Origin of the sequence: Streptomyces sp. NPDC088733, from assembly GCF_044751185.1 — a bacterium.
In the GTDB taxonomy this organism is placed as follows: Bacteria; Actinomycetota; Actinomycetes; order Streptomycetales; family Streptomycetaceae; genus Actinacidiphila.
Genome location: NZ_JBIVLH010000008.1, coordinates 1 through 57410, shown reverse-complemented (window position 1 = coordinate 57410; position 57410 = coordinate 1). Strand labels below are relative to the sequence as shown.

Genomic DNA, 57410 nt, shown 5'->3' with positions numbered 1-57410 from the left:
GACGGCCCGGCGCTGGCCGCACTGGGCCCGGACCCCGCCTGGGTCGCGGCCAGTTGGGGCGGGCCCGCCGCGCTCGCCGGCTCCGGTCACTGCTGGGGCGCCTTCCGCGGCGGCCGTCCGGTCTCGCTCGCCTGCACGTACTTCCTCGGCGCCGCGTACGAGGACATCGCCGTGCTGACACTGCCGGGCCACCGCCGCGAGGGTCTGGCGCTCGCCTGTCTCGCGGGCCTGAGCGCGGACGTGGCCGCCCGCGGGCGCGTTCCCAGCTGGACCTGCTCGCGCGACAACCGGCCGAGCCGGCTGCTGGCCTGGGCGGCGGGCTTCCGGCTGTTCGGGGAGTACGTCCACTTCGCGGTGGGCCGCCCCGCCCGGCACGTCGGCCGGGCGGGGTGACGCCGCCGGCGCGGGCTCAGGGCTCGAAGCGGTAGCCCAGGCCGGGCACGGTGATCAGGTGGCGGGGGCGGGAGGGGTCCGGCTCCAGCTTGTGCCGGAGGGTGGCGAGGTAGACGCGCAGGTAGTTGGTGCGCTTCTCGTTGCCCGGTCCCCAGACCTCGCGCAGCAGCTGACGTCCCGTCACCAGCCGTCCCGGGTTGCGCAGCAGCGGCATGAGCAGCCGCCACTCGGTGGGGGTCAGATGCGGTGCCTCGCCCCGGCCCCGGCGGGGGCCGACGGTGAAGGCCGCGAGGTCCAGGCGGTATCCGCCGACCTCGACCGTCTGCGGCTCCTCCACGGCCGCGGGGCGGCGGAACACCGCCCGCAGCCGGGCGGCGAGTTCGTCCATGGAGAACGGCTTCGTCAGGTAGTCGTCGGCGCCGGCGTCCAGCGCCGGGACCTTGTCGGCGGGGTCGGACCGCCCGGACACCACGATGATCGGCAGCGGGCTCCACGCCCGGACGCCGAGGATGACGTCGATGCCCGCCATGTCCGGCAGTCCGAGGTCGAGGACGATCGCGTCGGGCGGGTTGATCGACACCAGGGTCAGCGCGGTCGCCCCGTCCGGTGCCGTGGTCACGGTGTAGTGGCGGGCGGTGAGGTCGATGTCGAGGGCCTTGCGGAAGCCCGACTCGTCGTCGACGACCAGAACGCGCCTCATGTCAGGGCCTCCTCGTCCCCGAGGGCGGGTTCGGCGGACGCGGCGGCCTCTGCCGCGTCCGCCACCGGCAGGGACAGCACCATGGTCAGTCCACCGCCGGGCGTGTCCTCGGGGGTGAGGGTGCCGCCCATGGCCTCGGTCAGTCCGCGCGAGAGCGCGAGCCCCAGGCCGAGCCCGGTGGTGTTGTCGGTGTCGCCGAGCCGCTGGAAGGGCGCGAAGACCCGTTCCCGGTCGGCAGGCGTGAGCCCGGGCCCGCGGTCGGCGACGCGCAGTTCGACGCGCCCGCCGAGCGCGCTCGCACCGATCAGGATCCTGGTGCCCGCCGGGGCGTGCCGCTGTGCGTTGGTCATCAGATTGGCCACGACGCGCTCCACCAGCGGCGGGTCGGCCAGCGCGAGCGGCGCCTCGTCCAGCCCCTGGGTCACCACCTGCGCGGTGGCGTCGGTGAGGCTGTCCAGGGCCAGCGGCACCACCTCGGCGAACGCGGTCGGCCGCAGCGTCAGCCGGAGCGCACCCGCCTGGAGCCGGCTCATGTCCAGCAGGTTGTCCACGAGGCGGCTGAGCCGGGCCAGCGACTCCTCGGCCGTCGTCAGCAGTTCCTCGCGGTCCTCGGCCGAGAACTCCACCTCGCGGCTGCGCAGCGAGCTGATCGCGGCCCAGGCGCCGGCCAGCGGCGTGCGCAGGTCGTGGCCGACCGCGGCCAGCAGCGCGGTCCGCATGCGGTCCGCCGCCTTGACGGGTTCGACCTCGGCGGCGGCCTCGGCGAGCCGGGCGCGTTCCAGCGCGGAGGCCACGTGGCCCGCGAAGGCGACGAGGACCCGCCGCTCGGAGGCGGCCAGGCGGCGGCCGCGCAGGACGAGGGTGTCCTGCGGGCCGACGGCGACCGCGACGGTGTCGCCCGCCTCGCCGTCCCGTTCCGCGACGACCGCACCGCGGTGGTCGGAGGGCCCGTGGACGAGTTCCGCGGACTCCAGCCCGAAGGCCTCGCGTGTCCGTTGCAGCAGCACCTCCACGGCCTGGTCGCCGCGGAGGATGTTGCCGGCCAGCGAGGAGAGCGTCTCGGCCTCCGCCGTCGCCCCGGCGGCGCGCCGGGACAGCCGCAGGGAGCGGTCCACGATCGCGGCGACGGTGACGGCGACGACCGCGAAGACGGCCAGGGCGAGCACGTTGTTGGTCTCGCCGATGGTGAACCGGCCGATGGGCGGGATGAAGAAGTAGTTGAGCAGCAGCGACGCGGTGACCGACGCCAGCAGCGCGGAGGCCACCCCGCCGATGCACGCGACGCCGACGACGGTGAGCAGGAAGAGCAGGGCCTCGCTGGTGAGGTTGAGGTGCCCGCGGGTGTTCGCGAGCAGGGCGGTCAGCAGCGCCGGCAGCACGAAACCCGCCACCGGCCCTGCGACCTTGCGCACGAAGGGCAGGTCGCTGCTGGGGACGGGCAGCAGGCGGCCGCGGCCCGCGCGTTCGTGGCTGACCATGTGGACGTCGATGTCACCGGAGCGTTCCACGATGGTCTCGCCGACCCCGCGCCCGGTGGCGAAGCGCGCCAGGCGGCCGCGCCGGCTCACCCCGACGACCAGCTGGGTGGCGTTCTCGGCCCGGGCGAACTCCAGCAGGGCGGTGGGGACATGGTCGCCGACGACGGAGTGGAAGCTGCCGCCCAGGCTCTCCACGAGGGCGCGCTGCCGGGTCAGGGCGGCCGGCGAGGCGTCGGCCAAGCCGTCGCTGCGGGCGATGTGGACGGCCAGCAGGTCGCGGGTGCCGCCCGCGCCGGAGGCGCCGCCGCCGTGGGAGCGCTCGGCGATGCGCGCCGCCCGGCGGATCAGCGTCTCGCCCTCGGGGCCGCCGGTGAGCGCCACCACGACGCGTTCGCGGGTCTCCCAGACCCGTCCGATGCCGTGCTCGGTGCGGTACTTCTGGAGGGTCTCGTCGACCCGTCCCGCGACCCACAGCAGGGCCAGTTCGCGCAGCGCGGTGAGGTTGCCGACCCGGAAGTAGTTCGACAGGGCGGCGTCGACCTTCTCCGGGGCGTAGACGTTGCCGTGGGCCATCCGCCGGCGCAGCGCCTCGGCGGGCATGTCCACGAGCTCGATCTCGTCGGCGCGGCGGACGACCTCGTCGGGCAGGGTCTCGCGCTGGGGGACGCCGGTGATCTTCTCGACGACGTCGTTGAGCGATTCCAGGTGCTGGATGTTGACGGCGGTGAGGACGTCGATCCCCGCGTCGAGCAGCACCTCGATGTCCTGCCACCGCTTGGTGTGCGCGCCGCCGGGGATGTTGGTGTGGGCCATCTCGTCGACCAGGGCGACCTGGGGGGCGCGCGCGAGGACGGCGTCGAGGTCCATCTCGGTGAACTCGGCCCCGCGGTAGTGCCGTTCGGCGCGCGGAACGATCTCGAGACCGTCGAGCTTCGCCTCGGTGTGCGGCCGTTTGTGGCACTCGACGTAGCCCACGACGACGTCCGTCCCGCGGGCGGCCCGCCGGCGGCCCTCGTCCAGCATCCGGTAGGTCTTGCCCACTCCGGGTGCGGCTCCGAGGAAGACCTTCAGTTTGCCGGGCCGCCCTTGGCGGGCGCCGGCCGCGGCTGTGACGACTGGCTGCGTCACCGGGAGTCCTTCCTTGCGGGGATGTCACGCCGCCCGGCGCCGCAGGATGCCTGCGACGCCGGGCGGCGTGGTCCGTGCGATACGGCCGGAACGCGACGTCACCCGAGCTGGGCGAGCGCGAGGTTGAGCTCGACCACGTTGACGCGCTCGGCGCCGAGGAAGCCGATGACGCGGCCCTGCACGTGGTCCGCGACCAGCTTGCGCACCTCGGACGCGTCCAGGCCGCGGGCCGTGGCGACACGGTCGGCCTGCTCGTAGGCGTAGGCCGGCGAGATGTGCGGGTCGACACCGGAGCCGGAGGCCGTGATGGCGTCGACCGGGACGTCGCTGGGGGCCACGTCGTCGAACTCGGCCACGGCGGCGCGGCGTTCCTTGATCGTCTTGATCAGGCCCTCGTCATTGGGACCGAGGTTGGACGCGCCGGTGGCGAGCGGGTCGTACCCGCCGGGCCGCGGCTGGAACCACTTCGGGTCCGGCAGGGCGGCCTCGTCGGCGTCGTCCGGGTTCTTCTTCGGGAGGTTGAAGCTCTGGCCGATGAGGCTGGAGCCGACGGTCTTTCCGTCCTGCGTGATCTTGGAGCCGTTGGCCTGGCCGGGGAAGACCGCCTGGGCGACCCCGGTGACGGCCAGCGGGTACACGATGCCCGCGACGACCGTGAACACCAGCAGCATGCGCAGGGCGGCCAGATGGTTCCGGACCACGGCGGGAAGGGAGCTGGACATGTCGATTGCCTTCTTCGGTCAGCTGAGTCCGGGGATGAACTGGATGATCAGGTCGATCACCTTGATGCCGGCGAACGGCAGCACCAGGCCACCCAGACCGTAGATCCAGATGTTGCGGGTCAGCAGTGCGGACGCCGAGGACGGCCGGTAGCGGACTCCGCGCAGCGCGAGCGGGATCAGCACCACGATGATGAGGGCGTTGAAGATGATCGCCGAGACGATCGCCGACTGCGGGCTGTGCAGCTGCATGATGTTGAGCTTGTCCAGGCCCGGGTAGGCGATAGCGAACATCGCGGGGATGATCGCGAAGTACTTCGCCACGTCGTTGGCGATGGAGAACGTCGTCAGCGCGCCGCGGGTGATCAGCAGCTGCTTGCCGATCTCCACGATCTCGATGAGCTTGGTGGGGTTGGAGTCCAGGTCCACCATGTTCCCGGCCTCCTTGGCGGCCGAGGTACCGGTGTTCATGGCCACGCCGACATCGGCCTGGGCCAGCGCCGGGGCGTCGTTGGTGCCGTCACCGGTCATCGCGACGAGCTTGCCGCCCGCCTGCTCCCGCTTGATCAGCGCCATCTTGTCCTCGGGCGTCGCCTCCGCGAGGAAGTCGTCGACACCCGCCTCCTCGGCGATCGCCTTCGCGGTGAGCGGGTTGTCACCCGTGATCATCACCGTGCGGATGCCCATGCGGCGCAGCTCGTCGAACCGCTCCCGCATGCCCTCCTTGACGACGTCCTTCAGGTGGATGACACCCAGGACCCGGGCCGCGCCGCTGTCCTTGACCGCGACGACGAGCGGCGTGCCGCCCGACTGCGAGATGCGGTCGACCTGCGACTGCACCTCCTCGCCGGCCTGGCCGCCGTTGGCGGCGACCCACGCGGTGACCGCGGACGCGGCGCCCTTGCGGATCTGGCGGCCGTCGATGTCGACGCCGGACATGCGGGTCTGGGCGGTGAAGGGCACGAACTCGGCGTGGCCGAGCTCGCCCTCGTGCCGGGCCCGCAGGCCGTACCGCTCCTTCGCCAGGACGACCACGGAGCGGCCCTCGGGCGTCTCGTCGGCCAGCGACGACAGCTGCGCGGCGTCCGCCAGCTCCTCGGCGGTGACAGCGCCGACCGGCAGGAACTCCGCCGCCTGGCGGTTGCCGAGGGTGATGGTGCCGGTCTTGTCCAGCAGCAGGGTGTTGACGTCACCGGCGGCCTCGACGGCACGGCCGGACATGGCCAGCACATTGCGCTGCACCAGTCGGTCCATGCCGGCGATGCCGATCGCCGACAGCAGACCGCCGATGGTCGTCGGGATGAGCGCGACGACGAGGGCCACGAGGATGACGATGCTCTGCTCGGCGCCCGCGTAGATCGCGAACGGCTGCAGGGTGACGACCGCCAGCAGGAAGACGATGGTCAGCGAGGCCAGCAGGATGTTGAGCGCGATCTCGTTGGGCGTCTTCTGCCGGGAGGCGCCCTCGACCAGGGCGATCATCCGGTCGATGAAGGTCTCGCCCGGCTTGGACGTGATGCGGACGACGATGCGGTCGGACAGCACCTTGGTGCCACCGGTGACCGCCGAGCGGTCGCCGCCGGACTCCCGGATGACCGGGGCCGACTCACCGGTGATGGCCGACTCGTCCACCGAGGCGACACCCTCGACGACGTCGCCGTCGCCGGGGATGATCTGCCCGGCCTCGACGACCACGTGGTCGCCGAGCCGCAGCCCCGAAGCGGGCACCTGCTCCTCACGGAGCCCGGTGGCGCCCGGCCGCCAGTCCGCCACACGGCGGGCGACGGTGTCGGTCTTGGTGCGCCGCAGGGTCTCGGCCTGCGCCTTGCCGCGGCCCTCGGCGACGGCCTCGGACAGGTTGGCGAAGACGACGGTCAGCCACAGCCAGACGGTGATGACCCAGGCGAAGATGCTCGGGTCCTTGATCGCCGACAGGGTGGTGAGGACGGCGCCGACCTCGACCACGAACATGACCGGGTTCTTGAACATCACCCGGGGGTCGAGCTTCCGCAGCGCGCCGGGAAGCGAGGTGATCATCTGCTTCGGGTCCAGCATGCCGCCGGAGACGCGGTGCGGATGCTGCGGCCCGGGCGATGCGGCCCCCGGCGCGGCCGGGGGTTCGAGGGTGGTCAGGGACATCAGGACAGACCTTCCGCGAGCGGACCCAGCGCGAGGGCGGGGAAGTAGGTGAGACCGACGACGATGAGGATCACGGCCGTCAGCAGGCCGACGAACTGCGGCCGGTGGGTCGGCAGCGTGCCCGCCGTCGCGGGGACCGGCTGCTGCTGCGCCAGCGATCCCGCCAGTGCCAGGACGAACACGATCGGCAGGAGGCGGCCGAAGAGCATCGCCAGGCCGAGGGCCGTGTTGTACCAGTCGGTGTTGACGGTGATGCCGGCGAACGCCGAGCCGTTGTTGTTGGCGGCGGAGGTGAAGGCGTACAGCACCTCGGAGAAGCCGTGCGCGCCCGAGTTGAGCATGCCCGCCCGCTCACCCGGCAGGGCCATGGCCAGGCCCGCGCCGACCAGCACGATGGCCGGGGTGGTGAGGATGTAGAGGGAGGCGAACTTCATCTCGCGGCCGCCGAGCTTCTTGCCCAGGTACTCCGGCGTGCGGCCGACCATCAGACCGGCGACGAAGACCGCGATGATCGCGAGGATCAGGATGCCGTAGAGGCCGGACCCGGTACCACCGGGCGCGATCTCGCCGAGCATCATGTTGAAGATCGTCATGCCGCCGCCGATGGGCGAGTACGAGTCGTGGAACGAGTTGACGGCGCCGGTGGAGGTGAGCGTGGTCGACACGGCGAACAGGGCCGAGCCCCACACGCCGAAGCGCTGCTCCTTGCCCTCCATCATGCCGCCGGCCAGATGACCGGCCTGGCTGCTGACGCTGTGCAGTTCGTTCACGGTCACGATGGCGACCGACGCGGCCCAGATCGTGGCCATCACGGCGAGGATCGCGTAGCCCTGGCGGTTGTCGCCGACCATGCGGCCGAAGGTGCGCGGCAGCGAGGTGGCGATCACCAGCAGGAGGTAGATCTCCAGCCAGTTGGTGAAGGCGTTCGGGCTCTCGAAGGGGTGGGCGGAGTTGGCGTTGTAGAAACCGCCGCCGTTCGTGCCCAGCTCCTTGATGACCTCCTGCGAGGCGACCGGTCCGCCGGTCAGGCTCTGGTGGTCGCCGGCGATGGTCGCGATCGACTCCACGCCGTGGAAGTTCTGCACCACGCCCGCGGCGACCAGCACGATCGCGAAGACGAACGCGATCGGCACCAGCACGCGGACGGTGATGCGGGTGAGGTCCACCCAGAAGTTGCCGACGCGGTCGGTCTTCTTGCGCGTGAAGCCCCGGATCAGGGCGGCGACGACGGCGATGCCGACGGCCGCGGACACGAAGTTCTGCACCGCGAGGCCGGACATCTGCACCAGGTGGCCCATGGTGGACTCACCCGAGTACGCCTGCCAGTTGGTGTTCGTCACGAAGGAGACGGCCGTGTTGAAGGCGACGCCCGGCGTGACGGCCGGCATGCCGATGTCCAGCAGCAGGTGGTTCTGCAGCCGCATCAGCCCGTAGAGGAAGAAGACGGAGACGGCGGAGAAGGCGAGCACGCTCCGCAGGTACACGGACCACTTCTGGTCGGCGTCCCCGTCCACCCCGCCCAGCCGGTACACGAGACGCTCGACGCGCAGGTGCTTGACCGAGGTCAGGGTGTGGGCGATGTAGTCGCCCAGCGGTCGGTAGGAGAGGGCCAGCGCGCCGACCAGCGCGAGAATCTGGAGCCAGCCCGCGAGGGTGTCGTTCACTAGAACTTCTCCGGGTGGATCAGCGCCAGCACCAGGTACCCGACCAGGGCGACGGCGACGACAAGACCGACGATGTTGTCAACGCTCACAGCCGCTCGACCCCCTTGGCGACGAGGCCGATGACGGCGAAGGCGACGACGGCGATGACGAGGAACGCTAGGTCTGGCATGCGAGAGCACCCCGGGAGACGTGTGGCACAGTGACCGCCCGCCCTCGGGGGCAAGCGGTGCCGGTGAGAACCGGCCTCCCGTAGAGAAGCGCCCCGCGATGCCCCCGACCAGGTTTGTTGGCGCCTTCCATACGGGTGCTCGCGGCGCCTTAACGGTGTTTTTACGCCTCGCCGCCCCGGGGCGGGCGCGTGCGGCGGATGCGTGGCAGGCTCGGGATCCCGGTCGCGGACCGGGCGGGGCGCGGGCTTGAGTCTCCCCCGGCGGGAGACCCCACGATGGCGGACATGGACGACGACACCACCCTCCACACCATCGGCGACCTGGCCCGGCTGACCGGTCTGACGGTCAAGACCATCCGGTACTGGTCGGACGCCGGAGTCGTGCCGCCGACCGACCGCACACCCGCCGGATACCGGCTCTACGACCGTGCCGCGCTGGACCGTCTCGGCCTCGTCCGCACGCTGCGCGACCTCGGCATCGACCTCGCCGCGATCCATCGCATCCTGCGCCGCGAGATCACCGTCGCCGAGGTCGCCGCGGCCCACGCCGAGGCCCTGGAGGTGCAGATCCGCACCCTGCGGATGCGCCAGGCGGTGCTGCGGACGGTCGCGGGGCGCGGGTCCTCACCACAGGAGACCGCACTCATGCATCAGCTCGCCACGCTCTCGGACCGCGAACGCCGCCGCCTCGTCGAGGAGTTCATCGACCACACCGTCGAGGGCATCGACGCCGACCCCGCCTTCGTCGCCATGATGCGCGACGCCGTGCCCGTACTGCCCGAGGACGCCACCGCCGCGCAGGTGGACGCCTGGGTGGAGCTGGCCGGACTGGTGCAGGACCCCGGCTTCCGGGCCGCGATGCGCCGGGCCGTCGCCGACCAGAGCCGCACCGCCGGCGCCGCGGCGGCCCCGCCGGCCGCGGAGGACCTGGCGTCCCTGGCCGCGCTCCTGCGGGAACGCGCGGGGGGCGCCGCGGAGGCCGGGACCGACCCAGCATCCGCCGAGGCCCGTCCGGTCGTCGACGAGCTGGTGGCCGCCTACGCGCGGCTGACCGGCCGCCGGGACGACGCGGAGTTCCGCGCCTGGCTGCTGGAGCGGCTGGAGGCCGGCCACGACGCGCGCTACGAGCAGTACTGGCAGCTCGTCGCGGCGGTCGGCGGGCAGCCGGCGCCGCCCGCCCTGACCCCGGCCGTCCTGTGGTTCAGCTCCGCTCTGCGGGCCGGCTGAGCACCTCGCGGCAGAAGGCGAGGGTGGCGTCCAGGGCCTCGCCCAGCGGCGCGGGGCGGACGCCGAAGGTGTTCTCGAAGGCCGAGGAGTCCATGATCTGCGGCTCGGTGTGCTGGTAGAACATCTCGGCGTACTCGCCCACGAACACCTCGTCGAAGGGCCCCACGGGCCGCAGCTCGTCCACCACGAGGACCTTCAGCGGCCGCCCGAGCCCCGCGCGTCGTCACGGCGGGCGCGGTCGGCAGGTGCCGGACCCGCGCGTCGTCCTCGGGCCGCCCGCCCAGGTGGCGAGGCCCACCGCGACGTCGCCCGTGAGGGTGCAGCTGTGCGGCAGGTCGATGTCGCCGAGGCCGAACGCCTCGCCGCCGGTCAGGGCGGCGGGGCCCGCGGACACACGACGGCCCGGGGCCGCGCCGCCGAGCGGTGGCGCGGCCCCGGGCCGTGAACCGGCTCAGCCCGGGCGCGTGCCCGGCGAGCGGCGGCGGCGCAGGGCGAGGGCGAGCAGCCCGGTGACGGCGAGACCGGCGGCGCAGCCGATCGCAAGGGCGGTGGGGCCGGAACCGGAACCACCGCCCTGCGCTGCGACGGGCTGCGCGTCCGGGGACTCGGCCGCCGGGACGGCGCCGGGCGGCGAGGCGGAGGACGGGGTGGCGGGCACCTCCGCCGGCGAGGCGGAGGCACTCGCCCGGCTGGGCGACGGCGCCGGCTTCACGGACGCGGCGGGCCGCGGAGGCTTGGCGGTCTTCGTGGGCGCCCCGCCGGCGGCCGGCTTCGCCGCGGCCGGGAACACCACGTCCGAGCAGGAGTAGTACGTGTCCGGCGTCGAGGAGTTCTGCCAGATCGTGAAGAGCACGTGGCGGCCCGTGCGGTCCGCGGGCAGCCGCCCGCTGATCCGGTACGCACCCCCCTGGATCGCCGGGTCCGTCGCGGTCAGGAAGGGGCGGGACGCGACCTCGGACCAGGTCAGCGGACGGGTCGGGTCGTAGCCCTGCTTCGTCAAGTAGAGCCGGAACGTGCCCTGGTGAGGAATGGTCGTGGCGTAGCGCATCGTGAAGGCGGCGCCGGGCACGAGCCGCGTCGCCGGCCAGTCGGCGCGCGCGAGGTCCAGGCCCCGGTACGCGGGCAGGCCGCCGCTGCACAACTTGCCGTCCGGGACGACCTGCCGGTCGCGGCCCGCGACACCGGCGACGCGCAGGTTGTCCCACTCGGCGAAGGCGGCGCCGCCCCCGTTGGCCGCCGCGGCGGCGCGGCAGGCCGCCGTACCGGTGAAACGCCCGCTGCCGGCCGCGCACGCCGCGGCCCGGCTGACGGGGTCGACGGGCGCCCCGTGCGCGGCGGCAGGCCCCGCCGACGCCAGCAGGGGCAGCAGCGCGGCGGTCCCCGCGACGACGGTTCTGAGCACGTGGCGCGATGGGGCCATGCCGGGCGCCTCCCCTTTTGCTGGTTTGCCGGTCGCTGCCGGTCGTTGACGGTCATTGAGTCGGTTCGCAAGTCGCCCCGTACTACGGGCCGTCCGCGTCCGGCGTTCAGCCGCCGGCCCCCGGGAACCGGCGGTGGGGGAAATGTGTCTGTGAGGGGGACAGCGGGTGCGGGCGGGGGTACCGTGCGACGCTGTAAGGGGGGCGAGGGGATGAGCGGCTGGAGCGCTCCGGGCTACACGGAGTCGGCGGAGCTGGGTTCGGGCGGCAGCGGCCGGGTCGTCCTGGCCCGGCATGACGCCACGTCAACTCCCGTGGCGATCAAGTACCTCAGCGACGAACTGCGCACCGACGCCGGTTTCCTGCGGGAGTTCCGCGCCGAGGCGCAGCTCTTGGGCGGCCTGGACACGCCGTACGTGGTGAGCCTGTACGAGTACGTCGAGGGCCCGCACGGCGCGGCCATCGTCATGGAACTCGTCGACGGCATCGCGCTGCGCGCCCTGCTGCGGCAGGAGGGCGCGACCGGCCCCGAGGCGGCCCTGGTGGTCCTGAAGGGCTCGCTGCTGGGCCTGGCCGCCGCGCACCGCACCGGCGTCGTGCACCGCGACTACAAGCCGGAGAACGTGCTTGTCGCGGCGGACGGTTCGTCCAAGCTGGTCGACTTCGGGATCGCGGCGCGCAGCGGCGAGACCCCGGACGTGGCCGGCACGCCCGCCTACATGGCACCGGAGCAGTGGACCGGGCTCTCCGCCTCCCCCGCGACCGACGTCTACGCGGCGACGGCGACCTTCTACGAGTGCCTGACCGGCCGCAAGCCGTTCCACGGGGAGAACTTCGCCGAGCTGGCGGTGCGGCACATCGAGGGCCCGGTGCCCGTGGACGGTACGCCGGAGGAGCTGCACCCCCTGCTGCGGCGCGGGATGGCCAAGGAACCCGCGGACCGGCCCGCCGACGCGGCGGCCTTCGTCGCCGAGCTGGAGGGGATCGCGGGAGCCGCCTACGGCCCGGAGTGGGAGGAACGCGGTCAGCGCAGGCTGGCCGCCCTCGCGGCGCTGCTGCCGCTGCTGTTCCCCTCGGCGCGGGCGCAGGGTGCGCAGACCGCGCTGGCCACCACCGTGATCGGGCAGGGCGGCCGCCGGCTCGGCCGGCAGGGGCTCCTGGCGGCCGTGGGCGGCCTCGCCCTGGCGGGCCTGCTGACCTTCGCCGCGGTGGCCTCGGGCGAGGGCCCCCGGCAGACCACCGCCAACTGGTCCGGAACGACCACCACAGCCACCCCGGACGACGGCTCGGGCGCCCCCGGCGGCACGGTCGCGCCACCGTCCGTCAGCCCGTCCAGCAGCCCCACGGCGTCGGCCTCCCCATCGGCCCCGTCGTCCGTCGCGCCGTCCGCGAGCGCGTCCGCCACGGTCGGCGCCACCGCCTCCGCCGGTTCCGCACCGCCGGCGACCAGCCCCACGACCTCCGCACCCACCGGCGGGACGGCCACCACGACGTCGCCTCCGCCGACGACCGGCCCGCCGACCACCTCGGCGTCGCCCACACCGCCCGTGACGGTCGAATCGGTGTCCGTGACCACGCTGTCCCAGACGGGGACGTTCGACGTGTCGGCGAGCGTCCGGGTGACGACGAGCGACGCCCGCCCCGTGACCCTGACCGTCTCCTGGTTCCAAGGCACCGGCAAGGGTGAACCCGGCACGCCGGACGGCACATCGGTGTTCCCGCTGAGCGGGCAGACCGCGTACACGATCACGGCCCCGCACTCCTTCCCGCGCACGTCGGGCTGCTGGTTCGGGGCCGTCGCGTCGACCTCGCCGGACGCGGGCAACGGCCAGTCGACGCAGCAGATCCTCTCCGACTCCCGTCAGTGCGTGCAGATCTCATGAGCGAGCCGCGCGACCTCACGCCGGAGGACACGAAGCGCACCTGGCGGCTCGGCAAGGAGCCCCAGGACGCCGTCCCGCCCGTCCAGGACGCCGCCGTCCCGCCCGCCGACGAACGGCCGGAGCCGGCGCCGGACTACAGCGCGACCGTCCTCGCGGAGCACTGGGCACCCGCCGCCACGACGCCGGCCACGACGCCCGCGCCGCCGGCGACACGTACGGAACCGTCCGTCACCCTCCCGGACCGGGTGGACGGAGAGGTCATGCGCTTCGGCCCCGGCGTGACCCCGGCGGCCGCCGCCCGCGCGAACGTCGCGGCGCAGGTGTGGCACGGCACCCTGAGCCCGCCCGCCGTGCCGGATCCCGCCGCCGCGCGCCGCCGCCGCGGGCCGCGCCGCTACCTCCTGGCCGGTGCCGTGCTGCTCGCCGTGCTGGCCTACCTGGCGTGGCAGCGCTTCGGGCCGGGGCTCGCGGTGCGGGAGGTGACGGTGGCCGCGGTGCCGTCGGCCCCGTCGTGCGACACCCGGGTGGACGTGGTCGCCACGGTCCGCACCAACGGCCGCGCCGGAACGATCACTTACCGTTGGCTGCGCAATGACGGAACGTCGTCGGACACGCTGTACGAGAAGGTGCCGCGCGGCCGCGGGACGACCCGGCTGCACCTGCTGTGGACGTTCCAGGGCCACGGCAGCTACGACGCGCGGGCCGAACTGCGGGTGAGCGCACCCGGCAGCCGCTCGGCGACGGCGGCGTTCACGTACACCTGCACCTGACACAAAGGGTGACGACGCATCAGCACCGGGTGTCCGCCGACTCACAACCGGACCCGGCAAGTACACGCTGAGTGACGGAATTCCGCGCGCCCGCCCATCCGCTCACAGATCGTGAATCCGTGGCCTTTGGCGCCTCCGGCAACGGTATCGGTGGCCGCCCCCGGTTTCGCTGCGCATCTGCTCGGCGGAACCGGGCCCGCACCGCGGCGGTCCGGTTCGAGTGGCAACCCGGCGAAGATCAGCGGAGACTACGAGGAGCGACATATGGTTGTATGGCTTGAGAAGAGCTCATTAACCGATGTATTTAGGATTTTTTGCCTCGGGCTTTACCGGGGCGCGAGGACACCGGCGGTCGGCGGCGCCGACGGCCGGCGGGGCGACATCTCCTCAAGGAGCTCAGATCGTGGACGAATCCGTCGAACTCCTGGCGCACGATACGGGTGAATCTTCAACCACCCAGCGCGAAAGTCCCGGCCCTGCGGCCGCGACCGAGGCGGTGCTCGCCGACATGCTGGCCGGCCTGCTGGGGGTCGAGCAGGTCCCGGCCGACAGCCATTTCTTCGAGGAACTGGGCGCCGACTCCCTGGTGATGGCGCACTTCTGCGCACGGGTCAGGAAGCATGCCGACCTGCCGTCGGTGTCCATGCGGGAGATCTACCGGCACCCCACGGTGCGCGGCCTCGCGGCGGCCCTCACCGAGACCGCCGAACCGTCTTCCGAAGCCGCCCCGAAGGCTCCGGCTCCCGTGGCGCTCCCGGCCCTCCCCGAGCCCGTGGGCACCCCGAGGCACCTGCTCTGCGGCACCCTCCAAGTGCTGTTCTTCCTCGGCTACGCCTATGTGGTGGCGCTCATCGCGACCACCGGCGCGGAGTGGACGGCCGCCGGCCACGGCCTGGCCGACACCTACATACGGTCCGTGGTCTTCGGCGGCGGCGGCTTCCTGGCCCTGTGCGTGCTGCCCGTGCTCGGCAAGTGGCTGATCGTGGGGCGCTGGAAGCCGCAGCAGATCCGCATCTGGAGCCTGGCGTACTTCCGCTTCTGGTGCGTCAAGACGCTCATCCGCATGAATCCGCTGATCCTGTTCGTCGGCTCGCCGCTCTACTCCCTCTACCTGCGGGCCCTGGGGGCCCGGATCGGCCGCGGTGTCACCGTCCTGTCGCGGCATCTGCCCGTCTGCACGGACCTGCTGGCCATCGGCGACGGCTCGGTGATCCGCAAGGACTCGTACCTGAGCTGCTACCGGGCGCACGCCGGGGTCATCCAGACCGGCCCGGTCACCCTCGGGAAGGGCGTGTTCGTCGGAGAGGTCACGGTGCTCGACATCGGCGTCTCCATGGGCGACGGCGCCCAGCTCGCCCACGCCTCCTCCCTGCACCGCGGCCAGTCCGTGCCGGACGGGGAGCGCTGGCACGGCTCACCGGCACAGCCCGGGGCCGGTGCGGACTTCATGGCGGTCCCCGCCGCCGACTGCGGCGGGGCGCGCAAGGCCGCGTACAGCCTGTCCCAGCTGCTGATGGCCATCACGCTGTACGTGCCGGGCTTCGTCGGCGGCGTGGCCCTGCTCGTGGACGTGGTGCCGCAGTTCGGCGCCCTGCTCGACCCGGGGCCCGTGGCCCTGAGTTCGTGGACGTTCTACGCCGACGCGCTGGCGGCCTCCCTCGTCTTCTTCTTCGGCGCCGCGCTGCTCGGGCTGCTCCTGGTGGTCACCCTGCCGCGGCTGCTCAACCTGCTCGTCGAGCCGGACACCGTGTACCCCCTCTACGGCTTCCGCTACGGGGTCCACCGGACGATCGGCCTGATGACCAACCGGCGGTTCTACCGGACGCTGTTCGGCGACAGCTCGGCCATCGTCCACTACCTGCGCCGGCTCGGGTACGACCTGTCGGAGGTCGAGCAGACCGGCTCCAACTTCGGCACCGAGGTCAAGCACGAGAACCCGTACCTGAGTTCCGTCGGCAGCGGCACGATGGTCGCCGACGGTCTGTCGATCATGAACGCCGAGTACTCCGCCACGTCCTTCCGCGTGACCCGGGTGTCCATCGGCGCCCACAACTTCCTCGGCAACCACATCGCCTACCCCGCGCAGGGCAGGACGGGCGAGAACTGCCTGCTCGCCACGAAGGTCATGGTCCCGCTCGACGGCGAGGTCCGGGAGAACGTCGGGCTGCTGGGCTCGCCGAGCTTCGAGATCCCGCGCACGGTCCTGCGCGACAGCCGCTTCGACGACCTCAAGAGCGGCGAGGAGTTCCGTGCCCGGCTGACGGCGAAGAACCGGCACAACGCCGTCACCATGGGGCTGCACCTGCTCATGCGGTGGCTGTTCTTCTTCGGCGTGGCCCTGATCGCGTCGATCGCCGCCGACCTGTACGACCTGCACCCCGCCTACGGCGTCGCGGTGGTCGCCCTGGCCAACGTGGTGACGCTGGCGTTCACCGCCGGCTACCTCGTGCTCGCCGAACGCGCGGCCACCGGCTTCCGGGGGCTGCGGCCGCTCTACTGCTCCATCTACGACGAGGCCTTCTGGCGGCACGAGCGCTACTGGAAGGTGACCGCGGCCTCGCTGTTCGTCATGTTCTTCAACGGCACACCGCTCAAGAGCGTGATGTGGCGGCTGATGGGCGTGCGCATCGGCAAGCGGGTCTACGACGACGGCTGCTTCCTGCCCGAGCGCTCCCTCACCACCATCGGCGACGACTGCACCCTCAACGAGGGCACCGTCGTCCAGTGCCACTCCCAGGAGGACGGCACCTTCAAGTCCGACCGCATCACCCTGGGGGCCCGCTGCACGCTCGGCGTCGGCGCCCTCGTCCACTACGGCGTGACGATGCACGACGGTGCCGAACTCGCCCCCGACTCCTTCCTCATGAAGGGCGAGGAAATGCCCCCGCAAGCCCGCTGGGGCGGGAACCCCGCGCGGGAGATGGCGGAGGCCGTCCCCGTCCCGCAGACCGCCGCCCGGGAGGACGTCCGAGGCGGCGTCCCCGCCTGCGGCAGCACCCTGATCGGCCGAGAGTAGCGCCGCGTCAGCGGTGAGTGGAGGAACGCCCCGATGAACACAGCAGCGGACACCGGCCGGGAGTTCTGGCGCGGTGTGCTCACAGCAGGCGGCTTCACCGCGGTCCCCCGCTGGACCGCGGATCCGTCGCCGGGCCTCGCCACGTACGAGGCCGGCTTCCCCGCCGACCTGGTCACGGCGCTGGGCCGGCTCACCGGCGAACTGGGCGTTCCCCTGGGCTCGATCCTCCTGGCCGCGCACGCCAAGGTGCTGGCCGCACTCTCGGGCGAGCAGGACGTGACCACCGGCTGGGTCGCCGGCGAGGGGACGCCGCCGCTGCCCTGCCGACTGACCGCCCGGCACGCGACGTGGCGGGCCCTGGCGCAGGACGCGCACCGCGCCGCGTCGGAGGTGGCGGCGCACCAGGACGTCGACCTCGACGCCCTGCGCCGCGAACTCGGGCTCGCGGGGCCCGCGTACGAGACCGTCCTCGACCCCACCGGTGACGAGGCCGGGGCCGTCCTGCCCGGGACCACCGTGCTGTGGACCGGTGTCACCGGGCAGGGCACGCCCCGCGGGCTGCGGCTGCGCTACCGCACCGATGTGCTGGACGCGGACAGCGCGGCCCGGATCGCGGGCTACCACCTGGCCGCGCTGCGGCTGATGGCCGACGGGCCCGACGCCGGGCACGGCCGGCAGAGCCTGCTGTCCCCTGCCGAACTCCACCTGCAACTGGAGGAGATGGCGGGACCGCGCCGGGAGCTGCCCCGCCGGCCCTTCCACGAGCTGTTCGAGGAGCGGGTCCGCGCGCACCCGGACGCCGTCGCCGCCGTCCACGGCGACCGGCAGTGGACGTACCGGGAGCTCAACGCGCGCGCCAACCGGCTGGGCCGGGCCCTGCTCGCGCGCGGCCTGCGCCGCGAGGGCGTGGTCGCGGTGGTGACGGAACGGAACCTGGACTGGATGGCCACCGTGCTGGCGATCCTCAAGGCCGGCGGTGTCTACCTGCCCGTCGAGCCGCACTTCCCCGCCGAGCGCATCGCCGCCGTGCTCTCCCGCGCCGGCAGCACGCTCGTGGTGACCGAGCCCGGCAGCACGGCCACGCTCGACGCGGCCCTGCCCGCGCTGCCCGGGGTCCGCAAGATGCTCGTCGGCACGGCGTACGAGGAGGACCACGCCGGCGGCGACCTCGGTGTCCCGGTCACGCCGGACCAGCTCGCGTACATCTACTTCACCTCCGGCTCCACCGGTGAGCCCAAGGGCGCGATGTGCGAGCACGCCGGCTTCCTGAACCACCTGCTGGCCAAGATCGAGGACCTGGGGATCGCCGAGGGGCGGACGGTCGCCCAGACCGCGCCGCAGTGCTTCGACATCTCGCTGTGGCAGCTGGTCGCCGCTCTGCTGACCGGCGGCCGCACCCTCATCGTCGAGCAGGACGTGATCCTGGACGCGGACCGGTTCCTCGACCGGATCGCCGAGGGCCGGGTCGCGGTGCTCCAGGTCGTGCCGTCGTACCTGGAGGTCGTGCTGTCCGCGCTCGAACGCCGGCCGCGCGACCTGCCGGACCTGCGCTGCGTGTCGGTCACCGGCGAGGCCCTGAAGAAGGAGCTGACGCAGCGCTGGTTCGCGGCGCGGCCCGGGACCGCGCTGGTCAACGCGTACGGCCTGACGGAGACCTCGGACGACACCAACCACGCCGTCATGCACCGGCCGCCGGACACCGACTGGGTGCCCCTCGGCCCGCCCGTCCGCAACGTGGACGTCTACGTCGTCGACGAGCACCTGTCCCCCGTGCCGCTCGGCGCCCCCGGCATGATCGTCTTCTCGGGGGTCTGCGTGGGCCGCGGGTACGTCAACGACCCCGAGCGCACCCGGCAGTCGTTCCTGGAGGACCCGCACCGCCCGGGCCGCCGGCTCTACCGGGCGGGCGACCACGGCCGCTGGCACCCGGGCGGCACCCTGGAGTTCCTGGGACGCCAGGACAGCCAGGTCAAGGTGCGCGGCTTCCGCATCGAGATCGGCGAGATCGAGAACGCCCTGGTGCGGGTCCCCGGCGTCCGCGACGGCGCGGTGGTGGTCGTGGACGGGGCGGACGGCGGCGCCCGGCTGGTGGCCTTCCACAGCGGCCCGGAGCCGGTCGAACCGGCCGCCCTGCGCGAGCGGCTGGGCAGGTCGCTGCCCGCGTACATGATCCCCTCGGCGTTCCACTGGCGCGCGACCCTGCCGCTCACGGCGAACAGCAAGATCGACCGCAAGGCGCTCACCGTACTCGCCGGGGAACTGGACGTGCCCGACGACGAGCGGCACGCGCCCCGCACCCCCGACGAGCGGCGGCTGGCGGCCGCCTGGGCGCAGGTGCTCGGCGTCCCCGAGGACCGCGTCGACCGGCGCGACGACTTCTTCGAGCGCGGCGGCACCTCGCTGGCCGCGGTGCGCATGGCGATCCTGCTCGACCGCGCCGTCTCGCTGAAGGACGTCACCCGCCACCCGGTGCTCGCCGACCTCGCCGGGCTCCTGGGCGCGGGGGCCACCGGCGGCTCGGCCCGGCGCGCCGGCCTGCTGCAGCAGCTGAATCCGGGCGACCCGGCGCGCGCCGGTGTGCTGGTCTGCTTCCCGTACGCGGGCGGCAACGCGGTCAACTTCCAGCCGATGGCCAGGGCGCTGGGGAACGGTGGTCCCGCCGTCCTCGCGGTCGAGCTGCCCGGCCACGACCCGGCAGCCGACGGCGAGCCGTTCGCCCCGATGACGCAGGTCGTCGAGCAGGTGGCCGAGGAGGTCGCCGGACGCGGGCCGGGTCCGGTCATGCTGTGGGGCCACTCCTCCGGAGCGGCCTACGCGCTGGAGACCGCGCGGCGGTTGCGGGAGCGCGGGGTGGAGGTCCACCGCGTGTTCCTCGCCGCGCAGCTGCTCGGCGACGCCGCCGGCCGCCGGGCCGAGATCGCCGAGCTGACCGCGCTCGGCGACGCCGAGCTCGCGGTGGTGCTCAGCGGGCACGGCGGCCATCCCGAACTCGGCGAACTCGACCCCGCGCGGGCGGGCCACGTCGCCGCCGCCTTCCGGCACGACTGCGTCTCGGCGCACCGCTACCTCGCCCACGCACTGGAGAAGCCGTGGCCCGCCCGGCTCGCGGTGCCCGTCGTCGTGGTCGTCGCCGACGACGACCCGCGCACGGCGGACCACCGGCGCCGCTACCCCGAGTGGCGCCGGCTGGCCGCGCACGTCGACCTGCACGAGATCGCGGGCGGCGGCCACTACTTCCTGCGCACCTGTCCCGAGGCGGCCGCGGCCGCCGTCCTGCGCGCCGTCCCCCTGCCGGCCACACCGTGACCGGCATCCGAGAGGAGACCGACTTGTCGACCTCACCGTCCCCGCCCTCCGTGCTCGACCTGGAGCTGCGCCCGACAGCGCCGCCCCTGCTCCAGGCCCGTCCCACCGAAGGCGCCGCCGCCTGGGCGGCCGCGCACCGCGACACGCTGCGCGGCGTCGTCGCCGAGCACGGCTCCGTCCTGGTCCGGGGCCTCGGGCTCCGCGACGCGGCCGGAACGGGCGCGGTGTTCACCGGGCTCACCGCCGGCCTGATGACCGAACGGGAGTCCTTCGCACCCCGGCAGTCCCACCCGGGCGGCGTGTACTCCTCGACCAAGTGGCCGCAGAACCAGCCCATGTGCATGCACCACGAACTCAGCTACACGCTGGAGTTCCCCGGCCTGATGATGTTCGCCTGCCTCCAGGCACCGGACGAGGGCGGCGCCACCGCCGTGGCCGACGCCCCCGCCGTGCTGGACGCGCTGCCGGCCGAACTGGTGCGGCGCTTCGAACGCGAGGGCTGGCTGCTCACCCGCAGCTACAACGACGAGATCGGTGCGACGGTCGCCGAGGCCTTCGGCACCGACGACCGCGCCGCGGTGGAGGCCTACTGCCGCGCCAACGCGATCGCGTTCGAGTGGCAGCCCGACGGCACGCTCCGCACCCGCCAGCGCCGCAGCGCCGTCGTCACGCACCCGCTCACCGGTCGGCGCTGCTGGTTCAACCAGGTCGCGTTCCTCAACGAGTGGACGCTCGACCCCGAGGTGCGCGAGTACCTGCTGGACGTCTACGGCGCCGACGGCCTGCCGTTCAACACCCGCTTCGGCGGCGGCGACCCGGTCGGCGAGGACGTCGTGCGGCTGCTCAACGGCGTGTACGAGGCCCACACCGTGCGCGAGCCCTGGCACTCCGGCGACCTGCTGCTCGTCGACAACATCCGTACGGCGCACAGCCGGGAGCCCTTCTCGGGTCCGCGCGAGGTGCTGGTCGGCATGGCCGACGCGGTGCGCCTCGCCGACTGCGCCCCGACCGTGGAGGTGGGAGCCGGATGACCGCCCTCGACTCCGTCGCCCCCACGCCGAAACCGGCCGCGCCGCCCCGCGGGCCGGCCGCGGTGCCGTCGTTCGCGGTGATCCCCGGCGGCCAGGTGCACCGGGCACTCCAGGGACGCCAGAACGAGATCACCGAACTGGTCGGCGCCGCCTACCGGCTGCACGGCGCCGGCGACTCGGTGAACCCGCCCTCGTACTTCCTGCGCTTCCCCGACCGGCCGACCTCCCGGATCATCGCGCTGCCCGCCTCGATCGGCGGGGACCTGCGGGTGGACGGCCTGAAGTGGATCTCCAGTTTCCCGGAGAACGTGGCGGCGGGCATCCCGCGGGCCTCGGCCGTGCTGATCCTCAACGACCACGCCACCGGCTACCCGTTCGCCTGCCTGGAGAGCTCGATCATCAGCGCCACCCGGACGGCCGCGCTGGCGGCCCTCGCCGCCGACCGGCTCAGCCGGGGCCGGCCCCGCCCGGCGCGCGTGGGGTTCATCGGCACGGGACTGATCGCCCGTTACGTGCACACCTATCTGGCCGGCACCGGCTGGACGTTCGACGAGATCGGCGTGCACGACCTGTCCGCCGACAGCGCGGCGGGCTTCCAGGGCTACCTGGAGCAGTCGGGCGCGGCCGGACGCGTCACCCGGTACGACAGCGCGGAGCAGGTGATCCGCTCCAGCGACCTGGTGGTGTTCGCCACCGTCGCCGGCCGGCCCCACGTCTCCGAGCGGTCCTGGTTCGCCCACCACCCCGTGGTGCTGCACGTGTCGCTGCGCGACCTCGCGCCGGAGATCGTGCTCGACTCCTTCAACATCGTCGACGACGTCGAGCACTGCCTGAAGGCCGACACCTCCCCTCACCTGGCCGAACAGCTCACCGGGGGGCGGGACTTCCTGCACGGCACCCTCGACGACGTCCTGGCCGGTCGGGTGGCGGTGCCGGCGGACCGCACGGTCGTCTTCTCGCCCTTCGGCCTCGGTGTGCTCGACCTCGCGGTCGGCAAGTTCGTCTACGACCAGGTGGTCCGCTCCGGGGAACTGACCGTCGTCGACGACTTCTTCCATGAACTCAGGCGGTACGGATGAGGCGGCTCGCCCAGTGAGGAGGTCTATGCGCCACGCCGCGAAGAACAGTTCCCCGTGCAGATGAGGAGGCCGTCGTGCCGATCATTTCCGCCCCCCACGCCTTCAACGAGGCTGATCTCTATGTCGACCTGCGGCCGATCTTCGGGCGCTCGCTCTACCTGAAGTGCGAGGGTTTCAATTTCGCCGGCTCGATCAAGCTCAAAGCGGCCGTCGAGATGGTGGAGACAGCGGAGCGCGAGGGACTTCTCACCCCGGATTCGATCCTGGTCGAGTCGTCGTCCGGGAATCTGGGCGTGGCGCTGAGCATGATCGCGGCGAGCAAGGGCTACCGCTTCCTGTGCGTCACCGACTCGCGCTGCAACCTGTCCACCAGGCTGCTGATGGAGTCCCTGGGCAGCCAGGTGCACGTCATCGCCGGGCTGGACGCCAACGGCGGCTTCCTCGGGGCGCGGCTGGACTACGTCCGCGCGCTCTGCGCCTCCGACGACCGGTACGTCTGGCTCAGCCAGTACACCAATCCGGGCAACTGGCGGGCCCACTACCGCACGACGGCGCCGCAGATCGCCCGGCAGTTCCCCGAGCTGGACGTGCTCTTCGTCGGGGCCGGCACCACCGGCACCCTGATGGGCTGCGCGCGCTGGTTCCGGGAGTGGCACCGCCCGGTGCGCATCGTCGCGGTGGACAGCGTCGGTTCGATCACGTTCGGCGGGCCTCCGGGACGCCGGATGATCCCCGGTCTGGGGATGGGGGTGCGGCCACCGCTGCTCGACGAGTCCTTCGTCGACGAGGTCGTCCTCGTCGAGGAGGCCGAGACGATCCGCACCTGCCACCGCATGGCCAGGAAGGGCTTCCTGTTCGGCGGTTCGACCGGGACGGTGGTCAGCGGCGCGATGGAGTGGTTCGGCCGGCAGGAGGCGCCCGACGGCCTGACCGCCGCCGCCATCGCCCCCGACCTCGGCGAGCGGTACCTCGACACCGTTTACCACACCAACTGGCTCCAGGCCCTCTACGGCGAGGACGTGCTCGACTCGGAGGAGTCGGCCGCCGGCGCCTGGATGGCCCCCCAGCCGCCGACGCTCTCCCCCGCGCCCGACCGCCGACGCTACAACGGGGCCGGCCGGCGGAGCACCGACCAGCAGCGCCGGCCCGAGAACCGGGAGGCCGAGGCCTAGCCTGCGTCCCTCTCGTTGTTGGTACGGCTACCCCGCACCCCCGGCCCCCGGCCGGGGGTGCTCCGTGTGTGCCGGCGCGACGGGACAGGCGGGGGTGCGCGCCGCGTCGACGCACGCGATCCGCGGCACGCCGGCTCTCCCCGGTACGCCTGCCGCGACCGCCGCTTCGTGCGCCAGGAGCGGGGCGGCGGCCCGCGGATGGCGTCGCCGCCCGACAGGAGCCCCCGGCCGTGCGGACCGCCTCGCCGCCGTCGCCGGCCGTGCGCTGCCCGCCCCCGAGGCATCCGTCCGCGGCGGGTGAATCCCCACCGACTCCCGGACGAACCCGCCCCGTCGCGTCGCGGGCGGTCCGATGCCCGCCGCCTCGCGTGCTTTCCCGGCAAGCGCGCGTGATGGTATGTCATGCCCATGACTTACCCTCGGAGAGACCGTCTCCGCTCCCCCCACCTTGCCCGCGCGTGCGCCGTGGCCGCCGCCCTCGCGGCGATCACCGTTCCCGCGCTCCCGCAGGCCTCCGGCGCCACCGCCGCCGTACCGGGCGGCCCGCTGTACGTGCAGAGCGCCGTCAACGGCCTCAACGCGTCCGACAGCGGCGGCTCCGTGGCCCTGCACCGCCCCAAGGGCAACGAGGACCACCAGCAGTGGACGGCCGTGGCCGTACCCGGTGGTCACGAACTGCGCAGCACCGACGACGCGACCCACTGCCTCGGACGGTCCGGCGCCCAGGCCGCCATCGTGGCCTGCGGCGGCCCGAGCGCCGTGTGGCAGGTGACCGCCGCGGACCCCGGCACGTACGCCCTCGGTGTCCCCGGCACCGCCGACCGCCTCGCCCTCGGCGCCGCCCCCGCCGGCGGGGTGCACCCCGAGCTCCCGCAGATCGGCGCCGACGGCCCCCTCGCCCGCTGGTACCTGACCGCCGCACCGCTCCCCCGGGCCGCGATGCCGCCCGCGGACCGGCGCACCCTCGACCAGGTCACCTTCCTGACCGCGCACAACGCCTACGCCAACGGCGTCGACGGCGGCTTCGCCCCGCCGTTCGTGAACTTCTTCCCCAACCAGTCGCGCGGCATCGTGCAGCAGCTCGACGACGGTGTGCGCGGCTTCATGATGGACATCCACCAGACCCCGGACGGCGCGATCCTGTGCCACGACAGCTGCACCCTGGTCAGCCGCCCGGTCGCGCTGTGGGTGGACGTCCAGCGCATGGTGGACTTCCTCAAGGCGCACCCGGGCCAGTTCGCCACCGTCTTCCTGGAGGACTACGTCTCCGCCGACGTGCTCCGCTCCGAACTCGCCCGCGTCAACGGCCTCCAGGACGTCCTGTACCGGCCCGACCAGGACGGCGTGCGCGAGCACGGCTGGCCGAGGACGGCCGATCTCGCCGCCCGCGGCAAGCAGTTGATGATCTTCACCGACCGCACCCGCGCCGCGGACTCCGGGGGCCTGACCCGCGACAGCTTCGGCGTGATGTACCAGCAGGAGTGGACCGTCGAGAACTACTGGTCCATGGGCTCGGGCCTGGGCGGTTCCGACTGGTCGTGCTACAGCCGCTGGTACGGCGCGGGGGCCAACGTGCCCCTCACCCGCGAGGAAACCGCCTTCCACCCGCTCTACGTCATGAACCACTTCCGGGACGCGACCATCGCCGGTACCGCCACCACGGACAACAGCAAGCTGCTCAACCGCATCCAGAACTTCTGCGAACCGGCCGCCCGCAAGAAGCCGAACTACGTGGCGGTGGACCGCTACGACCTGGGCTCGCCGCAGTCGGCGGTCGACCAGCTCAACGGCTACACCGTGGTGCCGTAGCCATGGGGAGGACACATGTACGCAGCCCTCTCCTCGCGGCGGCCGCAGCCCTCGCCACGCTCGTCGCACTGCTCACCCCGGCCGCGGCGGCGGCCCCCGTACGGACAGCCGCGGTGACCGCAGCCGCCGCACCCGCCACCCCCCTCGCCGCGTCGTGGACCCCGCCGCTCAGCACCCGGGGCCGCTGGATCGTCGACGCCGACGGCAACCGCTTCAAGCTCAGGTCCGGCAACTGGCACGGCGCCAGCGGCACCTGGAACGGCTCCGGCGACGTCGCCGACCCCGCGAACCACCACGCGGGCGAGGACTCCGGCCGCATGCCGCTGGGCCTGGACCGCGCCCCGATCGCCGAGATCCTCGCGGGCTTCGGCGAACTGGGCATCAACAGCGTCCGGCTGCCCTTCTCCGACGAGATGATCCACGACACCGCCCCCGTCACCGACGCCTCCGTCGCGGCCAATCCGCAACTGCGCGGCAGGACACCGCTCGAGGTGTACGACGCCGTCGTACGGGCGCTCACCGACGCGGGATTCGCCGTGATCCTCAACAACCACACCAACACCACCCGCTGGTGCTGCGGCGTGGACGGCAACGAACGCTGGAACGCCTCGCAGTCCACCGCTGCCTGGGAGACCGACTGGCTGTTCATGGTGCGCCGCTACCGCGACAACCCCCGCGTCGTCGGCGCCGACCTGTACAACGAGGTCCGCCGCTCGGTCCTGGACGACCCCAACTGGGGCCTCGGAGACGACCACGACTGGTTCGCCGCCTCCCAGCACCTGGGCGACCGCATCCTCCAGGAGGCCGACCCCGATCTGCTGATCATCGTCGAGGGCATCAACTGGACCGGTCTGCCCATCGACGGCTTCCCCCACGACCGCCCGACGCTGGAACCCGTCCAGCGGCTGTCCCACACCCTCGTACGGTCCGGGAAGCTGGTGTACTCGGCGCACTTCTACGGCTACACCGGCCCCCGCCACAGCGGCGCCACCGGGATCGGCGAGACCCACGACCCGCGCTACAGCGACCTCTCCCGCGACGACCTGTACGCGGAGCTGCGCCGCCAGGCCTTCTACGTCCCCTCCACCCCCGACCAGCACTTCACCGCACCGCTGTGGATCAGCGAGTTCGGCGTCGGGGGCCGCGACGAGACCAGTGAGAGGACCCGCGCCTGGTTCGCGAACTTCACCGACTTCCTGATCCAGACGGACGCCGACTTCGCCTACTGGCCGCTCGTCGGCTGGCACGAGAACCGCCGGGGCAACGGCTGGGCCCTGCTCCACTGGGACGCGGCCGGGCACCGCATGGGCCTGTACGACGGCGACGACTGGCGCGCCGACGCCTGGACCCGGCTGATCACCGCCCCCGGCAGGACGGGCCGCGTGGACCCCGTCCCCCGCTGGTCGATGCTCAGCCCCGACCACGGCGACTTCGTGCAGAGCCTGCGCCTGCGGGCCCGTCCCGACTGGGACTCCGGCGCCCGCAAGGCGGCCTGCCCCGACGGCCAGCGGCTGGTCGGGGTGGCCCACACCGGCAACCGCGGGCTGTGCACCGACACCGGCGCGGGCGACCTGTGGGCCGCCTCCGGCGCGTACGAGGCCGTGACCGACGAACGGTATGTCGCATCCGGCGGCGACTGGGCCTCGGGGTACACCAAGTACCAGTGCCCGCAGGGCGACTTCATGGTGGGCTACGCCGTCCGCGGCGCTGCCGTCTCCAGCGTCCTGTGCGCCGTCGCCCGTACCTCCCTCGGCACGGGCGGCCGCACGGTGTGGTTCGACCGCGGGGACAACCGGCCGGCCTCCGCCAAGGGCGGCGACTTCGCGTACGGGAACTACAAGGGCCAGTGCGCGGACGGCGAGTACGCGGCCGGCCTCGCCTTCACCGGGCGTATCGGCTCCTCGCGTACACCCGACGCACTGTATTGCCGGCCCTTGACATAGCCCTGACCAGGAGGGGTCCCGGGCCGCGTGCGGTCCGGGACCCCCAACTCGTCGGAGCGCAGGGCGATCACACCCTATGATCACTCCGCCCCCGTGTCCGCTGCCTCCGCGCACGCCCTTGAGAAGCAGGCCCCCCGACCATGACAGCACCTCCCCGCAAGGCACCCCGGCTGCTCGCCCGGGCCGCACAGACGGCGACAGCCGCGACTGCCGTCGCGGACGTCTTCCGCGCCCTGGAACTCCGGGAACACACCGTGCCCCACCTGGTGTCCCAGCAGGACGAGCCGCCGCAGGACTCGATCCTCGGCACTCAGATCTTCATCTGGCTGATGACGTTGTCGGCCGTGCTCTTCCTGATGTGGCTCGCCAGGGCCCGACGCAACGCCCTGCAACTGTCCCCCGAGGCCGAGGTGCCGACCGGCGGCTGGGTGACCTGGGCGTGGTTCGTCCCCCTGGTCAACCTCTTCGTCCCGCTGCAGCACGTCCTGGCGATCGGGCGCGCGAGCTCCCCGGTGTGGGACAGGAAGCGCGACACGACGCTGGTGGGCCTCTGGTGGGCGGGTTGGGTGGGGCACGGGCTCGCACTCACCGCGGTCGCCCAGATCTCCCCGGGGTCGATGACCGGGCTCGTGGTCACCGAGGCACTCATGGCGGCCGCCGCCGTCCTGCTGATCCTGGTCATCGAGCGCATCACGACGCTCCAGTCCGCCGCGCTCGACCGCCCGGCTCCCGTCCCCACGCTCGCCGAGGTCTGAGCCATGCACTCCGGATATGACATAGTCCGCGTCTTCTGCGCACCCGACGGCGGCCTGGGCAACCGCGTCGCCGTCGTCCGCGACGAGGACGCCGCCGCCAACGAGGCCGAACGCGCCACTTTCGCCCGGCAGTCGGGCCTTCCCGAGACGGTCTTCGTCGACGACAGCGAGCGCGGGGTCGTCGACATCCGCATCCCCGGCAGCCGGCTCCCCTTCGCGGGCTCGGCCTCGCTCGCGGCCGCCTGGCTGCTGGACGCGCCCGAGCTGATCACCCCCGCCGGAGAGCTGGGCGTCCGGCTCGACGGGGAGTTCAACTGGGTCGAGGCCAGCCCCGAATGGGCCAGGAGCCGGACCCTGCGCCAGTACGCCTCGCCCCGCGAGGTCGACACGCTCCCCGTGCCGCCCCCCGGTGAATGGCTGTACGCCTGGGCCTGGGAGGACGAGGCCGCCGGCCGCGTCCGCGCCCGCGGCTTCCCCGGCCGTCCCGCCGGCCCCGCCGAGGTCGAGGCCTCCGGCTCCGCGGCCTTGCTCCTCACGGACCGGCTGAATCGTTCCCTCAACATCACGCAGGGCCGGGGCTCCCAGATCCTCACCGCCCCCCAGCCGCACGGCCTGGTCGAACTCGGCGGCCGGGTCCGCCTCGACCGCGCCGTCCCGGGCAGCCGCCCCCGCCCCGCCATCACCCTGGGCACCTCCCCGTCCTCCCGGCGCCGCATCCACCTGCTCGACCTCTGACCGCGCCCCGCCCGCGCGAGCGGGCGGGCCGCACACGCCGTACCGGTGGTCCCGGCGGGTCTACTCCAGGGCCTGCTCGTACCACCGGAGCACGCGCAGGGCCCGCAGGGTGTTCCACCGGCTCGGCTTCCCCGCCCCCTCGTCGAGGGGGAAGTGCAGCGCGCCGGGATGCGGGTTCTCCAGCGGCCAGCGGCCGTCCGCACCGCGCTTGGACCGGACCGCATCGATCGCCTCGGCCACCCGGTCGTCGGGGGTGACTCCTGCCGCGCGCAGATGGTCGAGAGCGCGCAGCACGTCGTAGTGCCAGAAGGGCGGGTAGGAGAACTCGGTCCAGGCGGCCGGTCCGCCGGTCTTGCGGTCCCGGTCGACGGCCCTGCCGGTCGACAGCCGCCGGAACAACCGCCGCTCCAGCAGGTACTCCTGGCCGCGGAGCCGGGCAGCGGCGGCGTCGGGATCGCCTCCCACCGCCCGCTCGTGTTCCAGCAGCCCTTCCAGTACCTCGATCGTGGTGTGGAACGAGCCCCGGGTGGAGCCGTTCTCCTGCTCGCAGTTCCACCCGCCGTCGGCCATCTGCTCGCCGAGGAGCCGCTCGACGACCGGTGCGACGTCCACGCCGAACCAGGCCCCGAGCGCCACGGTCCGGCCGTTGATGCACGGCTCCACCTCCCCGGAGAAGAACGGCTCGCCGTCGTGCTCCCACCGGACGTTGCCGCGCACCAGACCGACCGCGCGGCGCACCGTCGCGCTGTCCGGTCCGGCGCCGAAGGCCCGCAGCAGCACCAGACTCCAGGTCGTGGACGTCCACCCGGGGAACAGGGTCCCCTGCCGCGCGGGTCCGAGCGCGAGCCACCACTTCTCCTCGTCCCCGGAAGGGAACGCCGGGACCGCGGAGGGCCACTGGCCGTGCGGCAGCTGGAGGGACAGCAGCCGCCCGCCCCAGCCCTCGCGCGCGACGCGGGCCCGCTCGGCCGCGACCTGCGCCTCGGGAGCGTCGGTGAGATCCCGCATCACCTGCCAGCGGATCGCCGGGTCGCTGTCCAGGAGCCAGCCGACGACGTCCATATGGTGCGCCTCCTCCGGGAACGGCGCCGGCTCTCCGCGGCGCGGGTGCCACGCGAACCGTGCGCGTCGCATGGCGGTTCAGACGACGTCCGCGCTGCCCTCGCGGTAGACCTTGGCTGCGGCGACGAGGCCGTCGCGGAGCACATAGAAGGCGGCGATCGGGTACGACCGCGTCTCACCACCGTAGGTCAGGGTCTCGGTCATCTGGCAGGCGGCACGGGTGCCTTCGACAATCAGGTCCCGTACCTCCAGCGTGGGCAGGAGCCCGCGCATCGCCTCGCCGAAGAACTCCCTCAGTGCGGCGCGACCGCGCACCGTCGTGCTGCCGGTGATCCACACGGCGTCCTCGGTGAAACCGGTCAGCAGGCCGTCCACGTCACGGGCGTTGAAGGCCCGCACGTGCTCGCGCACGGCCGCCGCCGCGTCGGTCGTCGTCGTCACGCGCACAGTATGCCGGGACCCCGCCGGACCGGCCTGGTGCGGGCCGGTACGGCGGGGTCCGGTGGCTGTGCGGGGGCTCAGTTGACGTTGACGGCGGACCAGGCCGCGCCCACGGCGGCGTAGTCGGCGCCGGACGCGCCGTAGAGGTCCGCGGCGGCCTTGAGGGTGGCGGTGCGGGCGCCCGCGTAGGTGGTGCCGGAGGTCATGTAGACCGTCAGTGCCCGGTACCAGATCTTGCCGAGCTTGTCGCGGCCGATCCCGCCCACCGTGGAGCCGTTGCAGGTGGGGCTGTTGTAGCTGACGCCGTTGACCGTCTTGGCCCCGCTGCCCTCCGCGAGCAGGTAGGCGAAGTGGTTGGCGACGCCCGAGGAGTAGTGGACGTCCAGGTTGCCGACGCCGGAGCTCCAGCAGTCGGCCGAACTGCCGTCCTTCGACGGCTTGTCCATGAAGCGCAGCGCCGCCTTGCCGAAGCCGGGCTTCACGATGCGTTCGCCGATGAGGTAGTCGCCGAGGTCGGAGGTGTTGCCCGCGGACCACTCGACCAGGGTGCCGAAGATGTCCGAGGTGGCCTCGTTGAGGCCGCCGGACTCGCCGGAGTAGGTGAGTGCCGCGGTGCGCGAGGTGACGCCGTGGGACATCTCGTGACCGGCGACGTCGAGGGCGACGAGCGGCCCGAAGGTGGTGCCGTCGCCGTCTCCGTAGGTCATGCAGAAGCAGCTGTCGTCCCAGAAGGCGTTGTTGTAGTTGCTGCCGTAGTGGACGCGGTTGTACGAGCCCTTGCCGTCGCCGGCGATGCCGTTCCGGCCGTGCACGGTTTTGTAGTAGTCCCAGGTCTCGTCGGTGCCGTACTGGGCGTCGACGGCGGCCGTCGCCCGGTCGGCCGTGGTGCCGGTGCCCCAGTGGTTGTCGGCGTCGGTGAACAGCACCGCGGGGGCGCGGGAGAAGCAGATCCCGAAGAGGCACAGGTCCGTCTTGTTCTGTGCGTCGCCGGTGTAGGTGTTCCCCCGGGTCGGGTCCTTCAGCTGGTAGCTGCTGCCGCTGAGGGTGGTCTCCAGGGGGACGTTGCCGCCGTAGAGGGACGCGCCGTCGCCCGCGGCGGTCTCCAGGGCGTCCCAGGCGTCGATCCGGGCGCCCGTGCGGGCGTCGGTGACAATGACGCGGGCGGCGGGGTTGCCAAGGCTGTCCAGGCCGACGGCGGTGGTCCGCCAGGCCAGGCGCGGCGTGCCGTGCAGGGCGTCGACGACCAGTTGGGGCTTGGCCTTGGCCTGCCGGAAGGCCGTGCCGCGGTGGGCCGAGCGCAGGGCCGCCACACCCTGGTCGGCGGCGGTGGCGGCCCGTACGGCGGGCGTGACGCTCGGCACGGCGAGGTCGGCGCCGGTGGCCCGCTGCGTTCCCGCCCAGGCACCGCCGGGGGCCAGGTGCACAACCATGTCGCCGCCCAGGACGGGCAGTCCGCGGTAGGTGCGGTCGTAGCGGACGTGCTGCGCGCCGTCGGAGTCGGTGACGACGTCGCGGACGGTGCGCCCCTGCCCGGCCGGCAGGCTGACGGCCGCGTCGGCACGGGCCACGCCGGTGGCGCGCGAGGGGAGGTTCCGGTGGTCCGCCGACGCGGCCGACGGCACCAGGAGCGCCGCGGTCAGGGCGGTGACGCCGACGGTCGCGGCGGTCGCGGTCACGGCGCGTCTCATTGTGTGCTGCATCCTGCTCCTCGGGTCGCGGGGACGTGCGCGGAGGCGCATGCGCGGTGGGGAGGTGAAACGGAGCCAGATTTAAGTGCTCATGACATTCCGTTGTCCAGAGGGCACACACAGCCCACACACAGGAACCAGCCACCCCGCACGCCCCGGTCACGGGGGCTCCGCGACGAGGGACGGCGGGCACCGGTGCCATCCCGCCCCGGCGGCAGCGCCGTTGTCACGCACGGCCAGGCCGTGGCCGCGTACCGGGACCGGACCGCACCGGACCGGACCGGACCGGACCTGCGGGGGGGGGCCGGACCTGCGGGGGCCGCCTGCGCCCCGTCAGCGCGGCCCCCTCGTCCCGGCCTGTCACCGCATCGGGTCAATTCCCGCCCGGCGGGCAACGCGACGGGGCGGAACGGTGGTGTGCCATATCAGAAGGGTCGTAAAGGCCGGAAAGGCCAGAAGGGCGGGAAAGGTGATGACGGTGATGGTGAGCACGATCGATGCGGTGACGGGCACGTGCCACGACGGTGACCTGCGGTCCGGCGGCCGCCACGGGCCGAGGGCAAGGCCCGGGCCGACGGGCGACCACGGCCGACGACAGCCCTCCGCAGGACCTCCCGTGTCAGGACACCGCGCGTCAGGAAGTCGTGCCCGGCTCGTCCTGCCGGAAGGTCCCGTGCCGCCCCGCGCCCGCGGCGAAGCGGGCCGCACCCTCGGCCGCCTCCGCGAGCGAGATCCGGCCGTGCCGCAGTTCCGCGGCGAGAGCCGCGCCCTCCTGGAGCCCTTCGGCGTCGAGCACGGCCAGCCGGTCGTGCCGTACACAGGTCTGCGGAAACGCGGCGATCTCCGCCGCGAGCCGCTCCGCCGCCTCACGCGCGCCGCCCGCGGGGACGACCCGGTTGACCAGGCCCATGCCGTACGCCTCGGCCGCGTCGACCGGACGGCCCGTCAGGATCAGGTCCATCGCCCGCGAGGTGCCGATGAGGCGCGGCAGCCGGACCGTGCCGCCGTCGATGAGCGGCACGCCCCAGCGCCGGCAGAACACACCGAGCACCGCGTCCTCCTCGGCGACCCGCAGGTCGCACCAGAGGGCGAGCTCCAGGCCGCCGGCCACCGCGTGACCGGAGATCGCCGCGATGACCGGCTTGCCCAGCCGCATCCGGGTCGGGCCCATCGGGCCGTCCCCCTCGTCCCGTACGTCGGTCACCTCGTTGCCGCGCGGGGTGCCGATGGCCTTGAGGTCGGCACCCGCGCAGAAGGTGCCGCCGTCGCCCCACAGCACGGCGACGGAGGCGCGCGGGTCGGCGTCGAACTCGCGGAAGGCGGAGGCAAGTTCACGTGCGGTGGGACCGTCGACGGCGTTGCGCGCCGCCGGGCGCGAGAGCACCACCGTCGTGACGGGTCCGCTGCGCTCCACACGTACAGCCGCCATGGCCCTGACCCCTCCGCCGCCGATCACCTCTACTGGTTCACGAGAGGTTATCCCCGTGGGTCAGCGTCTCCCAGGCGACGAAGAGGTTGTTGCTGCCGGCGGGGCGCTGGGACTCGGTCAGCGCCTGGGTGTTGGTCATGGCGTAGCCGAGGCGGTTGTGGATCGCGTTGTAGCCGACCTCGGTCACCGGTCCGAGTCCGAGGTTCAGGTGCCCGCCGCACAGCCAGGACGGCACGGCCTCACCCCGCTGGTACTTGGACTGGAACCCGAGCGCCTGCCGGAGCCGCTCGCCGACCTGCGGGTAGAGGTCCTGGCCCTGGATGCGGCTGGTCTCGGCGACGTGGGAGATCGCGGAGATGCCGTAGCCGGTGTGGGTGAAGTCCCGGCAGGTCTCCTGGGTCAGGCCGGTCACGAAGGTGGACTGGCCCTGCCAGTAGCCGACGATCTCGTCCCGGGTGTCGAGTCCGCTGCCGGGCACGGTCTTCGGCAGCGCGCCGTCGGTGTCGAGGTAGACGTACGCCGCGACGCGGTTGAGGTAGCGGGTGACGGCCTTGTCGTACGAGGCCTTGTCGTCGAGGAAGACAGAGATGCCGACGGCGGCCTCCATCATGCTCAGCTCCCAGTTGCCGTTGCTCTTGGAGCCGTTGATGACCTCGGGGAGGTAGACGTTGCGCAGCATGGTCGCGAAGCGGTTCACGTTCGGCCAGTTGCCGTACGAGTAGCGGATGATCTCCGCGGCCCGCGGCCACACCGAGCCGGCCCAGCCGGTCTGCAGCGGCGCGTTGCTGTTGGTGTGGTCGGTGATGGTGGCCGACCAGGCGTCCATGAGCTGGATCGCCTTCTGCGCGTACCTGCTGTCGCGGGTGATGTACCAGGCCAGCGCGTTGGTGTAGGCCGCGATCGCATCCTCGCGCTCGTCGGTGCAGCCGTAGTTGGGGTTGGAGTACGAGCCGCACTCGACCACCGCACGCGGCTTGGGGGTCCGGGACTGCGAGGCGTAGGGGGAGGCCATCATCTGGTCGTAGGCGGCCTTCCAGGGCTGCGCGCCGACCTGGACCTTGCCGCGGACGAAGTCGAGTTGGGACTGGCTGACCAGGACGCCGGGGTGCGTGAAGGCCGCCGGTGCCGCCGAGGCGCGGCCGGTGCCGGGGACCGCTGACAGCAGTGCGGCCACGAGGGCGGCGCTGAGGGCGAGGACTCCCTTGGACAGGAGGCCGCGAGGGGTGAAGGACATGTGGGGGACGCCTTCCCAGGAGACGGCGCGTTCACAGGAGTGAACAGGGTACTCACCCATGAACGCTGCGATTGACGGATGACGGTAGGACTAGACCAATGCCGCGTCAAGCCCCCGCGAACGAAAGGAAATTGCCGTGCACACTCAACGCCGGCGCACAAAAAATCAGGGGCGGCCGACTCCGTCCCACGAGTCGGCCGCCCCTCACAGGGCTCTCCCCCACGGTGAACCCCGTGGCCATTGGGTCACACCTTTGGCGTCACCACCCGCCCGACGGTCCGTCAGAAGGCGAAGACACCGCGTGTGTCACTGCCGCGCAACATGCACGCATTGCCGAACGCACGACTGAAGGTGACACGCCGGCCCTCCCAGACCCCGTCCGCCGTGACGACGACCGGATCCCAGATACGTGTGCAGCTCACACCCGAGGGCCCGGCGGTCAGCGCCGCGAAGTCCCCCTGCACCGACCTGAGTTCCGCGCAGGCGGACACCGGGTCCGGGTGGTCGCCGTACGGACTGGGGCTGCACCGCAGGACCACCGTGCGCTGCATGGTCGCCGTGGCCGGATCCTCGCCCTTGCCCACGGACAGCACCACGGCGGAAGGTGCGTACAGGCTCGTCGCACCGGCCGGCCGCGCCTCCGCGGTGCCGGTCGCCACGCCCGCCGAACCCACCGCCGCCACCAGGGCCAGACAGGCACTCACCGCACTGAACCGCATAGCGAACACTCCTTCGGCCCTCGCTCCGGTAATCGGACGTCCCGGAGTCTTGTGCATCGGACACGTCCGCGTCACATCGCTCCGCAACTTTCGGTCACCGATTGTTCACACTGTGCACTATCCGTTGTGTCGCACTTGGGGCGGGGCTGGGCGCCGGATGAAAGGACTCAGCGGAGCCGGGAACTCGGTGAAAGCGCCTTCACGGCCCGACACATCATCTCCACATCGGCCGGAAAGCAGCGGGCCGCCACCGCGTCTTGTACGCGATGACGGCCCGATGGAGCAGTGAACGATGCGGCCGCGACGGCCGCCGGCACGGCGTCAGCCGCTGTAGCCCGCGAAGATCTTCGAGAACTCGTACGGCGACTGCGCGATGTTCGTGCACATGTAGAGCGCGCCGTTGCAGGCATTACGGTCGCGCGTCATCTCCCAGAAGGCCAGCATCCCCAGGTGCTTGCCCTGGGCGAAGCCGACCAGCTGGCGCGCGTCGGCCTGGTCGTAGATGCGGCCGTCGTCGTTCTGGCCGAGCATCGGCGTGACGCCGGTCATGGCCCACACCTGGGCGTCGCTCTTGGCCGGGTAGAGGGACTTGAGCTGGGCGAAGGTGCTGTTGGCGGCTTGGACGGCGGCGTCGCCGTAGTCGACCGAGCGGTAGTAGTCCATCGCCATGATGTTGACGACGTCGAGGGTGACCCCCGCGTCCCGCGCGGAGCGCACGACGGACAGCCCGTCGTCCGTCAGCCCCTCGGGCAGCGCGGGCAGGGTGAGCGAGATCCGCAGCCCGGGGTGGGCCTGCTGGAGGCGGGCCAGTGCCTGGGAGCGGCGGGCGACGGAGGCGGGGTCGGCGGTGGCCGCGCCCTCGATGTCGAAGTCCGCGTAGGTCAGGTCGTAGGCATTCACCACCGCGTTGTACTCGTTGTACAGCGCGTCGACCGTGCCGCACGCCTGGGCCAGTTCGATGCCCGACGCACCGCCGAAGGAGATCTTGACATCACCGCCGGCCGCGCGGATGGCGTCGATCTGGTCCTTGCCCCACGCCGCGCGCGGGTCGTAGGCGTTGAACCACATCGCCTTGCAGGACGAGGCGGTGATGAAGGCCATGGTGAAGCTCTTCAGACCGCTCGCCGAGGACATGGCGGTGAGGCTGGGCGTCGGCCACGCGCCCATGTCGATGTAGGGCGCGGTCCGCACACCGCCGGGCGGCGGGTTGGTGCCGCCGCCGGAGGCGGTCGTCCCGCTGACGGCGGTGCTGTACGCGGAGGTGTTGCCGGCCGCGTCCTTGGCCCGCACCCGGAACGCGTAGGCGGTGCTCGCCTGGAGCCCGGTGGCGGTGTACGAGGTGCCGGTCACGGCCACGGGCGTGCCGCCGTCCCGCGAGACCTCGTAGCCGGCGACACTGCCGGAGTTGTCCGTGGAGGCGGTCCAGCGCACGGTGAGGGACGAGCTCGTCGCCGAGCCGACCGTCACACCGGTCGGGACGCTGGGCGCGGTGGTGTCGGAGCCGCCGCCACCGCCCGTACAGGAGCCGCCATTGAGCTTGCAGCCGGTGGGGGCGCCGGTGCCGGCCGAGACCCAGCCGAAGGCAGCGGTGGCGCCGGGGGCCAGAGTGCCGTTGTAGTCACGGTTCTTGAAGGTGTAGTGGCTGCCGCTCTGGGTGAGCAGGGTGTCCCAGTAGGAGCCGACGGTGGTCCCGGAGGGCAGGTCGAACTCGACGGTCCACCCGTTGAGCGTGGTGGTGCCGCCGTTGGTGATCGTGTACTGCCCCTGGTAACCGGTGTCCCAGGTCGAGGTCTTCACGAAGGCCGCGGTCGGCGTGGCCGCGGCGGCGGGCGGGGCGAGGAGCAGGACGAGCGCTCCGACGAGCGCGGTGACCAGGGCCAGAGTTCTTCGCATCCATGCCTCCACAGGCGGGAACAGGCACCAATGTGGTCTGTACCAAAGTATCTGGTATAGACCTATCGACTTGATGCGTCCGCGTCAATAGCCGGTTCTGGCCGATCGGGTGACGCCCCGGCCGGGCCGCACCGGGCGGCGCCCGCGAGCCGGGCATCATCGCTCCCAAGAGTCCTGGCGCTCCCCGACCGTGCCGGGTGGCCGGGAGGTACGGATGCACATCCTGTTGGTGGCTTCTGCGTTCAACAGCCTGACCCAGCGGGCCCTGGTGGAACTGACGGAACTCGGCCACAGCGTCGCCGTCGAGGTGACCCCGGACGAGAACGCGCTGCGCGCGGCGGTGGCACGCTACGAGCCGGAGCTCGTCATCGCGCCGATGCTCAGGACGGCGATCCCGCCGGACGTCTTCACCGGCCGCACCTGCCTGGTCGTCCACCCCGGGCCAACGGGAGACCGGGGCCCGGCCTCCCTGGACCGCGCGATCCAGGAGGGCGCCGCCACCTGGGGCGTGACGGTCCTCCAGGCGGAGGCCGAGATGGACGCCGGGGCGATCTGGGCCTCCGTCGGCTGCTCCGTGCCGCCGGTCGGCAAGAGCGACCTGTACCGCGGGGAGGTCTCCGACGCCGCCATGGAGGCCGTCCTGCTGGCGGTCGACCGGGTCGCCTCCGGTGCGTACCTCCCGCGGTCGCAGACGGACCCGGCGGTCCGCCCGCACGTCCGCACCCGGCCGGCCGTCACCCAGGACGAGCGCCGCATCGACTGGGCCCGCGACACCACCGGCACCGTCCTGCGCAAGCTGCGCGCGGCCGACTCCCGCCCCGGTGTACGGGACGAACTGCTCGGCGCCCCCTGGTTCCTGCACGGCGGCCATCCCGAGCAGCGGCTGCGCGGCGGACCCGGGCAGCTGCTCGCCACCCGGGCGGGCGCGGTGTGCCGGGCGACCTCGGACGGCGCGGTGTGGATCCCGCGGCTGCGCGCCGCTCGCTCCCCCGGCGGCCCCGCGACCTTCGCCCTGCCCGCGGTCACCGCGCTCGGCGCACTGCTGCCGGCCCTCCCCGAGGTCCCCGCCCAGGAGGCGGACGAGGACGACTGGACCGACATCCGCTACCGCGAGCAGGGGGCCGCGGGCGTGCTCTCGTTCTCCGTCCCCGGCGGCGCCCTGTCCACCGAGGTGTGCCGGCGGCTCCTGACGGCGTACCGGCGCGCCTGCGCACGGCCCACCTCGGTGCTGGTGCTCGGCGGCGGCCGGGACGTGTTCTCCAACGGCATCGACCTCAAGACCATCGAGGCCGCCGCGGACCCCGCCGCGGAGTCCTGGGCCAACATCACGGCCATGAACGACCTCGTGGAGGCCGTCCTCACCACCACCGACCGCCTCGTGGTCGCGGCGCTCGGCGGCAACGCGGGCGCCGGAGGCGTGATGCTCGCCCTGGCCGCGGACGAGGTCTGGTGCCGCCAGGGCGTCGTCCTCAACCCGCACTACCGCCTGATGGGGCTGTACGGCTCGGAGTACTGGACGTACTCCCTGCCCCAGCGCGTCGGCCCCGGCACGGCGCGACGGCTCACCGAACGGGCCATGCCGGTCGGCGCCACGGAGGCCATGCGGCTCGGCCTTGTCGACCGGCTGCTGATGTGCGGGCCGCAGGACTTCGGTGCCGACGTGACACGGCTGGCCGCCCGCCTGGCCGGTACCTCCGCGGCCCAGGCCCGCGTCGCCGGCAAGAAGGCCGACCTCGAACGACGCGAGGCGATCAAGCCCCTGTCCGCCTACCGCGACGCGGAGCTCGCCCGTATGCGCGCCACCTTCTCCGACCCCCGGGCGCCCTACCACGCCCTGCGCGCCGCCTTCGTCCGCGGCCGTACCGCCCCCGGACGTGGGGCGGAGTGAGCGGCTACCGCTTCAGGGCCCGGTAGTGCTTGAGGAGAGCGGTGATCCTCTCGTGGTTCGCGCCGCCGCTGAGTGCGGCGACGAGATCATCAGGGCACAGCTGGTAGAGGTCGCCCCACCACCGGCGTCCCTTGTTGTCCCAGATGCGATAACCGCCCGGCACTCCTCTGGGCACGTACCGCCTCCGACTCACGTTGCCTCCTCCCCCGCCAAAGCGTCGTCACCAGGCCGGTCGCGGATCCTGGCGCTCTGTCGAGAAATGCGCCGGCACTGCCCCGTCCGCGTCCGTCCGGCACAACACCCCGGGGCTCGGTGCGTTGTCGTTGTCGCGCACCGGCGCGTGGAACCTCTGCGTGCGTGGCAGCGGCACCTCGACCAGCCTGCCGTCGTGGATCATCCACAGGCCGAAGCAGTCGTCCTCCTCGTCGTGGATCAGCACCTGAACGCTCCCTGGATTGGTCCATGGAAGCGACTCCAGGTGCTCGAGCAGTCCGGAGCGCGGCCGCTCACTGTAGAACTCGATGACCCACCCGCCGACGAACAGGCCGAGCGGCTCGAACCTGCCCGTCCAACTGCGCGAGTCGTCCCACCGGGTCAGCGGTTCCATGACCTCGTCCTCGTACGTCGCCAGCACGATGACCTGCGCGATTCTGCTCATGCCGGAATGTCACCGCACGCCGCGGGGCAACGGCAACCCGTTTCGGGCAACCACCGGCCAGGGCCGTCCCGTCCTCGATGACGCAATCCGCGGCGGCTTGCTGCATGATCAGCCCATGCGACACGAACCGCACGCCAAGGCAGGGGACCGTGGGATGCACAGGGTCCTCCTTCTCATCGCTTCCGTGCTGGTGGTGGTCGAAGTGGCCGTAGGGGTCCGGTTCTTCTGGGGCACAGCGCTCGGCGCCGGCCGGGTGATGTGCGAATGGGAAGCGGTCGGCACACAGACCGACTGTTCGACCACCGCGAACCAGTACATGCTCATCACCGGCGCCATGCTGACCGCTCTGCTCATGTTGCGCGCGGCAGCGGTGCTGGGTCTCCCCCGAGTCGCCGCCCGTACGCCTCGTTGGACAGCAGCGGCGGTGCTCTCGATCGTGGTCGTCCTGAACGTGTACTACCTGGCCCGTTGGACGACCGTCGAGGAAGACCTGCTGGAGGCCGTCGTGGCCGTGTACATCAGTGCCGCATGCCTCGCCTCCATGCGACGCCCCGTCGCCGGCATGCTCACACGCCTGGCGCAAGAGGTCTCGAACCGCTGACGGCCCGATGGGGCCGCTCCGAGAGTGCCAAGCACTCGCCATCCCGCATGGGAACCCCTCGCCCAGGCCGGAGCCCTCTACTGGGAGATGGACTCCTGACTCAAGACCACCCTGGACGCTCGACAACGGTCATGGGGGAATCGGTCAGTCACCCAGGACCCGTTCCCACAGCAGCGCGTCCCGCCAACTGCCGTCGAGGAAGATCGAGGAGTGCGCGACGCCGTACGGGCTGAACCCGTTGCGGCGCAGCACCCGCTGCGACGGAAGATTCTCCAGGTTGGTGGACGCCTCAGCGCGGTGCAAACCGAGTTCTTCCGTCATCACCCGGAGTACGAGGCCGACGGCGTGCCCGGCGTGGCCTTGGTTCTGGGCGACGCTGCCGATCCAGTACCCGAGGGAACCGCGGCGGAGGTGCGGCTGCGGCAGGATGCCTCCGACGGTGATCTGTCCGATGACCAGGTCGTCGACGAGCACCACGCCCGGCCAGACCCTGCCGGCCCGGTGTTCGGCCAGCAGCCTGTCGATCCGTTCCGCCTGGCCCTCCGCGGTGAAGAAGTCGGCCGGCTGGTCCGGTTCCCACGGCCGGAAAGCCTCGACGTCCCGCACCCGGTGCGCGGCGATCGGGCCGGCATCGGTGGGCTCTATCAGGCGGATCCTGGTGCTTCCACGCATGGACTGATCCTTGTCTGGGCCCGCCGGCGCTGCGCTGTCAGTTCTGGTTGACCGGCCAGGCGGCCGCCGGGTCGCAGTGGTCGGGACAGGCCAGAATATAGACCTCGTTGCCCAGAAAGAGCCCGTAGGTGTCGGGGCCGCCGCCACCGTCCGGCTGTTCCGGTTGACCCGGGTGGACGGCGAATTCCATGTCCTCCGGCACCTGGCAGAGATACACCAGATCCGCGCCGCACGCGCAGCGGTAGTACTCCGGGAACTGCGCCCATGACGATGCGCCACCGACCTTGGATGTCTGCGCCCCGAGCCCCCGCGCGTTGGGGGTGTCCTCGAAAGCCTGCAATGTCAGTGGCAAAGGCACCAGGGACGGGTCTGGTTCGGCCGTCGGCAGTGTGGCGTGCCGCTGGAGCAGGATGCGCCAGAAGGGGGCTGGTTCGGACGGCTGTGGAGCGGCCCAGTAGCGGGGCACCAGTCGGCCGCCGGCGCTGGGCGGGTCCGCTACCTCGTTGTGTACGCGGCAGTAGAAGACCAGCAGATGGTCTCCGCCGAATGCTTCCACACCTCGTGGGATGTCGAGTTGGAAGAACAGAGCCATCCGCTCTCCGCAGAAACACGCCGGCCATTCCTGACCCTCGTCGAGGTAGGGCCAGCCGCCCACCGAGTTTCGCGCAGGCCCGGCCAAAGTCCCGGTTCCCACCTTGACCGAGTGAGCAGACGGCTTCGCTCGTACCTCCTGGGTATCTGACATGCACTCAATCTAAGCCGTCGTCTCACGTGGCGAGTCTCGCCGGCTTCTTGTGGCAGCTCCGGGCACTGGCCATCGCCGGACTTCGGCTCCTCCGGTCGTTGCGGTCCGCCTACGGGATGTTGAGGCCGCGGGTGGTCCATGGCAGGCTCATCCCGCATGATCGATGAATTCGCGAAGGACAACCTGCACGGGAGACTGCGGCGGGACCGCGAGGTACTGCTCTGGAAGCTCGACGGCTTGTCCGAATACGACGCCCGCCGACCATTGACAGCGACCGGGACCAACCTCCTCGGCCTGGTCAAACACGTGGCCGGCGTCGAGGCCCGGTACTTCGGCGAGGTCTTCGACCGCCCTTCCCCGGAGCCGCTGCCCCGGTGGCAGGACCACGACGGCAGCGATCTGTGGGCGACTGAGGACGAGACACGCGATCAGATCATCGAGTCCTACCGGCGCACGTGGGAACACTCGGACGCGACAATCAACGAGCTTCCCCTCGACGCCCCCGGCCATGTGCCGTGGTGGCCGGAGCCTCATCACAACACGAACCTGTTCGCCATCATGGTCCACGTCCTCGGCGAGACCAACCGGCACGCCGGGCACGCCGACATCCTGCGCGAGGACGTCGACGGCCGAACCGGGATGCGACCCGAACACGAGATGCAGATGGACAAGGAAGCCCGCGCCGCCTACTGCGCGAAGATCGAGCAGGCCGCCAAATCGGCCGCATCGGTCAAGGCATAGACGGCTGTGCCAGGTGGCTTGACGGTGTCCGTGACGGTATCTGCCGGAGTCGTTCGGTGTCTCGCCGACCACCGCGCACCGTTGGTTCAGCGTGTGGACCGAGGCCGGGTTGTGGCGCAGGCTGCACCGGGTGGTGCTGGACGAACTCGGCGCCAGCGGTGAGTCGGACTGGTCGTCCGCGATCGTCGATGCCGCGTCGGTGCGGGCAAAAAAAGGGGGGAGGCCAATTCCTCGCCGCTACAAGAGACTCGCAGAACTCACCACGTGAGACGTCCTCTAAGCTTGCCCATTCCGGCGCTCATCCGGCAGAGCACTGCCTGCTGGGCCGGAGGCACGCTTCCGCCGGAGCTTGATCAGGTGGCCGATCAGCAAAGCGGTCCAGAACACTGCGAAGACCGCGGCCGGCACCCGCAGGTAGACAGAACTCCCGCTACTCGCGGCGGTCCAGACCCATCCGACGATCACCAGCCCCACGTAGGCCGGATTCTCAAGCACCGTCCGTCCGTTGGCCACCGTCACCTCCCCCTCAGCGAACATCATCCCTGGAATGCCGCGGCGGCACCAAGCCGGTCGCCCGGGATGGCCGCCCCCGGTGACCTCCCTCGACCAGCCCCTTGTGATTCGGGATTTCCCCCTGCCCCTTGCGCCTGGAACCCCCTCGGCCCGCAGCAGAATGCCCCCGACCACGCCGCCTCGACCTCCGGCATCGTCCACATTCGGGCCAACCCCGACTTCACCGCCGGGCCTTGGCCGGCGTCAGGGGGTATGACCCACGCGCGGAGGACTTCGACCGCCGCATCGGCTTCACGTACACCGTCCTGTCGGTCCCCGGGGACGATCGGGCCGGCTGGCCGACAAGTGGCCCTTCGAGCGCGTGGCCTACGCGCCTCGCTGAGCCATGCGATTCAGGACCCGCTCACCGGCTTGGCACGGCGTCAGACGAGCCGCCAACGCCAGCACCACCGATCGAGGTCGGCAGGCGGATACTCCTCCTTGCCGTCGGTCCGCTGCACGAGGAGGCGACCTCCTTCCATGGAGACCCGGTCCCCTGGCATGAGAAGCAGTGGGCGCTCAAGTTGGAAGATCCAGTCCGGATCGAACCTGACCTCGTTGAGCAGCAGCATTCTGGGCGCCGTCGCTGGAGTGCCGGAGACTCGCATGGCTCCATGGTCCACCGGCGTCACGATCCCTGACCACCTCCCGGCCGGTGAAGGAGCGCCGCATGCAGAACGAGGCCACGAGCTACCCGACCTGAGCTCTCGACGCGCGTTGTGGACGAGACACGGGAACCGGCAAGCGATCCGACAGACAGAGAGAAGACGATGACACTCGGCGAGTCCGTCCGATATGCATCTGAATGTGATACCTGCGGCGCCCCGGCGGTGTCGGACGGTGGTGAGGGTCTGGTCGACGGTCAGGTGCACTGGTCCATCGCACAGACCTGTGCCGCCTGCGGATCGCACGTCATCGCCTGCGGACGATCGGATGTGCCCGGAGATCTGCGGGAACGACTGCTGTCCGAGCACGGTCCGACGCGGCTGACGCTCCGCGACCTGCCGTCCAGTGCCGTGGTACTCATGAAGGTCGTACGTGCCGAACTGGGGGTCGACCTGATCGAGGCGAAGGCCATCGCGCAGCGGATCCGGAGGGGAGCCCAGACCGGGACGCTCACCGAAATGGCCTTCCTCGCCCACCGACTGCACCAGGCAGGCATCCAGGCGGCAACAGAACGCCCTTGAGCGGTACCGGTGGAGGTGGGGACCACCGAGTGCCCCAACTGTCGTCCTGGCAGGACGCTGTCGCTCTGACCTCCGGAACGTGGTGGACAATTGCGTCCGCGTCGGGCCCAGCGCTCCGCATGTCCCGGCTCCCCGGCGTCGACGCGATCGGATTTATCGGTCGGAACGGCAGGCACCGGTTCATGAAAGGCGCGGTCGGCCGGTCGGCCCACTGCCACCGGACATGTCGGGCGGAGCAGCCCCAGACCACGCGACACGTTCCGTGGTCGTCCTCCTCACGGTGGCAGAGCGCCATCGCGCCTGCTTTCAACGGTGCACCGCGCAGGGGGCAGTTCGGTACGGAATCGGTCGGCATCCCCGCACCGTGCGCCATTGCTCCGGCGCCCCGCGCCCACACCTGACAAGCAGTCCTCAACTCGACGTCCGCATCGGCCCACAGAGGGAAACCCGCCGTCGTGCGCCTCCAGTAAGGGCACCATCACCCGGCGCCGTCCCGCGCCTGCCCGCCCGCGCCGCCCCCGGTGTGCCCCACGTCTCACGGCCGCCGTGTGACACCAGGTGCGTGGCCGGTGTCTCCATGCCGAGTCCGCACCTCAAGGGAGACATCATGAACACAAGAGTCCAGGTAGTCGTGGTCAGCGGCGGGTACGGGGGTGTGACGGCGGCCAATCGACTGGCTCGGCACAGCGGCGTCTCGGTGACCCTCGTCAATCCGCGTCCCGCCTTCGTCTCCCGGATCCGCCTGCACCAGCTCGTGACGGGCTCCGACGACGCGGTCGAGGGCTTCAGTGAGGTCCTGGGCGCGAGCGTCCGGCTGGTGGTGGACACCGCGACCCGGATCGACGCTTCCGGGCGCCTGGTGTCGCTGGCGGGTGGGGGCACGCTCGCGTACGACTACCTCGTCTACGCCGTGGGCAGCGGCGCCGCCGATCCCGGTGTGCCCGGGGCGGCGGAGTGCGCCCATGCCGTGTCGGACCTGGAAGGGGCGGAGCGACTGCGGGCCGCGCTGGCCGCGACGCCCTCGACCGCTTCGGTCACCGTGGTCGGGGCCGGCCCGACCGGCCTGGAGACCGCCGCCGAGCTGGCGGAAAGGGGCCGCAAGGTCACCCTGGTCTGCGGCGACGGCTCGGCCCCTCCCTGCACGCCCGGGTCCGCCGCCCCGTCACCCGCCGGCTCGGCACCCTGGGTGTGACCGTCCTCGAAGGTCCCGGCGCGCGCGTCATGGAGGTGACGCGAGACGCCGTGCGGCTCGACGACGGCCGCGAACTGCCCAGCGCGGTGACGATCTGGACCGCCGGATTCCGCGTTCCGGACCTGGCCGCCCGCAGCGGCCTGCGCACGGACGCCGAAGGCCGCCTGCTCACCGATGCGACGCTGACCGGCGTGGACGACGAGCGCATCGTCGCCGCCGGGGACGCGGCGGCGATGGCGGACCGGCCGTTCCGGATGAGCTGCCAGGCGGCCGTGCAACTGGGCCCCGGGGCGGCCGCCACGATCCTGCACCGCATCGCGGGTAAGTCACCCGCTCGCGTCCGGCTGATGTTCGCCGGGCAGTGCCTCAGTCTCGGCCGGACGGCCGGCGTCACGCAGTTCTCCTACCTGAACGACAGGGTGAACGCGCTCCACATCGGCGGGCGGCTCGGTGCCGACGTCAAGGAGATCGCCTGCCGTTTCACCCTGCGGCAGTTGGTGTCCGGGGCACGCAAGGCCGGTTCCCCCGCGTCCGCGGGCGACGGCACCGACGACATGGAGGCGGCGCGGCCGGGACACCGCGCGACGGGGTCCAGTGCCCGGCGTTCGGCCTGACCGCGCGGTTCCCTCCCCGGGCCGGACCGGCCGGTCCGGGGGGCCACCGACAACCCGTCCCCGGAACGGGTACGGATCCATGGCCCGGCTCCCGCCCGTGGGGCCGGCCGCGAGAGAGCGAAGCGCGCACCATGAACGACCACATCGGCGATCCCGCGACCGAGGCCTTCGTCTCCCACCGCGACCTGCTGTTCACCGTCGCCTACGAGATGCTCGGTTCGGCCGCGGACGCCGAGGACGTCCTCCAGGAGACCTGGCTGCGGTGGGTCACGCACGGTCGACCAGGCCCAGGTGCGGAACCAGCGCGCCTACCTGGTGCGGATCACGACCCGGCAGGCACTCAACCGGCTGCGCACCCTCAAACGGCGCAAGGAGGCCTACGTCGGCCCCTGGCTGCCCGAGCCCCTGCTCACCGCGCCGGACGTGGCCGAGGACGTCGAACTGTCCGAGAGCCTGTCGCTGGCCCTGATGTTCGTCCTCGAAACGCTCTCACCGACCGAACGCGCCGTCTTCGTGCTGCACGAGGTCTTCGCCTTCGGCTACGACGACATCGCGGCGGCGATCAGCAAGACCCCCGCCGCCGCACGCCAGATCGCCTACCGCGCGCGGCAGCACGTCGACACACGGCGGCCGCGCACCCAGGCCTCCCCGGAGGAGGCCCGAGCGGCACTGGCCTCGTTCCGGTCCGCGCTCGTGACCGGCGACCTCCAGGGGCTGCTCGACGTACTCGCGCCCGACGTGGTGTTCGTCAGCGACGGCGGCGGACTGAAGCTGGCAGCCCTGCGGCCGGTGGTCGGCGCCGAGCAGGTGCTCCGTTACATGGCCGGCAGCGTCGACAAGGCCGGCGGCACCTTCACCGGCGAATCCACGACGGTCAACGGCAACCCCGGGCTCATCCTGCGCCTGGACGGCGTGATCGACGGCGTCATGGCCCTGCGCGTGGAGAACGGCCGCGTCACCGGCCTCTACTACGTCCGCAACCCCGAGAAACTCACCCGCGTCGAGTCCGAGACCCCCCTCACCTCCCGCTGACCGCCCGAGTTGCCGGCGTCGGCCCCGGCGCTCCCCTCTCCGCTCATGTCGACCGCCGGACGCGTGGTCGGTCGGAGCGGTGAAGGCCTTGGGCGCGCGGCGTGTCCGTCAGTGGACCCAGGCGTCCTGCTGGTCCGCTCGACCCCGCAGCGTCAGCGCGGTGTAGGCGGCCTCCGCGTGGCGGGAGTCCGGGGTGCCCGCGGGCGCCTGCGCGAGGAAGTGGTGGGGGGTGCCGTCGAAGCGGATGTGCCCTTCGGAGAGCACGGTGACGCGATCGGCCTCTCCGGCCAAGTCCGCGACGTCGTGGGTCGACATCAGCACGCTGAGACCCCCGGCGCCCACCGCGGTACCCAGCATGTCGCGGAAGACGCGCCGCTGGGTGGGGTCCATGCCCGCCGTCGGCTCGTCCAGGAGCAGGACCCGCGAACCGTGCACCAGGGCGGCGGCGACTCCCACGCGTCGCAACTGACCGCCGGAGAGGGTCTTCACCCGGTCCCCCGCGCGGTCCCGGAGGCCGACCCTGGTGAGCGCTTCCAGCGCACGGTCCCAGGCGTCCCCGCGGTTCATGCCTTTCAACCAGCCCGTGTAGGCGACCTGCTCCCTGGCGGTCAGCCCGGCCATGGCGGTGATCTGCTGGGGCATCCACGAGACGTGCCGGCGGTATTCGCGCGTCGTCGAAGCGATCGCGTCCCAGGAGATGCGGCCGGACTGCGGCCGGATCACGGACGCCCCGAGCCGCAGGAGCGTGGACTTTCCGGCACCGTTCGGCCCGAGGAGTACGGTGAGGCCCTCCCGGAGCTCGTACGAGAAATCCGCCAGCACCGGCCGGTTGCGGCGCTTGTAGCGGTAGGTGCAGTCGGTGAACGTAAGGCTCATGGGCGCTGTCCTTGCCGAGTCGTCGTGTGGTGGTCGAGTCCGGCGCCGAGGATCAGGGCCGCCACAGCAGCGCCCGCGGCGGTGGACGATCCGAGGGCGTGGCCGGTGACCGCCCAGGGGAAGAAGTCGTCCGCGGTCCGGTGCCCGACCAGGACGACCAGGAAGATCCAGGCTGTGGGCAGTGCGATGCTCGCCCTCCCCAGCCAGGGACGCCCGCACAGTGCCATGCCGGCCAGGAAGAACGTGTTGCGGCCCGCCGCGACGACCGCGGGCGAGTCCAGGAGCAGTCCTCCTGCGACCGTGAACGCCGCGACCGCCGCCAGGGTGGCCGCGACGAGGCCGGTGTCCAGCCGGGCGATCCGGCGCACGGAGGTCGCCTCGGCCGCCTCCAGGCGGGAGTCGAGGCACTGCACGAGAGCCCCCACCACGAGCAGCGGAGTGAATCCGGCCAGCAGTACGGCGTTGCCCGCGGTGACACTGATCGCGGGAAGGACGACCGTCCCGTCCCGGAAGAGGAGCGTCAGAAGGACAAAAGCCGCCACAGCGGGGGCGAGCACGCTGTGGACCAGGCGGGCCTTCAGCCACCAGGTCACGTGGCGCCCTCGCAGGCGGTGCGGGAGATGGACTTGTACCAGGCCACCTGCTCGGCCTTCGGCTTCGCCGACACCTCGGTCACGCTCCTGAGAACCTCGTGGTGCTGCGTCGGGGAGTAGAAGGGGTCACCGGCTGCGATCTGCCCGTAGCTGGACATGGTTCCGGTCTTCTTCTCCAGCCACAGCAGGACCGCCCGCCTCAGCGTCGGCTGCGGTGCCTCGCAGGGGAACGCGGTGTACGTGTCGATGATTTGGGCGCCGATCCGGTTCTGCCGCTTCGCCGTGGACAGCAGGAGGTAGCCGGTCTCCTTGGTGTTGGCCGGGGTGAACCTGCCGTAGTCCAGGGCCTCTTCCACCCGCTTCGGCGCCGCGTCGATGACCTGGTAGTCCACCAGCAGGGCGAAGGTCCGGTCGACCTCGGCGCCGATCTCCTTCGCCTCCCCCCGCGCGTTCTCGGGAAGGCAGACTTCGGGGGCCGCGCCGGTGCAGAGGGTGGGTACGGCCTCGACGTTCACGCGGGGGTTGTAGTTCCAGTCCTTCACGATGCTGTAGGAGACGAACGTGGCGCTCCCGCACAGGGCGACGGCGAGCGCGGTGCGCAGCAGTACGCGGCCCGGTGCCCAGGCGAGCGAGACGGCGACGGCGACCGCCAGGGTGGGCAGGAGGTGCGCCACCATCGAGCCGGCGGACGCGGTCTCCGCGAAGCCGAGGTGGGCGAAGTACTCGCCCGACATGTGCCGCAGGTAGAAGGGCTCCATGGCGTGCGGATACGAGACCAGGAGGAAGACCCCGCACGCCATGACCGGGACGGCCAGTGCGGGTTTCAGCCACTGTCCGGCGGCGAAGCCGATCACCCCGTGCGCCGCGCACAGCGCCATCCCGAGCAGCAGCGGGGGAAGACTCTCCGGGGTGGGCAGGGTGGGACGTTCGGCGAACGCCAAGGCCACCGGTACGAGAAGGACGAGCCATCCGATGGCCACCACGGGAGTCAGCGTCCAGGCGATGACCGTCCCGGTGCGCCGGTAAGGGACCGAGTCCTGGACGCGTGACTCCTTGAACCGTGCGCCCTGCCACGCGGACGCCGCGGAGACGAGCGCGTACGACAGGGCGTACATCTGCTCGATGGACCGCTGAACCAGGATCGGAGCGTACGGGTAGGGCCAGTAGACGACTTGGTCGTGAGTGGAGAAGAAATAGAAGGCGAGCGTCAGGCCGAGGGCCGGCCCCAGGGCCGCCAGGGCGGCCGACGACCGAACGAGGGTCGATATGCGCACACGTGCTCCGGAAGAGTCGGCAGTGGTGCCCGGTACTGGTACGGGGCACCACTACGCGGATCGTTCTGAACCGAGGTTGTCCAGTCGGCCTGCGACGTGTCGACGCTCACCGTCGCCACGTTGAGCAGGCAGCAGGAGCCGCCCTGGGCGACCTTGTCGGCCTCGAACTGCAGGGTGTCGGTGCCGCTCGGGACGTTCGTCCACTCGCCCCGGCTGACGTAACGCGTCTCGGAAATGAACCCCACCCTGATTTCCCGTACATCAAAGGTGAAGTTACGGGTAACGGGAAGGGGTCACCAGAAACAATCCAGCCATGATCATGTCACGAGGCAGCGCTCGTGACCGAAAAGCGCTGCCGCGCACCTGAGGCGCGACACCCATGGCTTGGGCGACTCCGGGGGCCTCCCGGTCGCACCGACGCGACACCGACCCACAGGCATTCTCGGTCGGGGCCTGGCGGGCACGGCAAGCGATGCCACGTGGCGCCGTCCCGAGCCCACCAGGAGCCGAGGCGGCCGGCACGGCAAGGCTTCACGCCGCCGGCCGCCCTCTCGGACGCATCGCACCGGCGGGGACGAGGCCGGCGCAGCGGGTGCCGGGCCTGGCGGCCCGCCTGGGCGGGCACGGACCTCCGGGCCCAGAAACGCACAAGCGTTCGCACGAGCGCAACCCCGGTCCGGAGTGAAAAGCAGATCACCGGATTGGCCCTCTTGAACATCCCGCTCCGGCGAGCCAGTCGCTATCAAGGGGAGGAGATGCCGTTATGTGGCATTTGACGCTCTCTGAGGAGGCATCCCCATGGATGCGACTGCTTCGACCACGAACGCCGCCGCCCCCACCCCGGCCGACGACGAGGCGCCGATCCACATTCTCTGGATCAACGCCGGGCTCAGTTGCGACGGCGACTCCGTGTCGCTCACCGCCGCGACGCTGCCCAGCATCGAGGAGATCGCCCTCGGCGGGCTCCCCGGTCTGCCGAAGATCGCCGTGCACTGGCCGCTGATCGACTTCGAATGCGGTCCGGTCCAGGGTGCCGACACCTTCATCGAGTGGTTCTTCAAGGCCGAACGCGGCGAGATCGAGCCCTTCGTGCTGGTCGTCGAGGGGTCCATCCCCAACGAGTCGATCAAGGCCGAGGGCTACTGGTGCGGCTTCGGCGACGACCCGGCGACCGGCCAGCCCATCACCACCAGCGAGTGGATCGACCGCCTGGCGCCCAAGGCCCTGGCGGTGGTCGCCATCGGCACGTGCGCCACGTACGGCGGCATCCACGCCATGGAGGGCAACCCGACCGGCGCCATGGGCGTGCCCGACTACCTGGGCTGGGAGTGGAAGTCCAAGGCCGGCATCCCCATCGTCTGCGTGCCCGGGTGCCCGATCCAGCCGGACAACTTCGCGGAGACGCTGACGTACCTGCTCTACCAGGCGGCCGGCTCCGCGCCGATGATCCCGCTGGACGACAAGCTGCGCCCGGCCTGGCTGTTCGGCGCCACCGTCCACGAGGGCTGCGACCGGGCCGGCTACTACGAGCAGGGCCAGTTCGCCGACCGCTACGACTCCCCGCAGTGCCTGGTGAAGATCGGCTGCTGGGGCCCGGTGGTCAAGTGCAACGTCCCCAAGCGCGGCTGGATGGACGGCATCGGCGGCTGCCCCAACGTCGGCGGCATCTGCATCGCGTGCACCATGCCGGGCTTCCCGGACATGTTCATGCCGTTCATGGACGAGCCGCCCGGCGCGCGGCTGTCCAGCACCGCCAGCGGCGTGTACGGCGCCGCGATCCGCCGGCTGCGCTCCATGACGGCCAAGACCGTCGACAACGAGCCCAAGTGGCGCCACACCGGCCGCAAGCTCACCACCGGCTACAAGGCGCCCTGGTGACGTCACGGCACCCCACCGGCCCCTGACACCGTCCACCGACCCCGGCCGCCGACCCCGGCCGCCCCCGCTTGACGAAGGGCACGCAAGAACATGGCTCCGAAGACGAAGACGGCCGGAGACGGCAGTGGCCTGATGGAGATGTCCTGGGATCCGATCACCCGGATCGTGGGCAGCCTCGGCATCCACACGAAGATCGACTTCAAGCAGAAGCGGGTCGCCGAGTGCTACAGCACCTCGTCGGTCTTCCGCGGCTACAGCGTCTTCATGCGGGGCAAGGACCCGCGCGACGCGCACTTCATCACCAGCCGCATCTGCGGCATCTGCGGGGACAACCACGCCACCTGCTCGGTGTACGCGCAGAACATGGCGTACGGCGTCAAGCCGCCGCACCTCGGCGAGTGGATCATCAACCTCGGCGAGGCCGCGGAGTTCATGTTCGACCACAACATCTTCCAGGAGAACCTGGTCGGGGTCGACTACTGCGAGAAGATGGTCCGCGAGACCAACCCGGGTGTCCTGGAGCTCGCCGAGCGCACCGAGGCGCCGCACGCCGCGGAGCACGGCTACCGCACCATCGCCGACATCATGCGCTCGCTGAACCCGCTGGAGGGCGAGTTCTACCGCGAGGCGCTCCAAGTGAGCCGCTACACGCGGGAGATGTTCTGCCTGATGGAGGGCCGGCACGTCCACCCCTCCACGCTCTACGCGGGCGGTGTCGGCACCATCGCGTCGGTACAGCTGTTCACCGACTACCTCACCCGGCTGATGCGGTACGTGGAGTTCATGAAGCGGGTCGTACCGCTCCACGACGACCTCTTCGACTTCTTCTACGACGCCCTGCCGGGCTACGAGGAGGTCGGCCGCCGCCGCATCATGCTCGGCTGCTGGGGCGCGTTCAACGACCCGGACCACTGCGACTTCACGTACGCCAACATGACCGACTGGGGCCGGCGGATGTTCGTCTCCCCCGGCATCGTCGTGGACGGCAAGCTGGTCACCAACGACCTGACGAACATCAACCTGGGCATCCGGATCCTCCTGGGCAGCTCGTACTACCAGGACTGGGAGGGCCAGGAGCAGTTCGTCACGCACGACCCGCTCGGCAACCCGGTGGACCCGCGCCACCCGTGGAACCAGCACACCATCCCGGCGCCGCAGAAGCGGGACTTCGACGACAAGTACAGCTGGGTCATGTCGCCGCGCTGGTTCGACGGCAAGGAGCACCTGGCGCTGGACACCGGCGGCGGCCCGCTGGCCCGCCTGTGGTCGACGGCGCTCAACGGGCTGGTCGACATCGGCTACGTGAAGGCGACCGGGCACAGCGTGGTCATCAACCTGCCCAAGACGCTGACCAAGCCGGAGACCACCTTCGAGTGGAAGATCCCGCAGTGGAGCAACGCGCTGGAGCGCAACCGGGCGCGCACCTACTTCCAGGCGTACGCCGCTGCCTGCGCGCTGCACTTCACCGAGAAGGCGCTGGCGGAGGTCCGCGCGGGCCGCACCCAGACCTGGGAGAAGTTCGAGGTCCCCGAGGAGAGCATCGGCGTCGGCTTCACCGAGGCGGTGCGCGGCGTGCTGTCGCACCACATGGTGATCCGCGGCGGCAAGATCGCCAACTACCACCCGTACCCGCCGACCCCGTGGAACGCCAGCGTGCGCGACACCTACGGCACGCCGGGCCCCTACGAGGACGCGGTGCAGAACACCCCGATCTTCGAGGAGAACTCCCCGGAGAACTTCAAGGGCATCGACATCATGCGCGCCGTGCGCAGCTTCGACCCCTGCCTGCCGTGCGGCGTGCACATGTACGTCGGCGGCGGGCGCACCGTCGAGAAGCTGCACGTCCCCACCGGCCTGAGCGGCATGGCCGGATGAGCGCGGAGCGGACCGCGCGGCGGATCGAGGAGATCCTGGACGGCCTCGCCGCCTCCGGCGACCGCGAGGCCGCGGCCGCCGCCGAGGAACTGGTGCGCACGCTCATGGAGTTCTACGGCGCGGGTCTGGCCCGCGCCGTGGAACTCCTGGAGAAGCGCGGAGCCGACCCCATGGCGGCGCTGCTGGCGGACGAGGTGGTGGCGGGCCTGCTCGTCCTGCACGACCTGCACCCCGAGGACACCCTCACCCGGGCCGGCCGCGCGGTGCACGCCGCCCGGGCCGGCACGTCGGTCGACATCGAGCACTTCGACCCCGACAGCGGCACGCTGCGGCTGGCCGCGCGCGAGGGCGGCGGCTGCGGGTGTCCCAGCACGACGGACGCCACCCGGCAGCGCATCGAGGCCGCGCTGTCGTGCTGGGCGCCCGAGGTGACCTCGGTGGAGCTGCCGCAGAGCGGCCCGGCGACACGCGAACCCGCGCTGCTCCAGATCGGCACGCGTCCGCCGGGGGCGCCGTGAGCCCGCAGTCCCCACCCGCGGCCGGGCTGCGCCGCTTCGTCGCCCCGCGCCCGGCCGCGCCCGAGCGGTGCGAGCTGTGCGGGGCGACCCTCATGGGCCCCCACCGGCATCTGGTGGACACCGGCCGGCGCGCGCTGGCCTGTGCCTGCACGCCCTGCTCGCTGCTCTTCGACCGGCCGGGCGCCGGTGGCGGGCGCTTCGCCGCGGTGCCCGACCGCTACCTCTCCGACCCCGGCTCGGTCCCGGACGCCGTCGCCTGGCAGCGGCTGCGCATCCCGGTGTCGGTGGCCTTCTTCTTCCACAACTCGTCCCTCGACCGTCCCGTCGTGCTCTACCCGAGCCCGGCGGGCGCCACGGAGAGCGACGTCGACCCGGGCACCTGGGACGCCGTCTTCGGCGGCTCGCCGCTGGCCGGCGCGCTGCGGCCGGACGTGGAGACGCTGCTGGTGCGCCGCGAGGGCGACGGCGGCGAGTGCTACCTGGCGCCGGTCGACCGCGCCTACGAACTCGTCGGCCGGCTGCGGCTGACCTGGCAGGGCTTCGACGGCGGGCCCGGTGCCCGCGCCGAACTCGCCGCCTTCTTCGACGACCTACGACAGCGGGCGGCCCGGGCGCCGCGGGAAGGGAACCGGCCGTGACCGAGCTGGGCTTCACGTGCACGGGCGTACGGGCCGATCCGTACGCTGCGGGACCGACGCTCGTCTTCCGGCTGCGGATCACCGCCTCCGGCGGGGAGCGGGTGCACGCGATCGCGCTGCGCTGCCAGTTGCGCATCGAGCCGGCGCAGCGCGCGTACGCGCCGGACGAGGCCGAGGGCCTGGGCGACCTCTTCGGCGAGCCGGAGCGCTGGGGCAGCACGCTGCAACCGCTCCAGTTCGCGCAGGTGTCGGTGATGGTGCCCGGCTTCAGCGGCGAGGTCGAGGTGGAACTGCCGGTGCCGTGCACCTACGACATGGACATCGCCTCCGCCAAGTACTTCGACGCGCTGCGGGAGGGCGAGGCGCCGCTGCTGATGCTGTTCTCCGGCACCGCCTTCCTCGGGCCCGGCGGATTCCAGGTGCTGCCCGTGCCCTGGCACAAGGAGGCCGTCTGCCGGCTGCCGGTCGCGGTGTGGCGCGAGACGATCGACGCGCACTTCCCCGGCTGCGGCTGGATCCGGCTGCCGCGCGGCTCCATGGACGCGCTGCGGTCCTTCCGCAGCCGGCACGCGCTGCCGTCCTGGGAGGCCACCGTCGAGGCCCTGCTCGCCGGAGCGGCACGGTGACGGCGGGCGCCGCGCAGGCGGCCGGGACGGCGGCGGAGACCTCGGCGGAACAGGCCGAACGCTTCGACACCGCCCGCAAGGCGGCCGACGCCGTGCTCTTCGAAGGCTACGTCCTCTACCCGTACCGGGCGTCGTCGGCGAAGAACCGCATGCGCTGGCAGTTCGGCGTGCTCGTGCCCCCGGCGTGGGCGGCCGCCTCGGGCGAACCGGCCGCGCAGCGCACGCAGCTCCTCATGGAGCCGCGCGCGGACGCGGTGCTCCACGCGGAGGTGCGCTTCCTGCACGCCCAGCGGCGCACCGTCCACCGCGCCCTGCCCGGCGGTTCGTACGAGCCGGTGGAGGAGCTGGAGCTGCCCGACCGAGTCCTGGTGCCGTGGGACGAGGGGATCGAGGAGCGCGTCGAACTGAGCGCCACCATCGCGGAGTTGACCGAGGGCGGCGTCACGCTGCCCTTCACCCTGCCGGCGGCGGAGACCACCGAGCCGGTGGAGGACGCGGGCGGAGCGCGGGTGGGCGCGGTCGTACGGCGCCGGGAGGCGCTGGAGGGCGTCGTCCGGATCACCGCGGAGGAACTGCCGGGCCCCTACCGGGTCCTGCGGTTGACCGCCGTCGTCGAGAACACCGGCGCGGGCACCGCGGCCCGGCGCGAGGACGCGCTGCCGCACTCGCTGGTGTCGGCGCACCTGATGCTGGGGCTGACCGCGGGCACGTTCGTCTCCATGACCGACCCGCCGCAGTGGGCGCGCGGGGCCGTCGCGGAGTGCCGCAACGAGCACACCTGGCCGGTGCTGGCCGGCGACGACGGCGCCGCCGACGTGGTGCTGTCCTCCCCCATCATCCTGGAGGACCATCCGCGCATCGCGCCGGAGAGCGCCGGCGCGATGTACGACGCCACCGAGATCGACGAGATCCTGGCCCTGCGCACCGCCGCCCTCACCGACGAGGAGAAGCGGCACGCCCGGGGCACCGACGACCGGGCCGCGGCCGTCATCGACCTGGCGGAGACCATGCCGCCGGAGGTGATGGAGCGTCTGCACGGCGCCGTGCGGGCGCTGCGCGAGGTCACCGGGCAGGACCCGGTGCCGGACGTGACCGCGCCGGACACGCCCTGGTGGGACCCGGGCGCCGACGCCTCGGTGGACCCGGCCCGCGACCGCGTGGTGATCGAGGGCAGGTCCGTCGGCGCGGGCAGCCGGGTCGTGCTGCGTCCCGGCAAGCGGCGCACCGACGCGCAGGACCTGTTCCTGCACGGGCGCGGGGCGCTGGTGGAGGCGGTGCTGCACGACGTCGACGGCGGTGTGCACCTGGCGGTCACCGTGGACGGCGACCCCGGCGCGGAACTGCGGCGCCTTCAGGGCCGGTTCCTGTACTTCCAGCCCGACGAGCTGGCGCCGGCGGAGGAGGCGTGAGCGGCGGGGGCGTGCTGGTCGCCGGCATCGGCAACATCTTCCTGGGCGACGACGGCTTCGGCGTCGAGGTCGTACGGCGGCTGGCCGGGCACCCGCTGCCCGAGGGCGCCGAGGTCACCGACACCGGCGTCCGCGGCGTGCACCTGGCCTACCGGCTGCTGGACGGCTACCGCTGCGTGGTCCTGGTGGACGCCGTGCCGGGGGGCGAGCCGCCCGGCACCCTGCGCCTCATCGAGGTGCCGCCGCCGCCGGCGGGCGACCCCGGGGAACCGCCGGTCGTCGACGGCCACCGCATGACGCCGGACGCCGTCCTGGCGCTGCTCGACACCCTCAGCGCCGGCACGGGCGCGGGCAGCCGGCCCGCGCGTGTGCTCGTCGTGGGCTGCCAGCCGGCCTGCCTGGACGAGGGCATCGGCCTGAGCGCACCCGTCGCCGCCGCCGTGGACGAGGCGGTGGGCCTCGTCCTGCGGGTCGTCGGCGAGGAGTGCGCGCAGGCCGGGAGTCCGCCCGCGGCGGCCCGTCCGCGATGAGCTGATCCGGCGAGCGAACCGCAACAACCGACACGACCGACACGACAGAAAGGAGCACCCGCCATGTGGAAGATCGCCCTCGGCGCGGTGGGAGCGGCCGCGGCCGTCCTCGCCATGTCGCGCGTCCTGCCCGACGTGAAGCGCTACATGCACATCCGGGCCATGTGAGGCCGAACGGGTACCCGCCGCCGGGCCGGCGGCGTGGGGGGGGGGGGGGCCGCCCCCCCCCCCCCCCCAGGGAATGTTGTGGCCCGCCCCCCGGGGGCCCCCCCCCCCCCCACCCCCCCCCAAAGGGCCCGAGAACCAAATAA

At 72.2% G+C, this 57410-nt stretch carries 49 protein-coding genes and 3 pseudogenes (1 of these 52 running past the window's edge); 28 read left to right on the top strand and 24 right to left on the bottom strand.

Annotated features, from left to right (window positions below):
- Nucleotides 1-393, top strand: the 3' portion of a protein-coding gene (locus ACIP64_RS16590) for a GNAT family N-acetyltransferase (protein ID WP_401586653.1). 375 nt of this gene lie to the left of the window's left edge; 393 of the gene's 768 nt are visible here — the last part of the coding sequence; the start codon falls outside the window, past its left edge; its stop codon occupies nt 391-393.
- A gap of 16 nt (nt 394-409) precedes the next feature.
- On the opposite strand, the gene ACIP64_RS16585 is transcribed toward ACIP64_RS16590, so the two are convergent.
- From ACIP64_RS16585 to kdpF, 6 genes are all read right to left on the bottom strand, one after another.
- A complete protein-coding gene (locus ACIP64_RS16585; protein ID WP_401586650.1) occupies nt 410-1093 on the bottom strand; it encodes a response regulator in 684 nt (227 codons plus the stop codon).
- Nucleotides 1090-3699, bottom strand: coding sequence for an ATP-binding protein (locus ACIP64_RS16580; RefSeq protein WP_401586648.1), 2610 nt, complete (start codon nt 3697-3699; stop codon nt 1090-1092). The genes ACIP64_RS16585 and ACIP64_RS16580 overlap by 4 nt, the downstream gene beginning before the upstream one ends.
- Nucleotides 3700-3797: 98 nt before the next feature.
- On the bottom strand, nt 3798-4421 hold the full coding sequence (gene kdpC / locus ACIP64_RS16575) for a K(+)-transporting ATPase subunit C (protein WP_401586645.1): 624 nt from the start codon (nt 4419-4421) through the stop codon (nt 3798-3800).
- 18 nt (nt 4422-4439) lie between these two features.
- Complete coding sequence (gene kdpB / locus ACIP64_RS16570) at nt 4440-6473, bottom strand: potassium-transporting ATPase subunit KdpB (RefSeq protein ID WP_401587310.1); 2034 nt, start codon at nt 6471-6473, stop codon at nt 4440-4442.
- A gap of 83 nt (nt 6474-6556) precedes the next feature.
- The gene (kdpA, locus tag ACIP64_RS16565; protein ID WP_401586643.1) at nt 6557-8221 is read right to left on the bottom strand and encodes a potassium-transporting ATPase subunit KdpA; all 1665 of its coding nucleotides are present in this window, start codon (nt 8219-8221) and stop codon (nt 6557-6559) included.
- Nucleotides 8221-8310: a K(+)-transporting ATPase subunit F gene (gene kdpF / locus ACIP64_RS16560; RefSeq protein ID WP_360909391.1), complete on the bottom strand. Its 90-nt coding sequence runs from the start codon at nt 8308-8310 to the stop codon at nt 8221-8223. The genes kdpA and kdpF overlap by 1 nt, the downstream gene beginning before the upstream one ends.
- A 365-nt stretch (nt 8311-8675) precedes the next feature.
- Here kdpF and ACIP64_RS16555 point away from each other — a divergent pair, with 365 nt between their 5' ends.
- Nucleotides 8676-9617, top strand: a complete 942-nt coding sequence (locus ACIP64_RS16555; RefSeq protein WP_401586640.1) for a MerR family transcriptional regulator — start codon at nt 8676-8678, stop codon at nt 9615-9617.
- Here ACIP64_RS16555 and ACIP64_RS16550 read toward each other — a convergent pair.
- Together ACIP64_RS16550 and ACIP64_RS16545 are read right to left on the bottom strand one after the other, a co-directional pair.
- Nucleotides 9592-9999, bottom strand: a pseudogene (locus ACIP64_RS16550) (epimerase); the annotation flags it as partial. The gene ACIP64_RS16555 and the pseudogene ACIP64_RS16550 overlap by 26 nt on opposite strands.
- 69 nt (nt 10000-10068) lie before the next feature.
- Nucleotides 10069-11037 (bottom strand): lytic polysaccharide monooxygenase, encoded by a 969-nt coding sequence (locus ACIP64_RS16545; RefSeq protein WP_401586638.1) that lies wholly within the window; start codon nt 11035-11037, stop codon nt 10069-10071.
- 210 nt (nt 11038-11247) lie between these two features.
- Between ACIP64_RS16545 and ACIP64_RS16540 the strand changes: the two genes are divergently transcribed.
- The 11 genes from ACIP64_RS16540 (at nt 11248) to ACIP64_RS16490 (ending at nt 28534) form a co-directional block, all read left to right on the top strand.
- Nucleotides 11248-12918 carry a protein kinase gene (locus tag ACIP64_RS16540; RefSeq protein WP_401586635.1) on the top strand — a complete coding sequence of 557 codons (1671 nt, stop codon included), beginning with the start codon at nt 11248-11250 and terminating at the stop codon, nt 12916-12918.
- Nucleotides 12915-13688, top strand: coding sequence for a hypothetical protein (locus ACIP64_RS16535; protein ID WP_401586633.1), 774 nt, complete (start codon nt 12915-12917; stop codon nt 13686-13688). Before ACIP64_RS16540 ends, ACIP64_RS16535 begins: the two co-directional genes overlap by 4 nt.
- A 400-nt stretch (nt 13689-14088) precedes the next feature.
- Complete coding sequence (locus ACIP64_RS16530) at nt 14089-16704, top strand: Pls/PosA family non-ribosomal peptide synthetase (RefSeq protein WP_401587307.1); 2616 nt, start codon at nt 14089-14091, stop codon at nt 16702-16704.
- Nucleotides 16705-16737: 33 nt separating this feature from the next.
- Nucleotides 16738-20010, top strand: coding sequence for an amino acid adenylation domain-containing protein (locus ACIP64_RS16525; RefSeq protein WP_401586631.1), 3273 nt, complete (start codon nt 16738-16740; stop codon nt 20008-20010).
- 23 nt (nt 20011-20033) lie between these two features.
- Nucleotides 20034-21041 carry a TauD/TfdA family dioxygenase gene (locus tag ACIP64_RS16520; protein ID WP_401586628.1) on the top strand — a complete coding sequence of 336 codons (1008 nt, stop codon included), beginning with the start codon at nt 20034-20036 and terminating at the stop codon, nt 21039-21041.
- Nucleotides 21038-22120: a 2,3-diaminopropionate biosynthesis protein SbnB gene (gene sbnB / locus ACIP64_RS16515; RefSeq protein ID WP_401586626.1), complete on the top strand. Its 1083-nt coding sequence runs from the start codon at nt 21038-21040 to the stop codon at nt 22118-22120. Before ACIP64_RS16520 ends, sbnB begins: the two co-directional genes overlap by 4 nt.
- Before the next feature lie 74 nt (nt 22121-22194).
- On the top strand, nt 22195-23292 hold the full coding sequence (gene sbnA, locus ACIP64_RS16510; RefSeq protein ID WP_401586623.1) for a 2,3-diaminopropionate biosynthesis protein SbnA: 1098 nt from the start codon (nt 22195-22197) through the stop codon (nt 23290-23292).
- Nucleotides 23293-23700: 408 nt separating this feature from the next.
- The gene (locus ACIP64_RS16505; protein ID WP_401586621.1) at nt 23701-25101 is read left to right on the top strand and encodes a PI-PLC domain-containing protein; all 1401 of its coding nucleotides are present in this window, start codon (nt 23701-23703) and stop codon (nt 25099-25101) included.
- Between the two features lie 2 nt (nt 25102-25103).
- Nucleotides 25104-27044: a glycoside hydrolase family 5 protein gene (locus ACIP64_RS16500; RefSeq protein WP_401586619.1), complete on the top strand. Its 1941-nt coding sequence runs from the start codon at nt 25104-25106 to the stop codon at nt 27042-27044.
- Nucleotides 27045-27184: 140 nt separating this feature from the next.
- Nucleotides 27185-27799 carry a DUF4328 domain-containing protein gene (locus ACIP64_RS16495; RefSeq protein WP_401586617.1) on the top strand — a complete coding sequence of 205 codons (615 nt, stop codon included), beginning with the start codon at nt 27185-27187 and terminating at the stop codon, nt 27797-27799.
- 3 nt (nt 27800-27802) lie between these two features.
- Nucleotides 27803-28534, top strand: coding sequence for a PhzF family phenazine biosynthesis protein (locus ACIP64_RS16490; RefSeq protein WP_401586614.1), 732 nt, complete (start codon nt 27803-27805; stop codon nt 28532-28534).
- 60 nt (nt 28535-28594) lie between these two features.
- Here the strand turns inward: ACIP64_RS16490 and ACIP64_RS16485 are convergent, their stop codons facing one another.
- The 8 genes from ACIP64_RS16485 to ACIP64_RS16450 all read right to left on the bottom strand — a co-directional run bounded on the left by ACIP64_RS16485 (nt 28595) and on the right by ACIP64_RS16450 (nt 37000).
- The gene (locus ACIP64_RS16485) at nt 28595-29596 is read right to left on the bottom strand and encodes a hypothetical protein (protein WP_401586611.1); all 1002 of its coding nucleotides are present in this window, start codon (nt 29594-29596) and stop codon (nt 28595-28597) included.
- 78 nt (nt 29597-29674) lie between these two features.
- Entirely contained in the window at nt 29675-30037 is a 363-nt protein-coding gene (locus ACIP64_RS16480; RefSeq protein WP_401586609.1) for a nuclear transport factor 2 family protein, read from the bottom strand.
- Nucleotides 30038-30114: 77 nt separating this feature from the next.
- Entirely contained in the window at nt 30115-31737 is a 1623-nt protein-coding gene (locus tag ACIP64_RS16475) for a M4 family metallopeptidase (protein WP_401586607.1), read from the bottom strand.
- 348 nt (nt 31738-32085) lie between these two features.
- Nucleotides 32086-32238 (bottom strand): hypothetical protein, encoded by a 153-nt coding sequence (locus ACIP64_RS16470; protein ID WP_401586605.1) that lies wholly within the window; start codon nt 32236-32238, stop codon nt 32086-32088.
- A gap of 121 nt (nt 32239-32359) precedes the next feature.
- Nucleotides 32360-33154: a crotonase/enoyl-CoA hydratase family protein gene (locus ACIP64_RS16465; protein WP_401586603.1), complete on the bottom strand. Its 795-nt coding sequence runs from the start codon at nt 33152-33154 to the stop codon at nt 32360-32362.
- A 37-nt stretch (nt 33155-33191) separates the two neighbouring features.
- Nucleotides 33192-34388 carry an alginate lyase family protein gene (locus ACIP64_RS16460; RefSeq protein WP_401586601.1) on the bottom strand — a complete coding sequence of 399 codons (1197 nt, stop codon included), beginning with the start codon at nt 34386-34388 and terminating at the stop codon, nt 33192-33194.
- 281 nt (nt 34389-34669) lie between these two features.
- A complete protein-coding gene (locus ACIP64_RS16455; RefSeq protein ID WP_401586598.1) occupies nt 34670-35107 on the bottom strand; it encodes a subtilase-type protease inhibitor in 438 nt (145 codons plus the stop codon).
- A 321-nt stretch (nt 35108-35428) separates the two neighbouring features.
- Nucleotides 35429-37000 carry a cellulose binding domain-containing protein gene (locus ACIP64_RS16450; protein ID WP_401586595.1) on the bottom strand — a complete coding sequence of 524 codons (1572 nt, stop codon included), beginning with the start codon at nt 36998-37000 and terminating at the stop codon, nt 35429-35431.
- Nucleotides 37001-37214: 214 nt separating this feature from the next.
- Here ACIP64_RS16450 and ACIP64_RS16445 point away from each other — a divergent pair, with 214 nt between their 5' ends.
- A complete protein-coding gene (locus ACIP64_RS16445) occupies nt 37215-38888 on the top strand; it encodes a hydrogenase maturation protein (RefSeq protein WP_401586593.1) in 1674 nt (557 codons plus the stop codon).
- A 4-nt stretch (nt 38889-38892) separates the two neighbouring features.
- Here the strand turns inward: ACIP64_RS16445 and ACIP64_RS16440 are convergent, their stop codons facing one another.
- Nucleotides 38893-39081, bottom strand: coding sequence for a hypothetical protein (locus ACIP64_RS16440; RefSeq protein ID WP_401586590.1), 189 nt, complete (start codon nt 39079-39081; stop codon nt 38893-38895).
- A 27-nt stretch (nt 39082-39108) separates the two neighbouring features.
- Nucleotides 39109-39546 (bottom strand): hypothetical protein, encoded by a 438-nt coding sequence (locus tag ACIP64_RS16435; RefSeq protein ID WP_401586587.1) that lies wholly within the window; start codon nt 39544-39546, stop codon nt 39109-39111.
- 184 nt (nt 39547-39730) lie between these two features.
- On the opposite strand from ACIP64_RS16435, the gene ACIP64_RS16430 reads away from it, so the two are divergent.
- Nucleotides 39731-40147: a hypothetical protein gene (locus ACIP64_RS16430; RefSeq protein WP_401586584.1), complete on the top strand. Its 417-nt coding sequence runs from the start codon at nt 39731-39733 to the stop codon at nt 40145-40147.
- Nucleotides 40148-40291: 144 nt separating this feature from the next.
- On the opposite strand, the gene ACIP64_RS16425 is transcribed toward ACIP64_RS16430, so the two are convergent.
- Both ACIP64_RS16425 and ACIP64_RS16420 read right to left on the bottom strand, forming a co-directional pair.
- Nucleotides 40292-40819 carry a GNAT family N-acetyltransferase gene (locus ACIP64_RS16425; protein ID WP_401586582.1) on the bottom strand — a complete coding sequence of 176 codons (528 nt, stop codon included), beginning with the start codon at nt 40817-40819 and terminating at the stop codon, nt 40292-40294.
- Between the two features lie 37 nt (nt 40820-40856).
- Complete coding sequence (locus tag ACIP64_RS16420) at nt 40857-41411, bottom strand: hypothetical protein (protein WP_401586579.1); 555 nt, start codon at nt 41409-41411, stop codon at nt 40857-40859.
- 309 nt (nt 41412-41720) lie between these two features.
- On the opposite strand from ACIP64_RS16420, the gene ACIP64_RS16415 reads away from it, so the two are divergent.
- Nucleotides 41721-42305, top strand: coding sequence for a DinB family protein (locus tag ACIP64_RS16415; RefSeq protein ID WP_401586576.1), 585 nt, complete (start codon nt 41721-41723; stop codon nt 42303-42305).
- A 130-nt stretch (nt 42306-42435) separates the two neighbouring features.
- A complete protein-coding gene (locus ACIP64_RS16410) occupies nt 42436-42573 on the top strand; it encodes a hypothetical protein (RefSeq protein WP_401586574.1) in 138 nt (45 codons plus the stop codon).
- Nucleotides 42574-43240: 667 nt separating this feature from the next.
- On the opposite strand, the gene ACIP64_RS16405 is transcribed toward ACIP64_RS16410, so the two are convergent.
- Nucleotides 43241-43429: a hypothetical protein gene (locus ACIP64_RS16405; RefSeq protein WP_401586571.1), complete on the bottom strand. Its 189-nt coding sequence runs from the start codon at nt 43427-43429 to the stop codon at nt 43241-43243.
- A gap of 198 nt (nt 43430-43627) precedes the next feature.
- Here ACIP64_RS16405 and ACIP64_RS16400 point away from each other — a divergent pair, with 198 nt between their 5' ends.
- The 3 genes and pseudogenes from ACIP64_RS16400 to ACIP64_RS16390 all read left to right on the top strand — a co-directional run bounded on the left by ACIP64_RS16400 (nt 43628) and on the right by ACIP64_RS16390 (nt 46882).
- Nucleotides 43628-44044, top strand: a complete 417-nt coding sequence (locus ACIP64_RS16400) for a hypothetical protein (protein ID WP_401586568.1) — start codon at nt 43628-43630, stop codon at nt 44042-44044.
- 607 nt (nt 44045-44651) lie between these two features.
- Nucleotides 44652-45850, top strand: a pseudogene (locus ACIP64_RS16395) (NAD(P)/FAD-dependent oxidoreductase).
- 131 nt (nt 45851-45981) lie between these two features.
- Nucleotides 45982-46882 (top strand): annotated as a pseudogene (locus ACIP64_RS16390) (RNA polymerase sigma-70 factor).
- Nucleotides 46883-46990: 108 nt separating this feature from the next.
- Here ACIP64_RS16390 and ACIP64_RS16385 read toward each other — a convergent pair.
- From ACIP64_RS16385 to ACIP64_RS16375, 3 genes are read right to left on the bottom strand one after another with little or no spacing between them, the layout of a single operon-like run.
- Nucleotides 46991-47758 carry an ABC transporter ATP-binding protein gene (locus tag ACIP64_RS16385; RefSeq protein WP_401586565.1) on the bottom strand — a complete coding sequence of 256 codons (768 nt, stop codon included), beginning with the start codon at nt 47756-47758 and terminating at the stop codon, nt 46991-46993.
- Nucleotides 47755-48351 (bottom strand): hypothetical protein, encoded by a 597-nt coding sequence (locus tag ACIP64_RS16380; protein ID WP_401586562.1) that lies wholly within the window; start codon nt 48349-48351, stop codon nt 47755-47757. Before ACIP64_RS16380 ends, ACIP64_RS16385 begins: the two co-directional genes overlap by 4 nt.
- Nucleotides 48348-49625, bottom strand: coding sequence for a hypothetical protein (locus tag ACIP64_RS16375; protein ID WP_401586559.1), 1278 nt, complete (start codon nt 49623-49625; stop codon nt 48348-48350). Before ACIP64_RS16375 ends, ACIP64_RS16380 begins: the two co-directional genes overlap by 4 nt.
- Nucleotides 49626-50423: 798 nt before the next feature.
- On the opposite strand from ACIP64_RS16375, the gene ACIP64_RS16370 reads away from it, so the two are divergent.
- From ACIP64_RS16370 to ACIP64_RS16335, 8 genes are all read left to right on the top strand, one after another.
- Nucleotides 50424-51503, top strand: coding sequence for a hydrogenase expression protein HypE (locus tag ACIP64_RS16370; RefSeq protein WP_401586556.1), 1080 nt, complete (start codon nt 50424-50426; stop codon nt 51501-51503).
- A gap of 90 nt (nt 51504-51593) precedes the next feature.
- Nucleotides 51594-53378 (top strand): nickel-dependent hydrogenase large subunit, encoded by a 1785-nt coding sequence (locus tag ACIP64_RS16365; protein WP_401586554.1) that lies wholly within the window; start codon nt 51594-51596, stop codon nt 53376-53378.
- Nucleotides 53375-53896, top strand: coding sequence for a hypothetical protein (locus ACIP64_RS16360; protein ID WP_401586551.1), 522 nt, complete (start codon nt 53375-53377; stop codon nt 53894-53896). The genes ACIP64_RS16365 and ACIP64_RS16360 overlap by 4 nt, the downstream gene beginning before the upstream one ends.
- Entirely contained in the window at nt 53893-54534 is a 642-nt protein-coding gene (locus ACIP64_RS16355; RefSeq protein ID WP_401586549.1) for a DUF5947 family protein, read from the top strand. The genes ACIP64_RS16360 and ACIP64_RS16355 overlap by 4 nt, the downstream gene beginning before the upstream one ends.
- Nucleotides 54531-55160 carry a DUF6084 family protein gene (locus tag ACIP64_RS16350; protein WP_401586547.1) on the top strand — a complete coding sequence of 210 codons (630 nt, stop codon included), beginning with the start codon at nt 54531-54533 and terminating at the stop codon, nt 55158-55160. Before ACIP64_RS16355 ends, ACIP64_RS16350 begins: the two co-directional genes overlap by 4 nt.
- Nucleotides 55157-56569: a hypothetical protein gene (locus ACIP64_RS16345; RefSeq protein ID WP_401586544.1), complete on the top strand. Its 1413-nt coding sequence runs from the start codon at nt 55157-55159 to the stop codon at nt 56567-56569. The genes ACIP64_RS16350 and ACIP64_RS16345 overlap by 4 nt, the downstream gene beginning before the upstream one ends.
- Nucleotides 56566-57099, top strand: a complete 534-nt coding sequence (locus ACIP64_RS16340; RefSeq protein WP_401586541.1) for a hydrogenase maturation protease — start codon at nt 56566-56568, stop codon at nt 57097-57099. Before ACIP64_RS16345 ends, ACIP64_RS16340 begins: the two co-directional genes overlap by 4 nt.
- 63 nt (nt 57100-57162) lie before the next feature.
- Nucleotides 57163-57267, top strand: a complete 105-nt coding sequence (locus ACIP64_RS16335; RefSeq protein WP_401586539.1) for a DUF6893 family small protein — start codon at nt 57163-57165, stop codon at nt 57265-57267.
- Nucleotides 57268-57410: the final 143 nt, after the last annotated feature.

What these genes read in the sequence shown, in the direction of transcription:
- ACIP64_RS16535 (WP_401586633.1), top strand. Translation starts at nt 12,915, where the DNA reads ATGAGCGAGCCGCGCGACCTCACGCCGGAGGACACGAAGCGCACCTGG.
- ACIP64_RS16450 (WP_401586595.1), bottom strand. Translation starts at nt 37,000, where the DNA reads ATGCGAAGAACTCTGGCCCTGGTCACCGCGCTCGTCGGAGCGCTCGTC.
- ACIP64_RS16415 (WP_401586576.1), top strand. Translation starts at nt 41,721, where the DNA reads ATGATCGATGAATTCGCGAAGGACAACCTGCACGGGAGACTGCGGCGG.
- ACIP64_RS16555 (WP_401586640.1), top strand. Translation starts at nt 8,676, where the DNA reads ATGGACGACGACACCACCCTCCACACCATCGGCGACCTGGCCCGGCTG.
- ACIP64_RS16445 (WP_401586593.1), top strand. Translation starts at nt 37,215, where the DNA reads ATGCACATCCTGTTGGTGGCTTCTGCGTTCAACAGCCTGACCCAGCGG.
- ACIP64_RS16500 (WP_401586619.1), top strand. Translation starts at nt 25,104, where the DNA reads ATGGGGAGGACACATGTACGCAGCCCTCTCCTCGCGGCGGCCGCAGCC.
- ACIP64_RS16455 (WP_401586598.1), bottom strand. Translation starts at nt 35,107, where the DNA reads ATGCGGTTCAGTGCGGTGAGTGCCTGTCTGGCCCTGGTGGCGGCGGTG.
- ACIP64_RS16490 (WP_401586614.1), top strand. Translation starts at nt 27,803, where the DNA reads ATGCACTCCGGATATGACATAGTCCGCGTCTTCTGCGCACCCGACGGC.
- kdpB (WP_401587310.1), bottom strand. Translation starts at nt 6,473, where the DNA reads ATGCTGGACCCGAAGCAGATGATCACCTCGCTTCCCGGCGCGCTGCGG.
- ACIP64_RS16460 (WP_401586601.1), bottom strand. Translation starts at nt 34,388, where the DNA reads ATGTCCTTCACCCCTCGCGGCCTCCTGTCCAAGGGAGTCCTCGCCCTC.
- ACIP64_RS16485 (WP_401586611.1), bottom strand. Translation starts at nt 29,596, where the DNA reads ATGGACGTCGTCGGCTGGCTCCTGGACAGCGACCCGGCGATCCGCTGG.
- ACIP64_RS16585 (WP_401586650.1), bottom strand. Translation starts at nt 1,093, where the DNA reads ATGAGGCGCGTTCTGGTCGTCGACGACGAGTCGGGCTTCCGCAAGGCC.
- ACIP64_RS16525 (WP_401586631.1), top strand. Translation starts at nt 16,738, where the DNA reads ATGAACACAGCAGCGGACACCGGCCGGGAGTTCTGGCGCGGTGTGCTC.
- ACIP64_RS16545 (WP_401586638.1), bottom strand. Translation starts at nt 11,037, where the DNA reads ATGGCCCCATCGCGCCACGTGCTCAGAACCGTCGTCGCGGGGACCGCC.
- ACIP64_RS16360 (WP_401586551.1), top strand. Translation starts at nt 53,375, where the DNA reads ATGAGCGCGGAGCGGACCGCGCGGCGGATCGAGGAGATCCTGGACGGC.
- ACIP64_RS16505 (WP_401586621.1), top strand. Translation starts at nt 23,701, where the DNA reads ATGACTTACCCTCGGAGAGACCGTCTCCGCTCCCCCCACCTTGCCCGC.
- ACIP64_RS16400 (WP_401586568.1), top strand. Translation starts at nt 43,628, where the DNA reads ATGACACTCGGCGAGTCCGTCCGATATGCATCTGAATGTGATACCTGC.
- ACIP64_RS16425 (WP_401586582.1), bottom strand. Translation starts at nt 40,819, where the DNA reads ATGCGTGGAAGCACCAGGATCCGCCTGATAGAGCCCACCGATGCCGGC.
- ACIP64_RS16370 (WP_401586556.1), top strand. Translation starts at nt 50,424, where the DNA reads ATGGATGCGACTGCTTCGACCACGAACGCCGCCGCCCCCACCCCGGCC.
- ACIP64_RS16495 (WP_401586617.1), top strand. Translation starts at nt 27,185, where the DNA reads ATGACAGCACCTCCCCGCAAGGCACCCCGGCTGCTCGCCCGGGCCGCA.
- ACIP64_RS16540 (WP_401586635.1), top strand. Translation starts at nt 11,248, where the DNA reads ATGAGCGGCTGGAGCGCTCCGGGCTACACGGAGTCGGCGGAGCTGGGT.
- ACIP64_RS16475 (WP_401586607.1), bottom strand. Translation starts at nt 31,737, where the DNA reads ATGCAGCACACAATGAGACGCGCCGTGACCGCGACCGCCGCGACCGTC.
- kdpC (WP_401586645.1), bottom strand. Translation starts at nt 4,421, where the DNA reads ATGTCCAGCTCCCTTCCCGCCGTGGTCCGGAACCATCTGGCCGCCCTG.
- sbnB (WP_401586626.1), top strand. Translation starts at nt 21,038, where the DNA reads ATGACCGCCCTCGACTCCGTCGCCCCCACGCCGAAACCGGCCGCGCCG.
- ACIP64_RS16465 (WP_401586603.1), bottom strand. Translation starts at nt 33,154, where the DNA reads ATGGCGGCTGTACGTGTGGAGCGCAGCGGACCCGTCACGACGGTGGTG.
- ACIP64_RS16405 (WP_401586571.1), bottom strand. Translation starts at nt 43,429, where the DNA reads ATGCTGCTGCTCAACGAGGTCAGGTTCGATCCGGACTGGATCTTCCAA.
- ACIP64_RS16365 (WP_401586554.1), top strand. Translation starts at nt 51,594, where the DNA reads ATGGCTCCGAAGACGAAGACGGCCGGAGACGGCAGTGGCCTGATGGAG.
- ACIP64_RS16385 (WP_401586565.1), bottom strand. Translation starts at nt 47,758, where the DNA reads ATGAGCCTTACGTTCACCGACTGCACCTACCGCTACAAGCGCCGCAAC.
- ACIP64_RS16420 (WP_401586579.1), bottom strand. Translation starts at nt 41,411, where the DNA reads ATGGCTCTGTTCTTCCAACTCGACATCCCACGAGGTGTGGAAGCATTC.
- ACIP64_RS16335 (WP_401586539.1), top strand. Translation starts at nt 57,163, where the DNA reads ATGTGGAAGATCGCCCTCGGCGCGGTGGGAGCGGCCGCGGCCGTCCTC.
- ACIP64_RS16435 (WP_401586587.1), bottom strand. Translation starts at nt 39,546, where the DNA reads ATGAGCAGAATCGCGCAGGTCATCGTGCTGGCGACGTACGAGGACGAG.